Annotated in this window: 53 protein-coding genes, 2 tRNA genes, 1 pseudogene and 1 riboswitch (1 of these 57 cut by a window edge); of the genes and pseudogenes, 30 read left to right on the top strand and 26 right to left on the bottom strand. The window is 64.5% G+C overall.

Annotated elements, in window-relative coordinates; translation table 11 throughout:
- From K289_RS0124790 to K289_RS0124775, 4 genes are all read right to left on the bottom strand, one after another.
- Positions 1-1,225, bottom strand: partial view of an ammonium transporter gene (locus K289_RS0124790; RefSeq protein WP_027554021.1) — the 5' portion only. 224 nt of this gene lie to the left of the window's left edge; only the first 1,225 of its 1,449 coding nucleotides appear in the window; the start codon lies at positions 1,223-1,225; the stop codon falls past the left edge of the window.
- Positions 1,226-1,262: 37 nt separating this feature from the next.
- Positions 1,263-1,601, bottom strand: coding sequence for a P-II family nitrogen regulator (locus K289_RS0124785; RefSeq protein WP_027535364.1), 339 nt, complete (start codon positions 1,599-1,601; stop codon positions 1,263-1,265).
- Between the two features lie 310 nt (positions 1,602-1,911).
- Entirely contained in the window at positions 1,912-3,219 is a 1,308-nt protein-coding gene (locus tag K289_RS0124780; RefSeq protein ID WP_027554020.1) for an ammonium transporter, read from the bottom strand.
- 74 nt (positions 3,220-3,293) lie between these two features.
- The gene (locus K289_RS0124775) at positions 3,294-3,632 is read right to left on the bottom strand and encodes a P-II family nitrogen regulator (RefSeq protein WP_027554019.1); all 339 of its coding nucleotides are present in this window, start codon (positions 3,630-3,632) and stop codon (positions 3,294-3,296) included.
- Between the two features lie 243 nt (positions 3,633-3,875).
- Between K289_RS0124775 and K289_RS0124770 the strand changes: the two genes are divergently transcribed.
- The gene (locus tag K289_RS0124770; protein WP_027554018.1) at positions 3,876-4,751 is read left to right on the top strand and encodes a DUF4339 domain-containing protein; all 876 of its coding nucleotides are present in this window, start codon (positions 3,876-3,878) and stop codon (positions 4,749-4,751) included.
- A 1-nt stretch (position 4,752) separates the two neighbouring features.
- On the opposite strand, the gene tesB is transcribed toward K289_RS0124770, so the two are convergent.
- Positions 4,753-5,613, bottom strand: a complete 861-nt coding sequence (tesB, locus tag K289_RS0124765; protein ID WP_027554017.1) for an acyl-CoA thioesterase II — start codon at positions 5,611-5,613, stop codon at positions 4,753-4,755.
- 234 nt (positions 5,614-5,847) lie between these two features.
- Here tesB and K289_RS0124760 point away from each other — a divergent pair, with 234 nt between their 5' ends.
- Positions 5,848-7,068, top strand: coding sequence for a ubiquinone biosynthesis hydroxylase (locus K289_RS0124760; RefSeq protein ID WP_027554016.1), 1,221 nt, complete (start codon positions 5,848-5,850; stop codon positions 7,066-7,068).
- Between the two features lie 62 nt (positions 7,069-7,130).
- Here the strand turns inward: K289_RS0124760 and K289_RS0124755 are convergent, their stop codons facing one another.
- Positions 7,131-7,328: a Trm112 family protein gene (locus K289_RS0124755; RefSeq protein ID WP_027554015.1), complete on the bottom strand. Its 198-nt coding sequence runs from the start codon at positions 7,326-7,328 to the stop codon at positions 7,131-7,133.
- Between the two features lie 81 nt (positions 7,329-7,409).
- Complete coding sequence (locus K289_RS0124750) at positions 7,410-7,943, bottom strand: TetR/AcrR family transcriptional regulator (RefSeq protein ID WP_027554014.1); 534 nt, start codon at positions 7,941-7,943, stop codon at positions 7,410-7,412.
- A 107-nt stretch (positions 7,944-8,050) separates the two neighbouring features.
- Here K289_RS0124750 and K289_RS0124745 point away from each other — a divergent pair, with 107 nt between their 5' ends.
- From K289_RS0124745 to K289_RS44970, 8 genes are all read left to right on the top strand, one after another.
- On the top strand, positions 8,051-8,401 hold the full coding sequence (locus K289_RS0124745) for a hypothetical protein (RefSeq protein WP_027554013.1): 351 nt from the start codon (positions 8,051-8,053) through the stop codon (positions 8,399-8,401).
- 142 nt (positions 8,402-8,543) lie between these two features.
- Positions 8,544-9,356, top strand: a complete 813-nt coding sequence (locus tag K289_RS0124740) for an SDR family oxidoreductase (RefSeq protein ID WP_027554012.1) — start codon at positions 8,544-8,546, stop codon at positions 9,354-9,356.
- 203 nt (positions 9,357-9,559) lie between these two features.
- A complete protein-coding gene (locus K289_RS0124735; RefSeq protein WP_027554011.1) occupies positions 9,560-9,838 on the top strand; it encodes a PepSY domain-containing protein in 279 nt (92 codons plus the stop codon).
- Positions 9,839-9,858: 20 nt separating this feature from the next.
- A complete protein-coding gene (locus K289_RS0124730) occupies positions 9,859-10,452 on the top strand; it encodes a cytochrome b/b6 domain-containing protein (protein ID WP_027554010.1) in 594 nt (197 codons plus the stop codon).
- A gap of 328 nt (positions 10,453-10,780) precedes the next feature.
- The gene (locus tag K289_RS0124725) at positions 10,781-12,334 is read left to right on the top strand and encodes a hypothetical protein (RefSeq protein ID WP_027554009.1); all 1,554 of its coding nucleotides are present in this window, start codon (positions 10,781-10,783) and stop codon (positions 12,332-12,334) included.
- Positions 12,335-12,398: 64 nt separating this feature from the next.
- A complete protein-coding gene (locus K289_RS0124720) occupies positions 12,399-12,869 on the top strand; it encodes an FMN-binding protein (protein ID WP_051310756.1) in 471 nt (156 codons plus the stop codon).
- Positions 12,850-13,761, top strand: a complete 912-nt coding sequence (locus tag K289_RS0124715; RefSeq protein WP_027554007.1) for an FAD:protein FMN transferase — start codon at positions 12,850-12,852, stop codon at positions 13,759-13,761. The genes K289_RS0124720 and K289_RS0124715 overlap by 20 nt, the downstream gene beginning before the upstream one ends.
- Positions 13,751-14,170 carry a hypothetical protein gene (locus tag K289_RS44970; RefSeq protein WP_051310755.1) on the top strand — a complete coding sequence of 140 codons (420 nt, stop codon included), beginning with the start codon at positions 13,751-13,753 and terminating at the stop codon, positions 14,168-14,170. The genes K289_RS0124715 and K289_RS44970 overlap by 11 nt, the downstream gene beginning before the upstream one ends.
- 12 nt (positions 14,171-14,182) lie before the next feature.
- On the opposite strand, the gene K289_RS0124705 is transcribed toward K289_RS44970, so the two are convergent.
- Positions 14,183-14,860: an LON peptidase substrate-binding domain-containing protein gene (locus tag K289_RS0124705; RefSeq protein ID WP_027554006.1), complete on the bottom strand. Its 678-nt coding sequence runs from the start codon at positions 14,858-14,860 to the stop codon at positions 14,183-14,185.
- 115 nt (positions 14,861-14,975) lie between these two features.
- The gene (gene trxA / locus K289_RS0124700) at positions 14,976-15,899 is read right to left on the bottom strand and encodes a thioredoxin (protein WP_027554005.1); all 924 of its coding nucleotides are present in this window, start codon (positions 15,897-15,899) and stop codon (positions 14,976-14,978) included.
- 275 nt (positions 15,900-16,174) lie between these two features.
- Between trxA and K289_RS0124695 the strand changes: the two genes are divergently transcribed.
- The 4 genes from K289_RS0124695 to K289_RS0124680 all read left to right on the top strand — a co-directional run bounded on the left by K289_RS0124695 (position 16,175) and on the right by K289_RS0124680 (position 19,573).
- Positions 16,175-16,249 (top strand) — tRNA-Gly (locus K289_RS0124695).
- A 76-nt stretch (positions 16,250-16,325) separates the two neighbouring features.
- Entirely contained in the window at positions 16,326-17,312 is a 987-nt protein-coding gene (locus tag K289_RS0124690; protein ID WP_027554004.1) for an NAD(P)-dependent oxidoreductase, read from the top strand.
- Positions 17,313-17,581: 269 nt separating this feature from the next.
- Positions 17,582-18,853 carry a sorbosone dehydrogenase family protein gene (locus K289_RS0124685; RefSeq protein WP_027554003.1) on the top strand — a complete coding sequence of 424 codons (1,272 nt, stop codon included), beginning with the start codon at positions 17,582-17,584 and terminating at the stop codon, positions 18,851-18,853.
- Between the two features lie 129 nt (positions 18,854-18,982).
- Entirely contained in the window at positions 18,983-19,573 is a 591-nt protein-coding gene (locus tag K289_RS0124680; RefSeq protein ID WP_027554002.1) for a c-type cytochrome, read from the top strand.
- A 193-nt stretch (positions 19,574-19,766) separates the two neighbouring features.
- Here K289_RS0124680 and panE read toward each other — a convergent pair whose 3' ends face one another.
- From panE to K289_RS0124660, 4 genes are all read right to left on the bottom strand, one after another.
- The gene (gene panE, locus K289_RS0124675) at positions 19,767-20,690 is read right to left on the bottom strand and encodes a 2-dehydropantoate 2-reductase (protein WP_027554001.1); all 924 of its coding nucleotides are present in this window, start codon (positions 20,688-20,690) and stop codon (positions 19,767-19,769) included.
- Between the two features lie 113 nt (positions 20,691-20,803).
- Positions 20,804-21,412 carry a 2-hydroxychromene-2-carboxylate isomerase gene (locus tag K289_RS0124670; RefSeq protein WP_027554000.1) on the bottom strand — a complete coding sequence of 203 codons (609 nt, stop codon included), beginning with the start codon at positions 21,410-21,412 and terminating at the stop codon, positions 20,804-20,806.
- A gap of 100 nt (positions 21,413-21,512) precedes the next feature.
- The gene (locus tag K289_RS0124665) at positions 21,513-22,811 is read right to left on the bottom strand and encodes an MATE family efflux transporter (protein WP_051310761.1); all 1,299 of its coding nucleotides are present in this window, start codon (positions 22,809-22,811) and stop codon (positions 21,513-21,515) included.
- 144 nt (positions 22,812-22,955) lie between these two features.
- The gene (locus K289_RS0124660; RefSeq protein ID WP_027553998.1) at positions 22,956-23,555 is read right to left on the bottom strand and encodes a DUF2239 family protein; all 600 of its coding nucleotides are present in this window, start codon (positions 23,553-23,555) and stop codon (positions 22,956-22,958) included.
- 149 nt (positions 23,556-23,704) lie between these two features.
- Here K289_RS0124660 and K289_RS0124655 point away from each other — a divergent pair, with 149 nt between their 5' ends.
- The gene (locus K289_RS0124655; RefSeq protein WP_027553997.1) at positions 23,705-24,370 is read left to right on the top strand and encodes a glutathione S-transferase family protein; all 666 of its coding nucleotides are present in this window, start codon (positions 23,705-23,707) and stop codon (positions 24,368-24,370) included.
- 6 nt (positions 24,371-24,376) lie between these two features.
- Here the strand turns inward: K289_RS0124655 and K289_RS0124650 are convergent, their stop codons facing one another.
- Together K289_RS0124650 and ggt are read right to left on the bottom strand one after the other, a co-directional pair.
- The gene (locus K289_RS0124650; protein ID WP_027553996.1) at positions 24,377-25,672 is read right to left on the bottom strand and encodes an MFS transporter; all 1,296 of its coding nucleotides are present in this window, start codon (positions 25,670-25,672) and stop codon (positions 24,377-24,379) included.
- Positions 25,673-25,805: 133 nt separating this feature from the next.
- Positions 25,806-27,554, bottom strand: coding sequence for a gamma-glutamyltransferase (gene ggt / locus K289_RS0124645; RefSeq protein WP_027553995.1), 1,749 nt, complete (start codon positions 27,552-27,554; stop codon positions 25,806-25,808).
- 102 nt (positions 27,555-27,656) lie between these two features.
- On the opposite strand from ggt, the gene K289_RS0124640 reads away from it, so the two are divergent.
- On the top strand, positions 27,657-29,042 hold the full coding sequence (locus K289_RS0124640; protein ID WP_027553994.1) for an MFS transporter: 1,386 nt from the start codon (positions 27,657-27,659) through the stop codon (positions 29,040-29,042).
- A gap of 60 nt (positions 29,043-29,102) precedes the next feature.
- On the opposite strand, the gene purH is transcribed toward K289_RS0124640, so the two are convergent.
- The 3 genes from purH to K289_RS0124625 all read right to left on the bottom strand — a co-directional run bounded on the left by purH (position 29,103) and on the right by K289_RS0124625 (position 34,091).
- Complete coding sequence (gene purH, locus K289_RS0124635; protein ID WP_035685627.1) at positions 29,103-30,701, bottom strand: bifunctional phosphoribosylaminoimidazolecarboxamide formyltransferase/IMP cyclohydrolase; 1,599 nt, start codon at positions 30,699-30,701, stop codon at positions 29,103-29,105.
- Between the two features lie 25 nt (positions 30,702-30,726).
- A riboswitch (ZMP/ZTP riboswitch) is annotated at positions 30,727-30,808 on the bottom strand.
- Positions 30,809-30,867: 59 nt separating this feature from the next.
- Positions 30,868-32,586 carry a heparinase II/III family protein gene (locus tag K289_RS0124630; protein WP_027553992.1) on the bottom strand — a complete coding sequence of 573 codons (1,719 nt, stop codon included), beginning with the start codon at positions 32,584-32,586 and terminating at the stop codon, positions 30,868-30,870.
- Between the two features lie 158 nt (positions 32,587-32,744).
- The gene (locus K289_RS0124625) at positions 32,745-34,091 is read right to left on the bottom strand and encodes an RsmB/NOP family class I SAM-dependent RNA methyltransferase (protein WP_027553991.1); all 1,347 of its coding nucleotides are present in this window, start codon (positions 34,089-34,091) and stop codon (positions 32,745-32,747) included.
- 188 nt (positions 34,092-34,279) lie between these two features.
- On the opposite strand from K289_RS0124625, the gene K289_RS0124620 reads away from it, so the two are divergent.
- Both K289_RS0124620 and K289_RS0124615 read left to right on the top strand, forming a co-directional pair.
- The gene (locus tag K289_RS0124620; RefSeq protein ID WP_027553990.1) at positions 34,280-34,489 is read left to right on the top strand and encodes a DUF1674 domain-containing protein; all 210 of its coding nucleotides are present in this window, start codon (positions 34,280-34,282) and stop codon (positions 34,487-34,489) included.
- 58 nt (positions 34,490-34,547) lie between these two features.
- A complete protein-coding gene (locus K289_RS0124615; RefSeq protein ID WP_027553989.1) occupies positions 34,548-35,138 on the top strand; it encodes a thermonuclease family protein in 591 nt (196 codons plus the stop codon).
- Between the two features lie 49 nt (positions 35,139-35,187).
- On the opposite strand, the gene K289_RS0124610 is transcribed toward K289_RS0124615, so the two are convergent.
- Positions 35,188-35,703 (bottom strand): L,D-transpeptidase, encoded by a 516-nt coding sequence (locus tag K289_RS0124610; RefSeq protein ID WP_027553988.1) that lies wholly within the window; start codon positions 35,701-35,703, stop codon positions 35,188-35,190.
- 297 nt (positions 35,704-36,000) lie between these two features.
- Complete coding sequence (acs, locus tag K289_RS0124605) at positions 36,001-37,947, bottom strand: acetate--CoA ligase (protein ID WP_027553987.1); 1,947 nt, start codon at positions 37,945-37,947, stop codon at positions 36,001-36,003.
- Between the two features lie 403 nt (positions 37,948-38,350).
- Between acs and K289_RS0124600 the strand changes: the two genes are divergently transcribed.
- A complete protein-coding gene (locus tag K289_RS0124600; protein WP_027553986.1) occupies positions 38,351-39,520 on the top strand; it encodes a DNA topoisomerase IB in 1,170 nt (389 codons plus the stop codon).
- Between the two features lie 112 nt (positions 39,521-39,632).
- Here K289_RS0124600 and K289_RS0124595 read toward each other — a convergent pair whose 3' ends face one another.
- The gene (locus K289_RS0124595; RefSeq protein ID WP_027553985.1) at positions 39,633-40,088 is read right to left on the bottom strand and encodes an SRPBCC domain-containing protein; all 456 of its coding nucleotides are present in this window, start codon (positions 40,086-40,088) and stop codon (positions 39,633-39,635) included.
- 101 nt (positions 40,089-40,189) lie between these two features.
- On the opposite strand from K289_RS0124595, the gene K289_RS0124590 reads away from it, so the two are divergent.
- From K289_RS0124590 to K289_RS44965, 4 genes are all read left to right on the top strand, one after another.
- Positions 40,190-41,272 carry an adenylate/guanylate cyclase domain-containing protein gene (locus tag K289_RS0124590; RefSeq protein WP_027553984.1) on the top strand — a complete coding sequence of 361 codons (1,083 nt, stop codon included), beginning with the start codon at positions 40,190-40,192 and terminating at the stop codon, positions 41,270-41,272.
- Positions 41,273-41,391: 119 nt separating this feature from the next.
- Positions 41,392-41,967 carry a dihydrofolate reductase family protein gene (locus tag K289_RS0124585; protein ID WP_027553983.1) on the top strand — a complete coding sequence of 192 codons (576 nt, stop codon included), beginning with the start codon at positions 41,392-41,394 and terminating at the stop codon, positions 41,965-41,967.
- 11 nt (positions 41,968-41,978) lie between these two features.
- Positions 41,979-42,725, top strand: coding sequence for an SDR family oxidoreductase (locus tag K289_RS0124580; RefSeq protein ID WP_027553982.1), 747 nt, complete (start codon positions 41,979-41,981; stop codon positions 42,723-42,725).
- 41 nt (positions 42,726-42,766) lie between these two features.
- Complete coding sequence (locus tag K289_RS44965; protein WP_245283987.1) at positions 42,767-43,813, top strand: sigma-70 family RNA polymerase sigma factor; 1,047 nt, start codon at positions 42,767-42,769, stop codon at positions 43,811-43,813.
- Between the two features lie 33 nt (positions 43,814-43,846).
- Here the strand turns inward: K289_RS44965 and K289_RS0124570 are convergent, their stop codons facing one another.
- From K289_RS0124570 to tsaD, 3 genes are all read right to left on the bottom strand, one after another.
- Entirely contained in the window at positions 43,847-44,260 is a 414-nt protein-coding gene (locus K289_RS0124570; RefSeq protein ID WP_027553981.1) for an EVE domain-containing protein, read from the bottom strand.
- A gap of 2 nt (positions 44,261-44,262) precedes the next feature.
- Complete coding sequence (locus tag K289_RS0124565) at positions 44,263-45,243, bottom strand: NAD(P)H-dependent glycerol-3-phosphate dehydrogenase (protein ID WP_027553980.1); 981 nt, start codon at positions 45,241-45,243, stop codon at positions 44,263-44,265.
- A gap of 215 nt (positions 45,244-45,458) precedes the next feature.
- Positions 45,459-46,532 carry a tRNA (adenosine(37)-N6)-threonylcarbamoyltransferase complex transferase subunit TsaD gene (gene tsaD, locus K289_RS0124560; RefSeq protein ID WP_027553979.1) on the bottom strand — a complete coding sequence of 358 codons (1,074 nt, stop codon included), beginning with the start codon at positions 46,530-46,532 and terminating at the stop codon, positions 45,459-45,461.
- 147 nt (positions 46,533-46,679) lie between these two features.
- Between tsaD and K289_RS0124555 the strand changes: the two genes are divergently transcribed.
- The 7 genes from K289_RS0124555 (at position 46,680) to K289_RS44955 (ending at position 55,338) form a co-directional block, all read left to right on the top strand.
- Entirely contained in the window at positions 46,680-47,426 is a 747-nt protein-coding gene (locus tag K289_RS0124555; RefSeq protein WP_027553978.1) for a uroporphyrinogen-III synthase, read from the top strand.
- A 61-nt stretch (positions 47,427-47,487) separates the two neighbouring features.
- Entirely contained in the window at positions 47,488-48,729 is a 1,242-nt protein-coding gene (locus K289_RS0124550) for a COG4223 family protein (protein ID WP_027553977.1), read from the top strand.
- Between the two features lie 36 nt (positions 48,730-48,765).
- Positions 48,766-50,508, top strand: a complete 1,743-nt coding sequence (locus tag K289_RS0124545; protein ID WP_027553976.1) for a heme biosynthesis HemY N-terminal domain-containing protein — start codon at positions 48,766-48,768, stop codon at positions 50,506-50,508.
- Between the two features lie 99 nt (positions 50,509-50,607).
- Positions 50,608-50,683, top strand: a tRNA-Thr gene (locus tag K289_RS0124540).
- Positions 50,673-51,515: a site-specific integrase gene (locus tag K289_RS48265; RefSeq protein WP_063614170.1), complete on the top strand. Its 843-nt coding sequence runs from the start codon at positions 50,673-50,675 to the stop codon at positions 51,513-51,515. The genes K289_RS0124540 and K289_RS48265 overlap by 11 nt, the downstream gene beginning before the upstream one ends.
- A 355-nt stretch (positions 51,516-51,870) precedes the next feature.
- Positions 51,871-53,544 carry an arylsulfatase gene (locus K289_RS0124530; protein ID WP_051310754.1) on the top strand — a complete coding sequence of 558 codons (1,674 nt, stop codon included), beginning with the start codon at positions 51,871-51,873 and terminating at the stop codon, positions 53,542-53,544.
- Between the two features lie 351 nt (positions 53,545-53,895).
- Positions 53,896-55,338 carry an arylsulfatase gene (locus tag K289_RS44955; protein ID WP_035685623.1) on the top strand — a complete coding sequence of 481 codons (1,443 nt, stop codon included), beginning with the start codon at positions 53,896-53,898 and terminating at the stop codon, positions 55,336-55,338.
- Positions 55,339-55,466: 128 nt separating this feature from the next.
- On the opposite strand, the gene K289_RS0124520 is transcribed toward K289_RS44955, so the two are convergent.
- On the bottom strand, positions 55,467-55,853 hold the full coding sequence (locus K289_RS0124520; protein ID WP_027553974.1) for a hypothetical protein: 387 nt from the start codon (positions 55,851-55,853) through the stop codon (positions 55,467-55,469).
- 65 nt (positions 55,854-55,918) lie between these two features.
- A pseudogene (locus tag K289_RS44950) lies at positions 55,919-56,221 on the bottom strand (IS5/IS1182 family transposase); the annotation flags it as partial.

Genomic DNA, 56,221 nt, shown 5'->3' with positions numbered 1-56,221 from the left:
TGCCTGCGCCACCCAGGGCCGGGTTGACCAGGATGCCGGTGCCGAGGGCGCCGACGATGCCGCCGACGCAGTGCACGCCGAACACGTCGAGGGAGTCATCGTAGCCGAGCGCGTTCTTCACGACGGTACAGAAGAACAGGCAGACCACGCCGACCACGAGGCCGAGGACGATCGCACCCATCACGCCGGAGTAGCCGGCCGCCGGGGTGACCGCCACGAGGCCCGCGACAGCGCCGGAAATGACGCCGAGCACCGACGGGTGACCCTTCACGATCCACTCCGCGAACATCCACGACAGCGCGGCGGCCGCGGTGGCGACGAAGGAGTTGGTCATGGCAAGGGCAGCGCCGCCATTGGCTTCGAGGTTGGAGCCGGCGTTGAAGCCGAACCAGCCGACCCAGAGCAGCGAGGCGCCGATCATCGACATGGTCAGCGAGTGCGGAGCCATCAGCTCCTTGCCGTAGCCGATGCGCTTGCCGATCAGGAGCGCGCCGACGAGGCCGGCGATACCGGCGTTGATGTGAACGACGGTGCCGCCCGCGAAGTCGATCGCGCCCTTCTTGAAGATCCAGCCGGCGTCGGCGTTGATCTCGTCGAGCTTGGCCTGCGCCGCGGTCTTCGCAGCCGCATCACCCGCCGCAGCGAGTGCCTTGGCCGCATCCTGGATCATGTCCGGGCCGGGCCAGTACCAGACCATGTGCGCGATCGGGAAGTAGATCAGCGTGACCCAGAGCGGGATGAACAGGGCGATCGCCGAGAACTTCATGCGCTCGGCGAAGGCGCCGACGATGAGGGCGGGCGTGATCGCCGCAAAGGTCATCTGGAAGCACATATAGATGAGCTCCGAGATGTTGGCGTCGACGCTGAAGGTCGCGGCCTTCGAGTCGGTCGTGACGCCCATCATGAAGGCCTTGGTGAAGCCGCCGATGAAGTCGGAACCGCCGGTGAAGGCGAGGCTGTAGCCGTACACGGCCCAGATCACGGTGACGACGCAGACGGTGTAGAACACCTGCATCAGGACCGAGAGCATGTTCTTGGAGCGGACGAGGCCGCCATAGAACAGCGCGAGGCCCGGGATCGTCATCAACAGCACGAGCACTGTCGATGTCAGCATCCAGGCGTTGTCTCCCTTGTTGACCGTTGGCTCGGCGTAGGCCGCGGTCGCAGCGAACATGCCGACTGCGAGAGCCGCCAATCCCGCGCCATAGGGACGCTTAAACGTCATTTCATTTACTCCTGATTGGATAAGGTTGAGCGCGAAATCAAAGGGCCGCGGCGTCGGCCTCGCCGGTGCGGATGCGAACCGCATGGTCGAGGTTGATGACGAAGATCTTGCCGTCGCCGATCTGTCCGGTTTTCGCAGCGGACGTGATGGCGTCGATGGTCTTGTCGACCTGCTCGGAGGCGACAGCGACTTCGATCTTGATCTTGGGCAGGAAGCTCACGGCGTATTCGGCGCCGCGATAGATTTCCGTGTGGCCTTTCTGACGGCCGTATCCCTTGACTTCCGTCACCGTAAGACCGTGAACGCCGATGGCGGTCAGGGCGTCACGGACTTCTTCCAGCTTGAATGGCTTGATAATCGCCATAACAATTTTCATGGGTCCTATCCCCGCTTGGGCCCGGTCCGGACGTGGCCGGGCGTTTCTCGACTGGTTCGCCACGAGGGAGAAGTTTCACTACGCGGGCACAGCCGGGACCCGTAGAATCAAATGCCGTGCCAGATCGTCCGCCTTGCCTAACGGACTATGAAAGCGGGGGTTTTCGCGCTCGACGGGTGGTGCGGTGCGGTGCGCTATTACGTCGCGCTCAAAACGTAGTCAGGCCTGCTCAAAGTGCAGGCATGACAGGCTGCCGACACAATGTTGCTCACGCGCCGGGCAGCCTTCCGGTACTTTGGTGGGGGTAGGCTTACTGCAGGGCCTCGCCGTGCTGCGAAATATCGAGCCCTTCCAGCTCGTGCTCGCGAGATACGCGCAAGGGCACGAACAGGGCGACCAGCTTGAGCAGGACGAAACTCACGCCCGCCGACCACGCAAAGGTAACGGCGACGCCGTAGAGCTGGATCAGCAGCTGCTGGGGATGGCCCTCGAGCAGGCCGGCCGTGCCGCCGATGGCGCTGGTCGCGAACACACCGGCCAGCAGGGTACCGGTCAGCCCGCCGATGCCGTGGACGCCGAACACGTCCAGCGAGTCGTCGTACTTGAAGCGGTGCTTCAGCCAGGTGCAGGCCCAGTAGCAGACCGCCCCGGCGATCACGCCGATGACGATGCCGTGCCACGGCGCGACGAAACCCGAGGCCGGCGTGATGGTGCCGAGGCCTGCCACCGCGCCGGAGATCATGCCGAGCACCGAGGGTTTGCGCCGCGTCGACCATTCGATCGCGCCCCAGGTTAGCGCGCCGGAGCAGGCCGCGAGATGCGTCGCGATGATCGCCATCACGGCACGCGCATTGGCCGCGCCCGCCGAGCCGCCGTTGAAGCCGAACCAGCCAACCCAGAGCAGGCCCGTGCCCATGACGGCGAGCGAGAGATCGAACGGTGAGAGGTTGTCGATGCCGTAGCCATGACGGCGTCCCATCACCTTCGCCGCCACGAGACCGCCGGTGCCGGCCGACAGATGCACCACGAGGCCACCGGCGAAATCCAGCACGCCCATGCTGGCGAGGAAGCCGCCGCCCCACACCCAATGCGCCAGCGGAATGTAGACGAAGATGAACCAGGCGATGGAGAACAATAGATAGGCGGAGAAACGCATGCGGTCGGCGACCGAGCCCGCCACCAGCGCCACCGTGATGATGGCGAAGGTCATCTGGTAGAGCATGAACAGCGCTTCCGGAATCGTCTTGGCGGCGGGGTTCACGCTGTCCATCGTCATGCCGGCGAGAAACCAGCGGTCGAGCGTGCCGAGCCACGGACCGTCGCCGACGAAGCAGAGCGAGTAACCGAACGCGACCCAGAGAATAGAGATCAGCGTCACCGCGGCGAGACTCTGCGCCATGGTTGCGAGCACGTTCTTCTTGCGCACCATGCCGGAATAGAACAGCGCCAGCCCCGGGATCGTCATCATCAGCACCAGGGCGGTGGCGACGATCATCCAGGCGGTGTCGGCGGTGTTGATCTCGGAGCTGGCGGCATGCGCGGGCGTTGCCGGCGAAACTGTCAACACAAGTCCAATCGGCGCAGCAAATGTCGCTGCGCGGCGCAAGAATCCCGCCATGTCGTTTCCCCCAGCATAGAAGTCGCGTCGCACCCTGTGGCGTCGTCGCCCGGTGCGATCGAAGAAGACGATTGTTAGAGCGCGTCGCTGTCGGTTTCGCCGGTGCGGATGCGCAGCGCGTGGTCGATCGGCGTGACGAAGATCTTGCCGTCGCCGATCTGGCCGGTGCGCGCCGTCGCGGTGATCACGCTGACGGCCTTGTCGGCGATGTCGGACGGGACCGCGATCTCGATCCGCAGCTTCGGCAGGAAGTTCACGACATATTCGGCGCCGCGATAGATCTCGGTGTGCCCCTTCTGGCGGCCATAGCCCTTCACTTCGGTCACGGTCATGCCGTGGACGCCGATCGCCGTCAGCGCCTGGCGGACCTCATCGAGCTTGAAGGGTTTGATGATCGCGACGACGAGTTTCATGGTCAGGCCTATTCCCCGGGCTACGCCGCGCCGCATGTCCCCGGCGCTGCGTCAATCTGGCATCTTTCCGGGCAAATGGCACAAAAAAGTTGCAGATTGAAGGGGAAAAACGCGGGTGGTCTCCGGCCGTCGCCTCTGTACAGGGCGGCCGTTCATCCCTCACAATGCATTTTTGGCATGGATGCGGTGAACCTGCGCGTGCCGAACGGTACATAAGTATTTTGGGACTTGAGGGGGCGCTTCATGGCGAGTTGGTTCTACGCATCCGAGGGCAAGCAGCAGGGGCCCTATCCCGAAGCGCAATTCCGCGATCTCGTAAGCCAGGGTGTCGTCCGCCCGGACACGCTGGTGTGGACCGAGGGCATGGCCGGCTGGCAGAAGGCCGCCGAAATTCCCGGACTGATCGGGGGCGCCGGTGCGCCGCCGATGATCCCGACCGCCGGCGGCCCGCCGATGCGCGCCGGAACTGACCAACCGCTCACGGCCGATTTCAGTGTTTTCGGTCTGCTCGGTCGCACCATCGTGTTCATCATCGGCATGCTGCTGGTGATCCCCGCACCCTGGGTCGCCGTCTGGTTCTACAAATGGATCACGTCGCACATCCACGTGCCGGGTCGCCCGAATTTCGGCTTTGCCGGCCAGCCGATGGACATCTGGTACGTGTTCATGGCTAACGGGCTCCTGACTTATGCCAGCCTCACCGGCATTTCGTTCGCGCCGCTCGTTGCGACGATCATCAACGCCTTCCTCGCCTGGATGATCATCCGATGGATTGCGGCCAATCTCACCTCGAATGGCGAGCGGCTGCCGATCTCGTTTCAGGGCAGTGCGGTCGGCTATGTCGGCTGGTACCTGCTGCTGTTCATTTCCACCATCACCATCATCGGCTGGGCGTGGGTGATGGCGTTCTGGATGCGCTGGATCTGCCGCAACATCGAAGGCACGCGGCGCGAGGTTGTGTTCAACGGCAGCGGTTGGGAGATCCTGTGGCGAACGTTCGTGTTCTCCTTGGCCTCGAGCTTCATCATCCCGATTCCGTGGATGCTGCGCTGGTACGGCCGCTGGTACGTGTCGCAATTCGCGCTCGCCGATCGCGGCGCGGTGAATCACGGTTTCTGAATTACTTCCGCTCGCGCACGGAGCCTTCCTGCGCGACGGACGCCACCAGCGTGCCGTCGGGCTTGAAGATCAGGCCGCGGGTCAATCCGCGGCCGTCCTGGGCGCTCGGCGAATCCTGCGAATAGAGCAGCCATTCGTCGGCGTGGAAGGGGCGGTGAAACCACATCGCGTGATCGAGGCTCGCCGGCATCATGCGCTTGTCGAACAGCGTGCGGCCGTAACGCGCCATGACCGCATCCAGCAGTGAGAAGTCGGACGCATAGGCCAGCGCGCACATGTGCAGCGCCGGATCGTCGGGCAGTTTGGCCGCTGTCTTGATCCAGACATTGATGCGGCCGTCCTCGATCTTCTGGCCGAAATAGCGGCCGATCTCGACCGGGCGCAGCTCGATCGGACGATCGGATTCGTAGTAGCGGCGGATGAATTCCGGCATCTCGCGGAACATCGGCTGCTTGGCCACCTCCTCCGCCGTGAGCTTCTCCGGCGGCGGCACGTCGGGCATCTTGTCCTGGTGATCGAAGACGCCCTCCTCCTCGGCATGGAACGAAACCATGATCGAGAAGATCGCGTTGCCGTGCTGGATCGCGGTGACGCGGCGGGTCGAATAGCTCCTGCCGTCGCGCAGGCGCTCGACCTGGTAGATGATCGGAATCTGCGGATCGCCCGGCAGGATGAAATAGCAATGCAGCGAGTGCGGCAGCCGGCCTTCGACGGTGCGGCAGGCCGCAACCATCGCCTGCCCGATCACCTGCCCGCCGAACACCCGCTGCCAGCTCGTCTTCGGGCTGTTGCCGCGGAACAGATTCACCTCGAGCTGCTCGAGGTCGAGGATCGAAATGAGGTCGATCAGGCCTTTGGACATGCGGTGCTTTCTTGCTTGCCGTGTTTCCGGGTGCGCGTCAGCGCGAACCCGGAAAACCGGAAGTTATTGCGCGAGATTCCGGGTGATACCCGGGCCGCGCTTCGCGCGGTTCCATCGTATCGCCCCGGAATGACACACTGGGCCGTTCCGCCCCTGTTTCACCGCACTGTTTCGCCCACCTCAAGTCTGCTAGCAAGGCCCAGAAAAGCCGAAGCGTTGGCCGGGAATTTGGGTATGTCGGTACAGGGTAGCATTGTCATTGGTGGCGGCGCGTTTGCGGGCCTGGCGCTGGCGCTGGCGCTGCGCCAGGGGCTCGGGCCCGACGTGCCCGTCATCGTCGCCGATCCCGCGCTCAGCACACGGCCGAGCCGCGACCCGCGCGCCACCGCGATCGTGGCCGCCTGTCGCCGGCTGTTCGAGGTGATCGGCGCCTGGGACGACGTCAAGGGCGAGGCGCAGCCGATCCTCGACATGGTCGTCACGGATTCGCAGCTCGAGGACGCCACCCGTCCGGTGTTTTTGAACTTTGCCGGCGATGTTGCGCCGGGCGAGCCGTTCGCGCATATGATCGAGAACCGCCGCCTGATCGATGCGCTGGTGGCGCGCGCGACAGCCGAGGGCGTCGATCTCCGCGCCACTGCGGTGACGTCCTACGACTCGCGCGCGGATGGCATCGACGTGACGCTCGGCGATGGCAGCGTCATTGCGGCGAGCCTGCTGATCGCCGCCGATGGTGCGAGGTCGAGGCTGCGCGAGCGCGCCGGCATCCCCACCCATGGCTGGGAGTATGATCAATCCGGCATCGTCGTCACGGTCGGCCATGAGCGCGATCACGAGGGACGCGCCGAAGAGCACTTTCTGCCCGCAGGCCCGTTCGCGATCCTGCCGCTCACCGGCAGGCGCTCCTCGCTGGTGTGGACCGAGCGCCGCACTGAGGCTGCGCGCATCGTTGGCCTGAGCGAGGAGGATTTCCATGGCGAGCTCGAGCAGCGTTTCGGCCTGCATCTCGGTGAGGTGAAGGCGCTCGACAAGCCGCGCGCGTTCCCGCTGTCCTATTTCGTGGCGCGTTCCTTCATTGCCGAGCGCATGGCGCTGGTCGGCGATTCCGCCCATGTCATCCACCCCATCGCCGGCCAGGGCCTCAACATGGGGCTGAAGGATGTCGCGGCGCTGGCCGAGGTGGTGGTCGACGCCGCGCGGCTCGGCATGGACATTGGCCAGGCCGATGTGCTCGAACGCTACCAGCGCTGGCGCCGCTTCGACACCATGGCGATGGGCGTTGCGACCAACTCGCTGAACTTCCTGTTCTCCAACAAGTCGACGCTGCTGCGCGCCGTGCGCGATATCGGCCTCGGTATCGTCGACCGCGCCCCGCCGCTGAAGAATATGTTCATCCGCCAGGCCGCCGGCCTCACCGGCGAAGTGCCGCGGTTGCTGAAGGGCGAGGCGTTGTGAGGAGGCGGATTGTGAGTGGGGAATAGCGAGTAGGCCTATTCGCCACTCACCGTTCGCCATCCTCAATCGATCTTGCGCGCCTCTTCCGGCAGCATGATCGGGATGCCGTCGCGGATCGGATAGGCGAGTTTTGCGCTGCGCGAGATCAGCTCCTGCCGGGCAGCGTCGAATTCGAGCGGGCCCTTGGTCAATGGGCAGACCAGGATTTCCAGCAGCTTGGGATCGACGCTGTTTTCGGGGCGTTCGGTGGGCGCGTTCATCATGGTCTCCGGCGGTCGGCTGCCTGTAGCACAGAAGCGACAGCTGCCCAACGTCCATGTAACGGAATTGCTACGCGCGGATCACGAGGCAGAGACCATCCGCAGGAGCTCGCCGAGCTGGATCTTCAGCCGTGCCGCCGGCATCGTCGTGCCCGACAGGGCGAAACCGAGGAACGTCCAGTACAGGATCTGCGCGCGGGCCTCTGCCATCGCCGGGGCAAGCCCCCGCTTCGCCAGCAGCGCCTCGATATAGTCGAGCCTGCGGCGGTCGATGGCGCGGACCGCTGCTTGCGCCGCCGGATCGAACGCCGCCCAGTTGCGCACGGCCCGCTCGAGATCGAGCCGCGCGCCAAACGACCTGCGCAGCAAGGATTTCAGCGGCTCATCACTGTCCGCCTCGACGTCGGCGATGATCTGCTCGGCCGCGATTTCGCGCCAGCGCTTCAGCACGGCCGCATGGAACGCGCTGAGATCGGCAAAATGCCAGTAGAAGCTGCCGCGCGAAACGCCCATGGCTTTGGCCAGCGGATCGGCCTTGAGCGCGGTGAAGCCGCTTTTGCCGAGCGCCTTGAGGCCTTGTTTGATCCAGTCGTCGGCGGAGAGCTGTTCGGTCATGTCTGGTTCCACTACCTGACCATACAGTAGTGTATTGACAGGCGCCGCGCCAGCGCCTATCTCACCATACAGTACTGTATGGAAAACCATCGAATGGAGGCTTATCGATGCGCGATCTGTTGCTCCAATGTTCCGGCGCCGCCGCGATCGTGATCGCGCTGATCCATGGTCTGCTCGGCGAAACAAAAGTGTTCACCCGCGCCAGCATCGAACCGCCACGTCTGCGCACCCTCATTCGCCTGGTCTGGCAGGCCGGCACGGTGGCGTGGATCGGCGGCGGCGTGCTGCTTTTCGCCGTCCCTTGGATGGAGTCGAATCTCGCGCGTCATTGGATCATCGTGACGCTCGCGATTGTGTTCGGCTTTGCGGCACTAGCCAACGCCTGGGCGCACCGTGGACGCCATTTCGGCTGGATCGGGATGAGCGCCGTCGTCGCGATGGCGCTTGCCGGCTACTGACCGTCCCTCGAACAAGGCGCCATGCCTTCAAATGCCATGCCTCCAAATGGAGCCGCGCTATGGACGCCGCAATGGAGCCGCGCATGAGCACGACTGACGGACCACGGGCGAGCCGGTGCCCAGGGCTGACGGATGTTGAAGCATGGCATTGACGCTAGTCACCGGCGGCACGGGCCATTTGGGTCAGGATATCGTCGGTCGCCTCGTCCGAGACGGGCACCGCGTTCGGGTTTTTGCGAGATCGCCGGGCACGCGATCGGATATCGAATGGGTCATCGGCGATCTTGCCACGGGCGCGGGACTGCGCGAGGCGCTGCGTGACGTTGACACCGTCATCAATGCGGCGACCTTCTCGCCCATCGCGCGGCGTGGCGGCATTCGTCCCGTGGACTTCTTCCGGTCTCCCTCTGCCGTGGATGTCGAGGGAACGGAGCGCTTGCTGTCGCTCTGTCAGGAGACGTCGGTGCGACACGTCCTGCACGTCTCGATCGTCGGCCTTGAAGGGGCCACGTTGCCTTACGCCCGGGTCAAGCTCGCCGGCGAACGGCTGATCCGCGCCTCCGCGACCCCGTGGTCTGTCGTTCGCGCGATGCCGTTCTACTATCTGCTTGACGCCATGCTCTCTGGCCTCGCCTGGCTTCCGGTATGGCCGGTGCCGACAACGTTGTTCAATCCCGTCGACACGTCGGATGTCGCCGATCAGGTCGTGGCATATGCGTTCGACGGTGGACGCGGCGAACGCGCGGAGATCGGCGGTCCCCAGGATCTCAGCCTTGTTGTGCTTGCCAGCCAATACCGGGATGCCCGCGGACTCAGCCGCAAGATCCTGCCGCTGGCCCTTTCGGAGGCGAGGGCACAGGGTATGGGCTTCGTCGTCAGCGGTGGCGTGCGCGGACGGCTCTCCTGGGCGGATTGGCTGCAGCGTCGGTATCAGGGCATGCGAGGTTCAGGTTAGGAGCTGATCTCAACTCATGAGGCGTAAGGCCGCAGCGAGGTATCAAATACACGTTGCATGCGGGCGGCACGGAGCTTTTGGCCGACGTTAGAATATATCTAAAGCATTTCAGGCCCGAACCGAGTTGACTCCGCGATCTCCTTTGCTTCCTTCGATCGCGCTTCGCGCTAGGCGTTGCGCACACGAAACAGGAGGAGATTTTCGTGAGGGTCATTCGCGTTGTTGCCATTGCACTGTCGATCGGGATGAGCATGGGGTCGGCGGCCATGGCCGACGGCTTCAAGAATTGCACCAAGCTCGACAAAGCGTCGTGGAAGCCGGCAAGTGACGCCGAAGCCAAGGCCAAGGCGGCCGGCTATGAGGTGCGGCGCTCCAAGATCGAGGGTTCGTGCTATGAGGTCTATGGCGTGAAGGAAGGCAAGCTCTATGAGCTGTTCTACAGCCCCGAGGATCTCAGCCTGAAGCACACGATCGCAAAGTGACGGTCTAAGGTGATCCTGGCTTGAAGGAAGAAGCGGTGCCAGATGCGCGCGGGGTGGCCGGACGGCCCCCCGCGGACCGAACCGCTCCGCGGATGGTCGAGGTCTGGGACCTCCCGCTGCGGCTCTGGCACTGGCTTCTCGCCGGCTTCGTCCTGGTCGCGTGGTTCACGCCCACCGTCCATGACACCCTTCACCGCTTCGCTGGCTACAGCGTGATCGGGCTGTTGGCCTTCCGCCTGATTTGGGGCGTCTATGGCAGCCGCTATGCGCGCTTTCGCATGGTCGGGGTCAGGCTTCGCGCCGCACCGCGCTATCTCCTGAATCTGCGCCGCGGCATGACCGGCCGCTATATCGGGCTCAATCCCGCCGGCACCTTGATGCTGGTGGCGTTGCTGCTGACGCTCGCCGTCTCCGCGATCTCAGGTGCGATGGCGGTGACGGTCACCTTCTTCGGCATCTGGTGGGTCGAGGACACCCACACTTATTCCTCGGACGCCGTAATCGTCCTCGTCGTGCTGCACGTCGCGGGCGTGGTGCTGATGGCGATTCTCCAGCGCGAAAACCTCGTGCGCGCGATGATCACGGGACGCAAGCGCATCCGCAGTCATTCCTGAGCAGGGACGGGTTTAGTTCAATTCGCAATGCGCGAGTGCGTCTCCTGGTCCCACTCGTCTGTTTCTGTAGGGATTCCCGTCATATCAACTGCTCACGCTGCAGCAGGATACGAGTTCTTTTGATTTATTCTAATTCTAATCTGGAGTGATTCTAGTCACGGCCATCCGTCTTCTGCTTCCCAAAAACGCTCCTGCCTGTTTTTCCTGCGACCGGATGTCGCAATTCTTGGGGGCACGCATGGCACCGCACGTTTCCACTGACCCGCTTGCATTTCGATTCGAACCCCGTCGATGCCCCAGCCGATCAGCTCTGCTGGCGGCGACAGCGATGTCGATCCTGAGTTCTGGCGGAGCTTTTGCAGCGGATGGTGATGCGAACGCAGTGTTGCTCAAGAAGCTGGAAAAGATGGAGCAACGCATCCAGCAGCTCGAAACCGAACTGAAGCAGAAGCAGGATCGCCCGACGGCCGACGCAGACGCAAAGCGGGCGGCCAAAACGACATCGCTGACGAGCGCCAATGCAGCCGCGCCATCCGCAGGGGCAAAGGACGCACCAGCCAAGTCCGAGGATCAAAAGCCCGAAGCTCAATCGTCCGAGAAATCGACCAAGTCGAAGTCGAAAGACTTCATCGCCTTGCCGCCGCTGCCGTCAGCGTCGGACAAACCGATCCTCGGGCTTGCGGATTCTCCGGTCTCCGGCCTCAGCATCGGGGCTTATGGCGAGATGAACTTCGGCACCATCCAGAATCCTGCTGCCGGTGGCCAGTGGCAGAAGGGTTTTGACGCGGCCAGGTTCGTTCTCCTACCCACCTATGCGATCACCCCGAACATCATCTTCAATGCGGAAATCGAGTTTGAGCACGCGGGCTCCGGATTTGACAACGACGACAAGCTGCACGGCACCGCCGAGATCGAGCAGCTCTGGGTCGATTTCAAGATCATCGACCAATTCAACTGGCGTTCGCCGGGCATCGATCTGGTGCCGATCGGGTACATCAATCAGCATCACGAACCCACGCAATTTTACAGCGTACTCCGGCCCGCACTCTACAACGGCCTCATTCCGTCGACCTGGAAGGTCCCATCCACCAGCGTCTATGGGACGATCACCGAGGACCTCAAATATCAGGTCATGCTCAGCACCAGCAACGAGGATTTCGGCGACTCCTTCGACAATCGCACTGAGGCAAAGACTGTCCCGCTTCCCGGGACGGCGTACGTCGCCGGCATTGACGGCGTAACCGCGCTCGCATTCTCGAGGCCCCCGCTCGGCGACTTCCAGCAACTCAACAACGCCATGGCCGTGTCCGGCCGGCTCGACTTTACGCCGACATTCTGGCCAGGCTTCGCCGGAAGCGTCAGCGCCTATTTCTCGCCGAACACGACGCCGCGCGGGGCGCATGACGATCTCGGTAACTTCCTCGGCAGGTCCAGTCTCACAATGTTTGATGCCGAATTCCGCTACAGGGTGCCCGACACAGGTCTTGAGTTTCGCGGCGAATATGTCCTCGCCGGGTTCGGACACCCGGAAAACCTGCGCGCCAACAACGACTCGGATCCGACCAACAATGTCGGCAAGTCGATGTACGGCTATTCCGGCGAGATTGCCTACCATGTCCCGCTCGGCACGATTCTCAACAGCGAGTGGGAGGCTGTGCCGTTCTATCGCTACACGTATCAGAATCTGCAAACGAGCGGCTTCGCCGGCACCGATGCCAATCTGCCGACTGGTCAGGGTCAGCGACAGTACCACACGGCCGGCTTTGCGGTGTTTCCGTCCCCGAAGATTGTGCTGAAGGCGACCTATCAGCATGTGATCGACAAGAGCGCCACCGGCGCGCTTTCGGATTCGTTCCTTGGCGGCGTTGGATTCTTCTTTTGACGCCGGCGGGGTGGCTTAGGGTAACGTCGCGGAACATGATGACAGGACCAGGAGCGAGGTGACTATGACGTGGGTGCGATACACTCTACCGGCTGTAGCCATCGTGTCTGCCGCCTCTCCTGCCTATGCCGTTCGGTACCTGTCGATCGAGGAAGCCCAGAAAGAGGCATTTCCGTCCGCGACACATTTTTCCGAGGTCCAGGCGGGCCGGGTCTGGAAGGCCGAGGCCGGCGGCAAGGCTGTCGGCTTCTTCGTGTTCGACCGGGTCGTCGGTAAGCACCTCTTCATCGACTACGCGGTGGCACTGACCCCGGCGGGCGCCGTCCATAAGGTTGAGATTCTGGAATATCGGGAATCCTATGGCGGTGAAATCAGGAGCCCGAGCTGGCTGGCGCAATTCGTCGGCAAGACCGGCGGCAGCGCGTTGAAGATCAACGGCGATATCAGGAACATCGCCGGCGCGACGCTGTCATCGACCCATGTCACCGAAGGCGTGACAAGAATACTGGCGGCTTATGGCAATCGCCTCCGATAGCATCCGTCGCGCGAGGCCGCTGCTCGGCACCTTCGTGGAGATCGAGGTCTCGGGCGCCCGCAGACCCGACATGGACGGCGCCATCGACGCCGCATTCGATGCCGTTGCGCAGGTGCATCGGCTGATGAGCTTTCATGAGCCGGATAGCGACGTCAGCCGGCTCAACCGCGAAGCCGGCATTGCCCCCTTGAGCGTTCATGCGTGGACGTTCGAGGTGCTCGAGACCGCGGTTGAGTTGCATCGCCGCTCCGGCGGGCTTTTCGATATCACGATCGCACCGGCGTTGCAGACGATGGGATTGTTGCCGCTCCTGAAGGACAAGCCGGCGTCGGCGCCGATTGCACGCTCTGCCGACGCGATTGAGCTGCTTCCGGACCAGAAGGTCCACTTTCGATCGACCGATGTCACGATTGACCTTGGTGGTATAGCGAAGGGCTTCGCCGTCGACCGCGCGGTGGCCGCGCTGCGCGATTTTGGCATTCCGGGCGGCATGGTGAACGCCGGTGGCGACCTTCGGGCCTTTGGCGCGGAGCCGCGTGCGGTTCACGTCCGCGATCCCCGCGACCCCGGCCGATCGATCTGCCACATCGACGTGGCAGACGAAGCGCTGGCTTCAACGGCGCGCCGCGTCGAGCTGTTCGACAGCAGTGAGCCGGGCTGTTCGGCAGTGATTGATCCAGCGACTCACAGGCCCGCAGACCTGATCGACGGCGTCACGGTTCGCGCCCCCACTTGCATGGTTGCCGACGCCTTGACCAAGATCGTCATGATCTCAGGGACCGATGCCGGTCAACTGCTCGAGCGTTACCAGGCCGGCGCCCTCTTGATCTCGGCCGACGGCGACGTTCAGATCACCTCCGATTGGCATCACGCGGTGCACCTTGCGGCTTAGTACATCGTTTCGCTATTCGCTCTATGCGGCGTTCGCGGCGCTGGTGCTGACCGGCGCCGGCTGGCTTGTGGCGGACTGGAGGAAGGACATTGCCGGCGATGAAGTCTGGCAACAGGTCGCCGCCAACATGCTGATGGTCCATGGCGGCATCGCGATGCTGGCGCTGTTGCTGGTGGGCGCCCTCGTTCCCGTGCACCTGCGGCGATCGTGGCGAAGCGGCAAGAATCTCGTTTCCGGATCGGTCATGGCGACGTTCAATGCCGTGCTGATCGTGACCGCGTTCGGGCTCTATTATTTGGGATCCGAAGCGGTGCGGCCATGGATGAGTTGGATCCACCTTGGCGTCGGATTTTCCCTGGCCCTGATGTTTCCGCTTCACATCTGGCTGGGTCGACGGGAGCCGCGGTAGCGCCGCCTGCCGTCACTGCAGCGGCGGATCGCCGCTGGTGCGCTTCTTGGCGAGATCCATCTCGGTCACCGCGATCAGGATCTCGGCACGGGTCTTGAGGTCCGGCGCCTCCAGCATGGCCTGCTTCTCGGCCGGGCCGTAAGGGGACATCATTGCCAGCGCGTTGACGAGAGCCTCATTGGGCGCGCTCTCGACGCCTTCCCAGTCGACCTTGAGGTTGTTGGCCTTCAGAAAGTCAGCCAGCGCCGCGAGCAGCGCCTCGCGGTTGACGTCATCCTCGCCCTTGCGAGCGGTGAAATCGTCGGCGAAGGAGAAGAAATCCACCTTGCACTGCCGGTAGGCCGTGAGAACCTCGAGCTCCTCGACGATCTTGAAGCGCGCGACGCCGGTGAGCTCGAGGATGTAGCGGCCGTCGCCGGATTCGGCGAGCTGGGTGATGCGGCCGACGCAGCCGATTCGGAACAGCGCCGGCTTGTCGGCGTTCTTGGGCGAATGCGCCACGTCCGGCTGGATCATGCCGATCAGGCGGTGGCCGTCGCGCAAGGCGTCGTCGACCATGGCGAGGTAGCGCGGCTCGAAGATGTTGAGCGGCATCTGGCCGCGCGGCAACAGCAGCGCGCCCGGCAGCGGAAACACCGGAATGATCTCCGGAAGGTCGGCGGGCCCGCGATATTCGATATTGATCGGCATCTGTGCCCGGTCCCCACTGACGTCGCTAGAGCATGGTCCGGATGCGGAGGACCCCGTCAGTGCAAAGTGTGCAGCGGTTTTCCGACAAGATCATGCTCAAACAATAGCCTCGCGCCTATGAAAACAGGATCGTCGACAAGCGCTTCCGCCCGTCGATGGTGGCATCGTCGGTGCCGCCCCAGGCCTCGAAGAACTGCACGAGCTGCTTGCGGGCGCCGTCGTCGTTCCATTTGCGGTCGCGCTTGATGATCTCGAGGAGCTGATCGGTGGCGGCCGCGCGATTTCCTTGCGCGTTGAGGGCGGTCGCAAGATCGAATCGCGCCTGATGATCGAGCGGGTCTGCGGCGACTTTCTGTTCCAGCTCGCCGACCGGTCCGAGCGACTCGGCCTGCTCGGCGAGATCGATCGCGGTCTGCACCGCCTTCACCGCGGGGTCGTTGCGCTTGGATTCCGGGACCATGGCCAGGGTCTGCTTGGCCTGCTCCATGGCGCCGGAGACGGCGTAGCATTTCGCGAGGCCCGCAAGGGCCGCGATGTTCGTCGCATCGTGGTGCAGCGCCTCGGCATAGATCTGCGCTGCCGCAGCCGCGTCGCCTTCGGCGAGCACGGCCTCGGCTTCTTGCACGATCTCGGCGACATTGACCTCGCCCGGGGCGGTGACGCCCTTGGTCAGCCGTTCGATGAAGGCGTTGACCTGGCTCTCCGGCACCGCGCCCATGAAACCGTCGGCGGGCTGGCCGTTGACGAAGGCGATCACGGCCGGGATCGACTGGATGCCCATCTGGCCCGGGATCGCCGGATGCTGGTCGATGTTCATCTTGACCAGCTTGATCTTGCCCTTGGCGGCCTTGACCGCCTTTTCCAGCACGGGGGTGAGCTGCTTGCAGGGGCCGCACCACTCCGCCCAGAAGTCGATCAGCACCGGCTGGCGCTTCGATTCCTCGATGACGTCCTTCACGAAGGTCTGGGTGGTCGTGTCCTTGATCAGGTCGGCCGCAGCCGGGCCCGCCGCTCCGTTACCCTGGTCGATGATCGTCACGGGATCCCCTCGTCTGATGTCTGGAATGGCGGCTCTTTAGCACGTCGCCAATGCATATGCTTCGCTGTCGGCTCCTAAAATTGGGCCGGGACGGCCGAATTTCAATCCGGGGGTGCCGATTCGGCAGTTCCGAGCCGTTTTCGGTCGATTCGACCGGGATTGGGGTCCATATGGGGGCCCAAATACGAATCTATGCCGCCGGTAGCTGTTGCATTCGCCGCCCGCTTTTGGCATACGACAGCCGTTGCCGGCGCGTCATGCGACCGACACAGGATGCGGGTGTAGCTCAGTGGTAGAGCACGACCTTGCCAAGGTCGGGGTCGAGGGTTCGAGCCCCTTCGCCCGCTCCAATTTTTCCCAGAGCATCCAGCCAAACCGGAACGGATCGTGGTTCGCCACGCCGCTGGCGGCTGGTCGGGATCTGCAATGACAATACTGGTTACGGGCAGCGCGGGTCACCTCGGGGAGGCCATCGTCAGGACATTGCGGCGGCGCGGTTCTACTGTGCATGGGGTTGATTTGAAGAAATCAGCCTTCACCGATGCGGCCGGTTCCATTGTCGATCCCGGCTTCGTGCGGGAGCAGATGGACGGAGTCACCGCCGTCATCCACACCGCGACGCTGCACAAGCCGCATGTGGCGACCCACGCCAAGCAGGATTTTGTCGACACCAACGTCACCGGCACGCTCAATCTGCTCGAGGCGGCCGTGGCCGGCGGCGTGCGCAGCTTCGTCTTCACCAGCACCACCAGCGCATTCGGCTCGCAGCTCCGGCCCGAGGCGGGACAGGCCGCGGTGTGGGTCACCGAGGATCTGCCGTCGGTGCCGAAGAACATCTACGGCGCGACCAAGCTGATGGCGGAGAATCTGTGCGAGCTGTTCTCTCGCGAGCACCGTCTGCCGATCGTCATCTTGAGGACATCCCGCTTCTTCCCGGAAGACGATGACGATCCGGCGATGCGTTCGGCTTACGCGCTAGCGAACGCGCAGGCCAATGAACTGCTCTATCGCCGGCTGGACATAGCGGACGCCGTGAGCGCCCATCTGCTCGCGAGAGAGAAGGCTGAACGAATCGGCTTCGCGCGCTACATCGTCTCAGCCACGAGCCCGTTCGAGCCGCACCATGTCGCGGCACTCGCCCGCGACGCGGCCGGCGTGGTGCGCGCGCTCTATCCCGAATGCGAGCAGCTCTTTACTGCGCGGGGCTGGCGTCTGTTTCCGGCGATCGACCGCGTCTATGTCAATGATCGCGCGCGTCGCGAATTGGGGTGGCGGCCCGAATTCGACTTCGCCCATGTCCTGAACTGCCTTCGCAATGCCAGAGACTTTCGCAGCGCGCTGGCGTGTGAGGTCGGATCGAAGGGCTATCATGACACGGTGTTCGCGGACGGGCCTTATCCGGTCTTGTCGTAGATCGCCTCGGTCGCTGCCCGCAGATTAGTCGCGCGTGTCTTTTGATTCCGCGTTGCAGCGAGAATGTTGTCGTTGCCAGTCGTGCGTTCGCGAAAATTCCGTCTCAATTTTTATTGAGCCAACTGCCGCGCGTGTGCCGCGCTTCTCACCGCTCGCAGATGTGCTAACCTTTTTCGGTCTGATCTCTCGACAGACTCCGAACTTCGCCTACTCGACTAGCAAAACAAAATAATGTGCAGCCCGGATGGCTGCCTTAGGGGAGTGACGCGATGAAATTCCATCGATCTGTATTTGCGTTTGCAGCGGTTGCCCTTCTCGCGGGGACGAGCGTTGTCAATGCGCAGCAACAGCAGGACAAGAGCCGGGTCCTGAAGAAATACGAGTCCGGCACCAAGGAGTTCTGGACCCATCCACCGGACGACTGGTTCTTAGGGGACGAGACCGAGGCGCAGAAGGGTCTGGCGCCGCCCTCGGGTCCGCCGACGGGCGCGTCGGAAGCCGAGCTCGCGGCGATGATGAAGAAGATCAAGCTGCCGCCGGGTTTCAAGATCGAAGTCTGGGCGCCGGGCGTTCTCGCGGCGCGACAGATGGCCTGGGGTGACAAGGGCACGCTGTTCGTCGGCTCGTTCGGCCTCGGCAACGTCTATGCGATCAAGGACAACAACGGCAAGCGCGAGGTCAAGACCATCCTGAAGGGGCTGAACATGCCCACCGGCCTCGCCTTCAAGGATGGCGCGCTCTACGTCATCGCCGTCGACAAGCTGATCCGCTATGACGACGCTGAAGCCAAGCTCGACAATCTCGGCGAGGGCAAGGTCGTGTATGACGATATGCCGTCCTATGCCGCGCATGGCTGGAAGTACATCGCGGTCGACAAGGACGGCTGGTTCTACATTCCGTTCGGACCGCCCTTCAACGTCGGCATTCCCCCGACCAGCGTCTCGCAGATCCGGCGCGTCGATCCCAAGACCGGCAACGCCGAAACTTGGGCGCTCGGCGTCCGCAACTCGGTCGGCGGCGATGTCGATCCGCGCACCGGCAAGTACTGGTTCACCGAGAACGCCCGCGACTGGATCAGCGATGATCTGCCCTCAGACAAGCTGAATGTGATCAACAAGATCGGCGAGCACTTCGGCTATCCCTACTGCCATCAAGGCGACCTGCCCGATCCGAAGTTCGCGATGGGCCACAAATGCTCCGAGTTCACGCCGCCCGCGCTGAATCTCGGCGCGCACGTCGCCCCGCTCGGCATGAAGTTCTATACCGGCGACCAATTCCCCGCCGAGTACAAGAACAACATCCTGATCGCCGAGCACGGCTCCTGGAACCGTCACAAGTACCAGGGCGGCCGCATTGTGCGCGTGATCGTCGGGCCCGACGGCAAGAACGCCAAGCAGGAGGTGTTCGCCTCCGGCTGGATCGAGGGTGACCAGGGCTATCTCGGCCGTCCCGACGACATCATCCTCGCCAAGGACGGCTCGATCCTCGTCGCCGACGACTGGGCCGGCGCGATCTATCGCATCAGCTACAGCAAGAAGTAGCGCGACAGGAAAAAGAGGCTGCGGCCAGGAGACGGCCGCAGCCTCTCTTTTTGAGACTTGACGCCGTCATTCCGGGTTCGCCCTTCGGGCGCCCCGGAGTGATGATCCCGATAAATTGGAATTCCCATCATGCGTCGGCAATTCGCTTCGCTCGCCATCACTGTCCTCGCCACTGTGCTGGCGGTGCCGTTTGCCCGCGCCGCGGACCCCGCCGCCATCAAGGAGAAAGCGGCGGTCTGCGCCGGCTGTCATGGCGAGAACGGCATCTCGCAGACCGAGAACATCCCCTCGATCGCCGGCCAGCCCGATCAATTCCTGCAATGGCAGCTCGTGTTCTTCCGCGCCGGCTCGCGCAAGAACGATCAGATGCAGCCGATCGCCGAGGAGATCACCAACGAGGACATCCGCAATCTCGGCGCCTACTATTCCGCGCTGACGCCGCCGAAGGGACCGGAGGACAAGGACCCCGATCTCTCGAAGAAGGGCGCACAGGCGGCCGTCGGCCGGCGCTGCGCCTCATGCCACACCGACACATACGCCGGCACCAAGGCGGTGGCGCGTCTCGCCGGCCAGCGTGAGGAATATCTCGTGAAAGCGTTGCATGACTACAAGGCCGGCCAGCGCGTAGGTGGCGGCGTCGCCGCGATGGCCGATATCGCCTATTCGCTGAGCGAGGAGGAAATCACCGCGCTCGCGCATTACCTGGCGCATTTGCAGTAGCGGGGAATGCGTAGCAGCAAACTCCACCGTCGTCCCGGACAAGCGAGCCCTAGCGAGCGCAGATCCGGGACCCATAACCACAGGGAGTAGTTTGGCGAAGACTCGTTGTTACCAGCTCGCGCCGCAACCACTTCCTGGAGCCATGGGTCCCGGGCTCGCTTCGCGCCCCGGGACGACAGTGGAGTGTGAGGCCCTATCCCGCCCGCGTCTTCTCATACGCCTTCAGATGCGTATAGGCGACGCGCAGCTTCGGCACCGGCACCTTGGCGGCATCGCCGCGCGCGATGAGGTCGCCGATGACGTGATCGGCCTCGACCGGCAGGCCCGCCTTGATGTCGCGGAACATGGACGCCGTCATCGGCGAGCCCTCGGTGGTCAGGTTGCCCTTGACGCGCGCGAAGAACGGCCCGCCCGGAGGGTAGCCTGAGGCGGCAGCGATCTCGCTGGTCTCATCGAGCATGCCGAGCAGAAAATCCTTGCCGCCGGGAGCAGCGAGGATGTTGCCCACGGAGGTCCGCATCAAGCTGGTGGACGCCGCAAGCGTCGAGAGGAACACCCACTTCTCCCACATGTCCTGCATGATGTTCTGGCTGGCGGTGGCACCATTGATGCCGCTCTTGAAGGCCTCGTCGATCGCCTTGACGCGATCCGACAGCTTGCCGTCGCGCTCGCCGTAATTGATCGACTGCATCGGCTGGAGCTGCACCACCTCGCGTTTCTCGTTCAGCGTGGCGGCGATGGCGCAGAGCCCGCCGAGCACGCGTTCGGCGCCGAATTTCTGGTCGAGGATGTCGAGATGCTTCATGCCATTGAGCATCGGGATGATCGCCGTGTTCGGGCCGACCGCCGCCGCAAAGGACTTGATGGCGTCGTCGAGATCGAACGCCTTGCAGCTCAAGAGCACGACGTCGAACTTGTCCTTGAGCTTGTCCGCCTCGACCCGCGGCGGATCCTTCAGCGTCACGTCGCCGTTCGGGCTCTTGATGACGAGGCCGGCGCTCGCAAGCTCGCTGGCGCGGCGCGGCCGGACCAGGAAAGTCACGTCGCGGCCGGCCTGCAACAGCCTGCCACCAAAATAGCCGCCGATGGCGCCGGCGCCGACCACGAGGATACGCATGGGATGCTCCATTATTGCTATTGGCGGCTATTTATAGTCGTCATTGCGAGCGAAGCGAAGCAATCCAGAATATTGCCGCAATCACATTCTGGTTCGCAGATAGCTTTGCCGGCTTACTTTCCGAGCACCATCTCCTCGACCTCGCGCAGTTGCTCCTTGCCGAAGAACATCTCGTTGCCGACGAAGAAGGTCGGCGAGCCGAACGCGCCGCGGGCCACGGCCTCCTCGGTGTTCTTGATCAGCCTTGCCTTCACCTCTCCCTCCTGGGAGCGGGCGAGCAGCTTCTGCGCATCGAGCCCGGATGATGCGAGCGCCTTCATCGCGACCTCGGCATCGTCCATCTTCTTCGGCTCGCGCCACATGTGATGGAAGGCGGCCTCGACATATTTTTCGAACACGCCCTCGAGCTGCGCTGCGATCGCCGCGCGCATCAGGTTCAGCGTGTTGACCGGGAAATGCGGATTCCAGACATAGGGCTGGACATGAAAGCGCTTGATGAAGCGCTCGGTCTCGACCACCTGGAATTCGCGCTTGTTCTTGATGCCGGCGAGCGTCTCGGCCGGCGACTTGTTGTTGGTCGCCTTGAAGATGCCGCCGAGCAGGATCGGCACATACTCGAACTTGACGCCGATCCGCTTTTCGATCGCCGGGATCGCCTCATGGCTGAGATAGGCGTTGGGGCTGCCGAAATCGAACAGGAATTGCGGGGCTGTGCGGGTCAAACTCGTCCTCCCTGACGGCTATTTTTCGCATTGTGGCGCAGGGCGCGCCACAGGTCCACCGTTTAATGATGGTCATAATATTGTAGCGATGCACTCCAGATCAGATCAGGCGCTCGATCCTGCGCTTTCGCCACACCAGCATGTAGTAGCTCATCTGCAATATCAGCATGGCGCCGAAGGTGATCGGATAGGCGATCCAGATGCCGTCGAGGCCAACGTGCCGGCTCAGGATGAACGCGCTGGGGATTTCGATCGCGGCGATCGCAAAGCTCGAGAGCAGGAGCGGCAGCCAGACCGTGCCGCTGGCGCGCATGGCGCCGGAAAACACGGTCGACATGCCGAACAGGATCGAGCTCCAGAGAACGATGTGCAGCAGGCGCTGCGAGAGCTCGAGGACGGCGGCGTCAGTGATGAAGAAGCCCATCAGCGCGCCCGAGAACAAATAGCCGAGCGCGACCAGCCCACCCGTCAGCAGCAAATTCATCTCCAGTCCGGTCCGAACGATGCGCCCGATCTGAACCGTCTGGCCGCGACCAATCGCCTGCGCGCTCAGGATCGAGACCGAGATCGCGATCGAGAGCGCCGGAAACTGCGTGTAGCTGAAGACCTGGTTGACAGCGCCATAAGCCGCCGTGGCATCCGCGCCATAACCATTGACCAGGCCGAGCAGCACGAGTTCGGCAATCGACATCACGACCATGCCGAGCGCGGCCGGGATGCCCAGCCGGAGGATCGTCCCGAGCAGCGCGGCATCCGGGCGCATCGCGCGCAGGGCCGCGGCATCAATGGCGAGCGGATGCCCGCGGCGGGCAAGTCGGATGTGCAGCCACATCAGCGTCAGCGCGCTCGAAACCACCGAAGCCCAGGCAGCGCTGGCGACCCCGAGTTGCGGCAGCCCGAACCAGCCGCGGATCAGGGTCGGCGTGACCACGAGCCCGATCGCGGTCGAGATTGCCAGCGCAATCAGTGGCGTCACCGTATCGCCGACGCCGCGCAACATCGAGGTGACGACAACGAAGGCGAAAGTCAGAGGCATCGCCATCATCATGACCCCTGCATAGGATGCGGCCTCGTCCACGATGCCGGCGGGTGTCGCGAGCATGATCACGAGCGGACGGCTGAACAGTGCGCCGGCGATCGCGATCAGGAACGCGAGAAGCATCGCGACCGTGAAGGTGGTCCCCGCCACGGCGCGCACCCTGTCCGGCTTGCCGCCGCCCCAGGCCTGCCCGATCAGCACGGTTGCGCCGGAGCTCAGGCCCATCACGAAGGCGATGAAGAAGAACATGACCGGAAAGAACACGGACGCCGCGGCGAGCGCGTCGACCCCGATCATCTGGCCGAGATAGGCGCTGTTGATGGTGCCGAACATCGATTGCAGGATGTTGCTCAGCATCATCGGTGCGAGGAAGGCGACGAAATTGTTGCGCAAGCCAGAATCTTTGCGCGAGTCAGCAGCAGGCGACACGGATTACCTCTTATGCATGAGTGATCGAACGCCGCCACGGTCCGTGGCGGCGTTGGAAGATGGTTGGTCGATCGATTAAGCGCGGTCGCCGTAGGCGAGCTTGACGACGTGGTCGCGGATGTCGGCGGGCCAGTCGGCGATCAGCCCGGTGAAGCGTCGCCGGTCATCCGCAAATAGCGCCCGCGAGGCTTCCTCGAAACGCGCAAAATTACCCGCCATCGTCGACATGAAGTGGTAGGCCGCATCGCGCGCCTGCCGCTCGCGATCCTTGTCGCCACTCGCCCGCCGCGTCTCGTCGACGAGTTTTCGCAGCGCGACCGAGGCGCCGCCGGGCTGGGCGTTGAGCCATTCCCAGTGCCGCGGCAGCAGCGTCACCTCGCGCGCGACCACGCCGAGCTTCGGCCGGCCGCGGCCGCGCGGCTCGCTCGGCGGCGTAGCCTCCTCGGCTGACGGCGGCGGAGCAAGCTTCGCCAGCCGCGCCAGCACCTCGTCGTCCCCGCCGCGCAGGTCGAAATCGATCGTCCGCCCGGTCCCGTCGTCGAAGATGATGATCGGCTCGTCCGGCCGCGGCGCCGCGTGCTTGACGGCAAGCGCGACATCGCCCGCCGGGCCCGAGGCCAGCCGGCGCTGGCCGATGAAGGCTGTGAAAGTCCCTAGCATTGGAATCATTGCCATATTCGTCGCAGTCGGAATTTAATACCCAGGTAAATTGGCAGCGTCAATATACCCGGGTGAAAATATTCTTCCGGATAGCTCGACATTGTGTTCCCGGGCTGGCACGAACGCGCGGCCAAGTGACCAAGCCGAGCCCCGGGGACCATGCGATGCTGACCGTTCATCACCTCAACAATTCACGATCGCAGCGCGTGCTGTGGCTGCTCGAAGAGTTGGGCGTGCCGTATGAGCTCGTGCGCTATCAGCGCCAGCCCGACATGCGCGCGCCGAAGGAGCTGCGCGCCATACATCCGCTCGGCAAGTCGCCTGTCATCACCGACAACGGCAACACCATCGCCGAGTCCGGCGCGATTATCGAATATCTCATCGGCACCTACGGCAACGGCCGGCTGATCCCGCCGCCGAACACGCCGGAGCGGCTGCGCTACACCTATTGGCTGCACTATGCGGAAGGCTCCGCGATGCAGCCGCTGCTCCTGAAGCTGCTGTTCACCCTGATGCCCAAGCGCGCGCCCGCGCTGCTGCGCCCGCTGGTGCGCAAGGTCTCGAACCAGGCACTCACCGCCCTGGTCAATCCGCAGCTCAAGCAGCACATGGACTACTGGGAAGGCGAACTCGGAAAGAGCGAGTGGTTCGCCGGCAGCGAGTTCACCGCGGCCGACATCCAGATGAGCTTCCCGCTCGAAGCTGCGCAAGCGCGCGGGGGATTGGAGCAGGGCCATCCCAAGGCGATGGCGTTCCTCGACCGCATCCACGCGCGTCCGGCCTACGCCCGCGCTTTGGAAAAGGGCGGGCCGTATCAGGTGGGACGGTAAGCCTCGCTAGTCCGCGTGCAGCACGCGGCCCTTCGTCTCCGGCAGCGCGAATGCGGCGATGAAGAACACCGCATAGGCCACCACCGCGAAGATCGCGATTGCGGTGGCGAGCGACGTTGATGCCGACAGCGCGCCGACCAGAAATGGAAACAGCGCGCCGATCCCGCGGCCGAAATTGTAGCAAAAACCCTGGCCGGAGCCGCGCAGCCGCGTCGGATAGAGCTCGGTCAGGAACGCGCCGACGCCGGAAAAATAGCCCGAGGCGAAGAAGCCGAGCGGGAAACCGAGCACCCAGAGGATCTCGTTGGTGAGCGGCAGCTGGGTGTAGAGCAGCACCACCGCGATGGCGCCGAGCGAGAAGGTCAGGAACAGGTTGCGCCGTCCGATCCGGTCGGCGAGCCAGGCGCCGACGAGATAGCCGATGAAGGAGCCGATGATCAGCGCCGAGAGGTAGCCGGTCGAGCCGACGATCGACAGATGCCGCTCCTTGGTCAGGAACTGCGGCACCCAGAAGGTGATGGCGTAGTAACCGCCCTGGCAGCCCGTCACCATCAGCGAGGCCAGGATCGTGGTCTTGAGGATCGGGCCGGAGAAGATCTCCCATAGTGCGGGACGATCGCCGCTGGCGGCCTGCTTGGCGCGCGCCGCGGCCGCGATCTCCGGCTCTGTGACGGAGCGGCGGATGTAGAACACCAGGAGTGCCGGCAGCGCGCCGATCACGAACATCCAGCGCCACGCGGTCTCCGCCGGCATCACGGAGAACAGGATCGCCTGCGACAGCACCGCAAGTCCCCAGCCGACCGCCCAGCCCGATTGCACCGAGCCGACCGCGCGTCCGCGATATTGCGGCCGGATCGCCTCGCCCATCAGCACCGCGCCTGCCGCCCATTCGCCGCCGAACCCGAGGCCCAGCACCGCGCGCGCAATCAGGAGCTGGTCGAAATTCTGCACGACGGCGCAGATCAGCGAGAAGAACGAGAACCAGATGATGGTGATCTGAAGCGTCCTGACCCGGCCGATATGGTCGGAGAGATAGCCGCCGAGCCAGCCGCCGATGGCGGATGCCAGCAGCGTCACGGTGCCGGCAAAGCCGGCTGCGCCGGGATCGACCTTCCACAGCGCGATGATGGTGCCGATCACCAGCGGATAGATCATGAAGTCCATGCCGTCGAGCGCCCAGCCCGCAGCGCAAGCCCAGAACGTCCGGCGTTCCGACGGATTCATGTCGCGATAGAAGGCGAGAAGGCTGGTGTCCTCGATCTCGGCGCGTTCGATACGCTCGGTCGGATCGGCTGTGGTCATGTGCGTTTCCTAAAGGCCGGTTCGTTGGCTGGGTGCGTGCCTGCCACGTGCTCCAGCGCCGACAAACTGCCGCGCCTCGACGCCGATGTCATCCGGCAAATACGTCTAGTCTGCGCTGCACAAAGCGTCGGGATTACTGTCCCGCCGCCTCCGCACCGCGGGTGCGCGGGTCGGGCGCGCCGAACGGACCGTTCGGCGTCACAGCGATCGAGTTGGCCGATGTTTGTCCCATCGGCTCGACGACGAGGTGGCCCATGGCCTTGAGCTTGAACAAGACGTCATCGGGAAAGCCGCGCTCGACGCGTACCTCGTCCGGCAACCATTGATGATGCAGTCTCGGCGCTGCAACGGCGGCAGCCACATCCATCTTGTAGTCGAGGACGTTGACGACGACCTGGAGCACCGTCGAGATGATACGGCCGCCGCCGGGCGAACCCGTGACCAGCACCGGTCTGCCGTCCTTGAGCACGATGGTCGGCGACATCGACGACAGCGGCCGTTTGCCGGGTCCCGGCAGGTTGGGCTCGAAGCCGACGAGGCCATAGGCGTTGGAGGCGCCGACCGCGGCGGTGAAATCGTCCAGCTCGTTGTTGAGGAGAACCCCGGTGCCGTCGGCGACGAGGCCGACGCCGTAGCTGAAGTTCAGCGTGTAGGTGTTGCTGACGGCATTGCCGTAGGCGTCGACGACGGAGAAATGCGTGGTGTTGCTGCCTTCGTGCGGCGAGGTGGCAGCCGAAGCGAGTTTGCTCGACGGCGTGGCCTCGTCGCTCGAGATGCCGGCGCGCAGCTTGGCGGCGTAGTCCTTTGCAATGAGGGTCTCGATCGGCGCGTTGACGAAGGCGGGATCGCCGAGATAGCGCGCGCGGTCGGCATAGGCACGCTTCATGGCTTCGATCAAGAGATGCAGCGATTGCGGCGAACCCTGTTTCAGATCCGCAAGCTGAAAGCCTTCGAGCATGTTGAGCGCTTCGATCAGCACGACGCCGCCGGATGACGGCAGCGGCATCGAGACGATGTCGTAGCCGCGATAAGTGCCGCGCAACGGCTGGCGGACGATCGCCTGATAAGACCTGAGATCCGCTGACGTCATGATGCCACCGGCGTCGGACACGGCTTTGGCGAGCTTCTCCGCGACCGTGCCTTCATAGAAGCCGCGCGGGCCTTGCGCAGCGACGAGCTTCAGCGTCTCACCAAGATCGCTCTGCACCAGACGGTCGCCTTCGCGCAGCGGCGTGCCGTCGGGCCGCGAAAATATCCTTGCCGAGGACGGCCAGCGCGTGAGCCGCCGGTGCCAGCTTGGCAGCGTGTCAGCAATGTCATTGTCGACGACAAATCCATCGCGCGCGAGCGAAATGGCGGGTTCGACCAGCTGCGAGAGCGTGAACTTACCCGAGCCGTATTTCTCCAGCGCCAGCGAGAGGCCTGCGACGGTGCCGGGGACGCCAATGCCGAGTGCCGAATCGCGCGACTTCGCGGCGTCAGGCTTGCCGTCGGTTCCGAGAAAGATTTGCGGCGTGGTCGCCGCCGGCGCGGCCTCGCGATAATCGATCGCGATGTCCTCGTTGCGCTCGGCCGAATGGATGAGCATGAAGCCGCCACCGCCGATGTTGCCGGCGCGCGGATAGGTCACGGCCATGGCAAAGCCGGTGGCGACCGCGGCATCGACCGCATTGCCGCCGCGACGCAGGATCTCGGCGCCGACTTGCGCGGACAATTTCTCCTGCGCCACCACCATGCCATGCTCGGCGGCGACGGAATGAACCGTGTCGAGGGGAGGCGGCGTGTAGGCGCGCCGCGCGTCCTGCGCTATGACAGGCGCGAGACCAACTGCGAAAGCGGCAATGGATGCGAGGAATGCCCGCCGCGTCGAAAATAACGACATGATCACAGTTCCGCCGGCCTTCGGGCTAATTCACACGCGTCACTGCAATGCTATACGGTTTGCGCTAAGACAGGCAAAACTGTTCGTGATGGGGACTGGACGATGACGACGATCGCCACGGATGCGCGCATGGCCGGCGCGACGCGGACCTATCCGCCGCGTGCCGCCGTCGTCAGCTGGATCTTCTTCGATTGGGCCGCGCAGCCTTATTTCACGCTGATCACGACCTTCGTGTTCGCGCCCTATTTCGCCACCAGCGTCGCGCCAGATCCTGCCACCGGGCAATCGCTGTGGGGCTTTGCGATGGCAGCAGCTGGCATGGCGATCGCGCTGCTGTCGCCGGTGCTCGGCGCCGTTGCGGATGCTGCGGGCCGCAGAAAGCCGTGGATCGCCGCGTTCGGCACGCTCCTGGTGCTAGCCTCCTCGGCGCTGTGGATCGGCAAGCCCGGCGATCATGCCATCATTCCGCCGCTGCTCACGGCGGTTGCCCTCGCCAGCGTCGGCGCGGAATTCGCCACCGTCTTCAACAATGCGATGATGCCGACCCTGGTGCCGCCGGAGCGGATCGGCCGCCTCTCCGGCACCGGCTGGGCCACGGGCTATGTCGGCGGCATCGTCAGCCTGATCATCGTGCTCGGCTTCCTCGCAGCCAATCCCGAGACCGGGCGCACGCTGCTCGGGTTCACGCCGCTGTTCGGGCTCGATCCCGCCATGCACGAGGGAGACCGCATCACCGGACCCTTGACCGGGCTGTGGTTCATCATCTTCGTGACCCCGATGTTCCTGTTCACGCCGGATTATCCGGCGAAGCGCCCGGTGCGCGCGGCGCTGCGCGAGGGCCTGTTGGAGCTGAAGCAATCGCTCGGTTCTCTGCCGAAGCAGAAGTCGCTCGCGGCGTTTCTCCTCGCCAACATGATCTATACCGACGGGCTGGTGTCGCTGTTCGCCTTCGGCGGCATCTATGCGGCCGGCACCTTCGGCTGGCACACGATCCAGATCGGCACCTTCGGCATCATCCTGGCGATTGCCGGCACCTTTGGCGCATGGCTCGGCGGCAAGCTCGACGATTTGCTGGGACCCAAGCGCGTGATTGCCTGCAGCCTGCTGATCCTCCTGCTCGCGGTGGCGGCGATCCTTCTGGTCGACAAGGACAGCGTCCTGTTCGTCAAGGTCGCACCGCCCGAGCCGGGCGGTGCCTTGTTCGCGAGCGCCGCCGAGCGTGCCTATCTCGTACTGGGCTGTCTCATCGGCGCCGCCGGCGGACCCTTGCAGGCGGCCTCGCGCACGCTGCTCATCCACCTCGCGCCGAAGGACCGCATCGCGCAGTATTTCGGACTGTTCGCGTTGACGGGAAAGGTGACGTCCTTCATCGGCCCGCTGCTGATCGGCGTGCTCACCGCCTCGACCGCGAGCCAGAAGGCCGGCATGGCCGTGCTCGTGGTGTTCTTCACCGCGGGATTGGGGCTGTTGATGCGGGTGCGGGATTAGCCGCTGCTCGTAGCCCGGATTTCGCTGCGCTCCATCCGGGCTACGCTTGCTCGTTGAGAGTTAGTGCCTGAAGTGCCGCGTCCCCGTGAACACCATCGCAATGCCGTGCTCGTCGGCAGCCTTGATCACCTCGTCGTCGCGCATGGAGCCGCCGGGCTGCACCACCGCAGTGGCGCCGGCCTCGATGCAGGCGAGCATGCCGTCGGCGAAGGGGAAGAACGCATCCGAGGCCACGACCGAGCCCTTGGTGAGCGGCTCGGCGAGCTTCAGCTCGTTCGCGGCATCCTGCGCCTTGCGTGCCGCGATCCGCGCTGAATCCACCCGGCTCATCTGGCCCGCACCGATGCCGACGGTGGCGAGATCCTTGGCGTAGATGATGGTGTTGGACTTGACGTGCTTTGCCACCCGGAACGCGAATCTGAGATCGCGCATCTCGGCATCCGTGGGCGCACGCTTGGTGACGACCTTGAAGATCATGTCGTCGACCACCGCATTGTCGCGGCTCTGCACGAGAAGGCCGCCGGCGACCGTCTTGGCGGTGAGGCCCGGCGCGCGCGGATCGGGCAGGCTGCCAGCGAGCAGCAGGCGCAGGTTCTTGCGCGCGCCGATGATGGCGATCGCCTCTTCGCTGGCATCGGGCGCGATGATCACCTCGGTGAAGATCTTCGTGATCTCGCGTGCGGTGTCGGCATCGAGCGCGCGGTTCATCGCGATGATGCCGCCGAAGGCTGAGGTGGAATCGCAGGCGAGCGCCTTGCGATAGGCGCTGACGAGGTCAGAACCTTCCGCAACGCCGCAGGGGTTGGCGTGCTTGACGATGACGCAGGCCGCGGTGCGCTTGGCATCAAACTCGCCGATGCATTCATAGGCCGCATCGGTATCGTTGATGTTGTTGTACGAGAGCTCCTTGCCCTGCAACTGCCGTGCGGTCGACACGCCCGGCCGCTTGTCCGGCGTTGCATAGAACGCCGCGGTCTGGTGCGGATTCTCGCCATAGCGTAGCGACTGGATCAGCTTGCCGCCGAAGGCACGGAAGTCGGGCGCGTCGATTTCGAGCTGCCGGTTGAACCAGTTAGAAATTGCGGCGTCGTAGGCGCCGGTCCGCGCATAAGCCTTTGCGGCCAGACGCCGGCGCAAGGCAAGCGTGGTTGCGCCGTTGTTGGCGGCGAGCTCGTCGAGCACAGCTTTATAATCCTGCGCCTCGACCACGACGGCGACATCGTCATGATTCTTCGCGGCGGCGCGGATCATCGCGGGGCCGCCGATGTCGATGTTCTCGATGCACTCCTCGAAGCCGGCGCCTTTGTCGACAGTTGCCTCGAACGGATAGAGATTGACGACGAGCAGATCGATCGGCGCGATGCCGTGCGTTTTCATCGCCTCGGCATGCTCCTTGTTGTCGCGGATCGCGAGCAGGCCGCCATGCACCTTCGGATGCAGCGTCTTGACGCGGCCATCCATCATCTCGGGAAAGCCGGTCAGCTCGGAGACGTCTTTCACCTTGAGGCCGGCCGCGGCGATCGCCTTGGCGGTACCGCCGGTCGAAACCAGCTCGACGCCATGGGCGGCGAGCGCCTGGGCGAACTCGATCAGGCCGGTCTTGTCGGAAACGGAAAGCAGGGCGCGGGTGACACGGCGGGGACGGTCAGTCTCAGTCATGAGCAAGATCCTCTGTCTAAGGGAGTACCTATGCCCAGGCGCGCGGCAGCTTGGTCCCGCGCTTCCCGATGGTGCTCCATCCAAGGTCGCCAGTCGCGCGAGCGCGTGCTCGTTAGCAGCTTTCGGCGTTCTTCACAACGACCAGATAGGGCTGCGGGACGTGCGTCTACAGCGGAAGTTCCGGCTCCCGCCGCGCGTTGCGGCGGGCATTGGTGACAGCCGGCGAAGCGGTGGAGCGGACGAAGCTCCAGCGGATCGAGGGCGCCTGCCGGGCATCCTGCCGGATCACGATCTGCGCGGTGCGGCGCGGGCCGTCATTGCCTGCCAGGAACACGCTGTCCTCGAGCTCGACCTTGTCGTCGAGCGCCTCGAAGGTCCAGACGTCGCGGTTCGGCAGCACCAGCATGACGCCGCGGGCATCCGACAGCCGGCTCGCCTTCACAGCCGGATGCAGATGGAAGCGCAGAGCGAAGTCGGCATCGCCGCCCTTGAGGCGTCCGCCCTGCGGCGGCGACAGCGTGTCCTCGCCGTCGATCCGCGCGCCGTCATTGGCGACCATCAGCACGCGGCGGTGGATCGCGCCGAACTTGCCGAGATAGCCGTCATGCGAGGTCGTGAGCAGTGTGCCGTTCTGCACGATCTCGCGGTAGCTCTCGACCTCGACGGGGCCGCTGACGACCGGCGAACCGTGCAGCAGCCGCTTCATCGCCGACATTTCGACGAACTGGCACGACGAGGTGTCGTGATAGGTCAGCGTCGAATGCGCGGCGGTGCCGCGGGCAAACGGCCGCCAGTTGTCACGGCCGGTGGTTGGCATGCCGCAATTGGTGACGATGCGGCTGATGCCCGAGGACAATTCGAACGACAGGCAGCCGGCATGGGCGTCGTGGCTGACATTGGCCGGCGGCGGCGGGCCGGTGTCGATGATCAGCGTGGTCTGGCCGGCGTCGAGGCGCTGGAAGCCGGTATGCGGCATGTTCGCCATCGGCGCGCCGTGGGTGTCGTCATAGGCGAGCAGCGTGGCGAGCAGGTCCGAAGGCGTCGCGCTCATGCCGTTGAACAGCGCGAAATTGCCGTCGCCGTGCCGGAAGAAGCGCAGCATCGGCATCATCCGGTCGATCGCGTTGAGCAGGGCCGGCGGCGGCGCGATGTTGCGCGCGGCAAAGGTCTGCCGCAGCGGCAACAGGTCGATCAGCAGCTCGATCAAGGCACCTGGATTGCGGGAGATGTGTCCGCCGTCGGGCAGGATCTGCCGCTGCAATTCATCGGAGAGTTTTTTCGAGGCGCTGCGGATGTGGCGCGCCTGGTTGGCAAGGCAGAGCGTGGTATAGCACAGCGCGATCAGCACCTGGAGCTTCGGCACCCCGTCCGGAACGTCGACCATGGTGAAGCGGAGAAAACGGATTTCGCGCGCCAGCGCCCGCAAATAGCGGCGGTAGAATTTGTTGTCGGTGTCGTTGAGCACCAGCGGCGCCTGCGACAGCAGCGAGATCACGCGCCGCGCCAGCACCTCGGCGCGGCGGGCGACCGGACGGCGCTTGTTGGCGGGGTTGGAGATCCAGTCCTCGACCAGCGCGCGCGCATTCGCTCGCGTCAGCGCGGTGTCGGCGGCGCGCAGGTGGCGCAACCAGCCGAAGCCGAGCAGGGCAACCTCCCAGTCTTCCGACGGTGGCTCGAGATCGAAGATCGAGCGGCCATGGCAGTTGACGATCTTGCCGGCAAAGACGAAGCGCCCGGCATAGATCTCGGCGGCGCGCGTGGCGTCCGCCGTGCGCAGATCGTGGGGCGCGATAATCAGCCGGTCGCTCCGGCCCGGCCAGACCCGCGACAAGGCGACGGAGCCGCCGCTCGCGCGCGCAAGCATGTTCCGCGCGAAGCGGTTCATGACCAGCGTCGAGATACGTCTGCGTTGAGCGACCGACACGCCTTGCCTTGAAGGGGGAGAGGGATTCCGACGAATCCTTATTAATCCCAAAATCGGACGGCCGACACCACCTTGAAAGGGTGCGAATCAGCGTTGGGGAAATGAAATCCGGTGCAAAATCAGGATTTAACGAGTCGGGCGGCGAAAAATCCGTCCAGCCCGCCGAGCCTCGGGTCGGTGTGCGGCAGGTGACTGGGCAGGGTGCGCAGGTCGCCCTCGGGCGTGATGATCTCGCTGAGGCCGGCGACCTCGGACGCGGCGATCGGCACGCGCCGAAGCGCGGGCTCGGAGCCAAGGAGCGCGGCGATGGCCTGCTCGCCCTCTTCCGGTTCCAGCGAACAGGTGCAGTAGACCAGCATTCCGCCCGGCTTCAACAGCGAGACGGATTTGCGCAGCAGCCGCTGCTGGAGCGCGGTCAGTGCCGCGATGTCCGTCTCCTGCCGGAGCCACGCCACATCCGGGTGACGGCGAATCGTGCCGGTCGAGGTGCAGGGCGCGTCGATCAGGATGCCGTCGAAGCCATCCGCAGGGCCGGCCCATTCGACGGCGTCAGCGACGACAGTCTCGGCCTGGAGCGACAGTCGCCCCAGGTTTTCGCGCAGGCGCGCCACGCGGGCGGGCGAGCGGTCGATCGCCGTGACTTGTGCGCCGGCCTGCGCCAATTGCGCGGTCTTGCCGCCGGGAGCGGCGCAGAGATCGGCGATGGACTTGCCGGCGATGTCGCCGAACAGGCGGGCCGGCAGCGCGGCGGCAGCGTCCTGCACCCACCATTGGCCCTCGGCGAAGCCGGGCAGCATCGTCACCGAACCATGCAGCAGCGTGCGCACCGTTCCGGTCGGCAGCACCTCGCCATGCAGGCGGCTCGCCCATTGCGCAGCTTCCGCTTTCACGGTCAGGTCGAGCGAGGGCTCGTGGCCGAGCGCGAGCGCCATGTCGCGCGCGGTGGCCTCGCCATAATGCGCAGTCCAGCGAGCCAGCAGCCATGGCGGCAAGTCGAGCGATTGCGTAGCGACTTCGTCCACCAGCGCCTTGCCCTCGCGTGCGCAGCGCCGCAGCACGGCGTTGACGAGGCCGGCATAGCGCGCCGCGCGCCGGTCGGACTGCACCAGCCGGACCGAGAGATCGACCGCGGCGTGATCAGGCACGTCCATCCAGAGGATCTGCGCTGCACCGATCAGGAGGGCACTCTGCGCGCGCGGTGCGTCGGATGGAATGCCCTTGTCGAGCAGGCGCGACAGCACATGGCCGAGCGTGCCGAGCCGGCGCAGGATCGTCGCGACCAGACGCCGCATGAGCGCGCGGTCGCGATCGGCGAGCGTCTTCAGCCCGGGATGGGCGCCGCCACCGTCGAGCTGGTCATCGAGCGTGCGGTGCTTGTGCAGCACGCCGTCGACGATGTCGGCGGCGATCCGCCGTGCCGCAAGACCAGGCACTTCGGGCGGAGGGGCGAAACGTTGAGATGGCATGCGGAGGTAAGGTTCTGAGCGAGCGGCAGTTCCGCCATAATGGGCGCATGCCTTAACAAGCTCATCTGTGGCATGCGAATATGCCAAATGTAAGAATCTTCCCTGGTGTTTTCAGCCCGTCACGACCATTTCAGCAATGCGTTATTGGGCGTCGCGCGCGCCACCGTCCTGCGCTAGGAAGCCAGACGATGACTGATCAGCCCTCCGTTTCCGACCGCAAGCCGCTGTCGCCGGCCGCCCAGCGCGCGCTGGCCGAAGCCGAAGCGCGCCGGCAGGCCGCCGCGGCTCATGCCAAGGCTGCTGCAAAGGCTGCGCCAAAGGAACTACGGGGTCCGAAAGGACCCGAGCCGACTCGCTACGGTGACTGGGAGCGCAAGGGCATCGCCTCGGACTTCTGAGGCTCTGGTTTTTCAGGTTCTCTTGCAGGCCTGGCCGACTCAGCCATAGCGTGCGTGGATGTCGCGCTTCGACCCAGGCAATTCATATCGACCGCAGTTCAGCGGTTCGCCATTCGGTCGTCGTTTCTCCGGACTGCTGCCGTGGATGTTCGTGGTCGTTGTCGTGACGGCGGTGGTGCTCACCTTTCGGCACGGGACGAACTGGCCGCTACCGCATGCGGCCGATGAGCGGGCGCAGGATGCAGAGATCATCCTGCAGAGCGGCAGTCCCGACGCGCGCCAGCCTGTCGATGTGATCCGCACCATCGACGGCGACACCTTTCTGGCGCGCGTGCATCAGCGCGACGGGCGCGGGCTCGTCGCGCGGGTTCGCCTGCGCGGCATCGATGCGCCCGAAATGAAAGCGTCCTGTCGGGAAGAGCTGGACAAGGCTGAAGCCGCCACTGACGCGCTGCGCAGCCTGCTCGGCCAGGGCGGCGTGACGATCTACAATCTCGGGCCCGAGAAATACGGACGCATTCTCGCCGACGTCGCGACCAGACACACTGCCAACGTCTCGGCCGCACTGCTCGCGGGCGGTTATGCGCGCAGCTACAATGGCGGCCATCGCGACGGCTGGTGCGCGCGAGGCTGGCGCTTCTGGCAATGAAAAGCCGCGTCGAAACGCGGCTCTCGCAATTCTGTTCTGAGCTAAGGCGTCAGCGTGTCACGACCACCGTCGTGCCGACGGAAACGCGGCCGTAGAGATCGGTGATGTCGTCGTTGAGCATGCGGATGCAGCCGTAGGAGACGAAGCCGCCGACCGAGCCCGGCACGTTGGTGCCGTGGATCGCATATTCGCCGCCGGCCAGCGTCATCGCCGCAACGCCCATCGGATTGCGCGGCGAGCCACCCGGGATCACGTCGGGAAGCTGCGGCTTGTCGCGCTTCACCTCGGCGGGCGGCGACCAGGCTGGATTGCGGTACTTGCCCTCGATGTGGGTGGTGCCGGCCCACTGCTTGCCGGATTTGCCGACGCCGACCGGGTAGCGCACGGCGTGGCCATCATCGAGAATGAGATAGAGCCTGCGTTCGTTAGTTCTGACCACGATTGTGCCCGGCGAATATTCGCCCGCATGCAGCCCAACTATTTCCGGCCGCGCCTCGGCCGCCGTCGACATCAAGACCCCTGCCCCGATGGTGGCAGCCAGCGCCACAGCAATCCTCATCGACATCAATGCTTCCCCCTGTACCGAACGGGTCATCCAAATCTACGCAAAACCGGCAATCGTCGCCTCACCCACATAAACTTAACCGCGCTTGTTAACCGGATGGTTTCCGTGCGCCGCCACAGCGGGCCAATCGGCAGGGGGAACAAAGGAAATGTTCGAAATAAAGTAAATGACTAGAAAACAACACTCGGCGGGAAAGGGACCGCCGCGCCCGGCGTGTGTCCTGACAAGTGCGTGAGGGTGTGTACCGCTGTCATTCCGGGTCGCGCGATGGCGCGCCCGGAACGACAGGGGATGGGCTTACGCCGACTTGCGGTTCTGCCGGTTCTTGACGAGGTCGTCGACGACGGCAGGATCGGCCAGCGTCGAGGTGTCACCCAGGCTGCCCGGCTCGTCCTCGGCGATCTTGCGCAGGATGCGGCGCATGATCTTGCCCGAACGGGTCTTCGGCAGGCTGGGGGCGAACTGGATCTGGTCGGGCGAGGCGATCGGGCCGATCTCCTTGCGCACCCAGGTCACGAGCTCCTTGCGTAGATCCTCGGTCGGCTCGACGCCAGCCATCAGCGTGACATAGGCGTAGATGCCCTGGCCCTTGATGTCGTGCGGGAAGCCGACGACCGCGGCCTCCGACACCTTCTCATGCGCCACCAGCGCGCTCTCGACCTCGGCGGTGCCCATGCGGTGGCCGGAGACGTTGATGACGTCGTCGACGCGGCCGGTGATCCAGTAATAGCCGTCGGCGTCGCGCCGGCAGCCGTCGCCGGTGAAATACTTGCCCTTGTAGGTCGAGAAATAGGTCTGCTCGAAGCGGGCGTGGTCGCCATAGACCGTGCGCATCATGCCCGGCCATGACCGGGTGAGGCAGAGGTTGCCGGTGGTCTCGCCGTCCAGCACCTTGCCGTCGGCATCGACGATCTCCGGCACCACGCCGAAGAACGGCAGCGTCGCCGAGCCCGGCTTCAGCTTGGTCGCGCCCGGCAGCGGCGTGATCAGGATGCCGCCGGTCTCGGTCTGCCACCAGGTGTCGACGATCGGGCAGCGATCGTCGCCGACGACGCGGTGATACCACTCCCACGCTTCCGGATTGATGGGCTCGCCGACCGAGCCGAGCAGGCGCAAGCTGGCGCGCGAGGTCTTCTTCACCGGCTCGTCGCCGCCCTGCATCAGGGCGCGGATCGCGGTCGGCGCGGTGTAGAACGTGTTGACCTTGTGCTTGTCGATGACATTCCAGAACCTGGAATTGTCGGGATAGTTCGGCACGCCTTCGAACATCAGCGTGGTCGCACCGTTCGCCAGCGGCCCATAGAGGATGTAGCTGTGGCCGGTGACCCAGCCGACGTCGGCGGTGCACCAGTAGACGTCGCCGTCGTGATAGTCGAAGACGTATTGATGCGTCATCGCGGCATAGACGAGATAGCCGGCAGACGTGTGCAGCACGCCCTTGGGCGTTCCGGTCGACCCTGACGTATAGAGGATGAACAGCGGATCCTCGGCATGCATGTGCTCGGCCGGGCACTCCGTCGTCACCATCTTGGCGGCGTCGTGGTACCAGAGGTCGCGCGACGGATTCATGTCGACCTTGCCGCCGGTGCGTTTGACGACAATGACCCAGTCGACGCCTTCGGCCTTGGTGAGCGCCGCGTCGACATTGGCCTTGAGCGGCACCTTCTTGCCGCCGCGCACGCCTTCGTCCGCGGTGATGATGACCTTGGACTTACAGTCGTTGATGCGCTGGGCGAGGCTGTCCGGCGAGAAGCCCGCGAACACGACGGAGTGGATGGCGCCGATCCGTGCGCAGGCCAGCATCGCATAGGCCGCTTCCGGAATCATCGGCAGGTAGATGGTGACGCGGTCACCCTTCTTGACGTTGCGGGTGCGCAGGATGTTGGCCATCCGGCAGACCTCGTCGTGCAGCTCCTTGTAGGTGATGTGCCGGGACTGCGAGGGTTCGTCGCCCTCCCAGATGATCGCGGTTTGATTTGCACGCTTGTGAAGATGCCGGTCGATGCAGTTCCAGGCGACGTTGAGGACGCCGTCCTCGAACCATTTGATCGAGACGTTGCCGGGGGCGAACGAGACGTTCTCGATCTTGGTCGGCGCCTTCATCCAGTCGATGCGCTTGGCCTGTTCCGCCCAGAAAGCGTTCGGGTCCGAGATCGAGCGGGTATACATCTCCTTGTACTTGGCCTGGTCGACCCAGGCGCGCTTCGCCCACTCCGCAGGAACGTCGTAGATCTTCTCGGACATGCTTCCCTCCACATGCGGCCAGCCGAACACGAGCGACGGACAAGCCGACCTGATCGTTGCGCTGATTATGCGTCGGGCTAGCGGTGCCCGACAAGGAGCACAAGCTGGACCTTCGGTGGGCGGACGGCCATGCGGCGGATCAAGACGGTCCGCCTGACTGTCGCAGGACCGAAACAGGTCGCCGGCAGCCCTTCGACCTCTTTACCCAAATCGACAGAACCGGCTCCCGCAGGGACCCTATGCGCGCTATGACGGTATTTAGCAACCGCTCCTCACTGATTCGGGACTCGCAATGCCGTTCGGAACACCCTAAATGGCCTCCCCGGGGTCAAGAGAAACCCTTCGGAACAAAAATCAGAGCAGCGGCATTGACCGACAACAGGCAGGGCTAAGGCATAAGACTATGACGGATCAGCAGAATTTCGGGACGATGCGGCCCGCTTCAGCCGATCCTGCAGCCGTTGCGCTGGCCAAGGCCCTCGGACAATGGCCAAAACCGCCCGTTCCCGGGCGTCTGAGCCCGAAAAAGACCTTCGATACGGCACGTGCGCCTTCGGTCGAGGCGCTCGCCAAGGACCTGGGCCTGCGGCTCGGCGACCAGAACGGGCTGACGATCCGGCGCATCAAGCGCGGCAAGGGCTACTCCTTCGTCCGCCCGAACGGCGCGCATATCCGCGACGCCCGCACCATTCGCCGGCTGCACGCCATGGCGGTGCCGCCGGCCTATCGCGAGGTGCGCTACTCGGCCGACCCGAGCTCGCATCTTCAGGCGGTGGGACGCGATGCCGCGGGCCGGCTGCAATATCGCTATCACGCCGACTGGGAAAAGGTCCGCGAGCACCGCAAGGCGCATCGCCTGGAAAAGCTCGTCGGCGCGTTGCCGAAAATCCGGCGCAAGGTCTCGATGTTCCTGTCGGGCGACGAGCCGACGCGCGAATTCGCGCTCTCGGCCGTGATCGAGCTGATCGCCCGCACCGCGATCCGTCCGGGCAATGAATCCTATGCGCGCCTCAATGGCACGCGCGGCGCCACCACGCTGCTCAAGTCCAACGTCACGCTGGAAGACGACAGTTTCGTCCTGACCTTCAAGGCGAAGGGCGGCAAGGCGGTGCGGAAGGAATGCGACGCGGCCAAGCTCGTGCGCGCCATCGGCATTCTGCGCGGCGTCCCGGGCAAGCGCATGTTCCAGTATCGCGATGCCTACGGCATCGTGCGCGCGGTCAATACCACGCAGGTGAACGCGTTCCTGCGCGAGATTGCCGGCATCAAGATCTCGCTGAAGGACTTTCGCACGCTGATGGCATCGGCGGTGGTTGTGGAATCGCTGTCGCGGATCACGCCGGCGACGAGCCAGCGTGGCCGCAAGAAGCAGGTGCTGGAAGCGATCCGTGCCGCGGCCGACAAGCTGTCCAACACGCCGGCGATCTGCCGGCGCAGCTACGTTCACGACACCATCGTCACCGCCTTCGAGGATGGCATCCTCGAGCGTTTCGCCGCGACCATGAAGGGCCAGCGCTCACAGGCCAGGCGCGAGCAGCTTCTGGCGCAGGTGGTGGCGACCGCAGCGGTGTAGCGTCGCGCTGCCGTCGGGTGGGCAAAGGCGCGAAGCGCTGTGCCCACCATCCCGCTCCGAATCGAGGCACGAATGGCGGGCACGCTACGCTTTGCCCACCCTACGCTTGCAACTACGACTTCGTTGACGCGCCCATGTCCGGACCAGGATCGCTGCCGGCAGCCGCGACCGTGAGCCGGCCCAGATAATGCGCCCAACCCTTGTTGTGGGCGGCCGCCTGTTCCGCGGACGGCAGGCCGCTATGGGTCATGCGCAAGAGCGTGCCGCCATCGCGCTCGATCAAATCGATTTCGACCAAACTCGAGCCGGGCGGCACTTCCTGGCCGCCCTCCCAGCCGAACGTGTAGGCCAGCCGATGCACCGGCACGACTTCGCGAAATGCCCCGCGGGCCACGCCGTCGCGCGGGCCGATGCCTTTGAGCAGGTAGACCCCGCCCGGATGCGGCTCCATCGTCGCGTCGGATCCCATCCAGCTCAGGATTTTGTCGGGGTCGGTCAGGTAGGCGAAAACGGTGGCACGCGGGGCCGCGATCTGGGTTTCGCGTCGCAGTATGAACGGCTCGGTCATCGGCGATCTTCCCTGGGCTGACACTGGCACATGGCGGCGGCAAAGCGGCCCGTCAAGGATTGCCCGTGACAAAGATGCTCTGCCTTCGCCATCATCGGCCCATGCAACTCGCCCCCACCCTCGCCTGGCTCGTTGACGCCGCCTCGGATAGCCTAGGTGCCGACCGCCTGCTTGCGGAACTCGGCGCGCATCTGGTCGCCGACGGCGTGCCGCTCACAGCCGGCGCCCTGACGCTGGAGGTGCCGCATCCCCTGATCGCGCGACGAACCTGGTTGTGGCGCGCGAAGGGTGGCGAGGTCATCGAGGCGCTCGGCTTCGCACCGACCGGACTTGCACCCGACCCGCCCGGCGATGCCGGTCGGCGCTGGCTTGCGGGACTGGCCTCCGGCGCGGTGCATGAGGATACGGTGGGCGAGGCCCAAAATGCGCCCCTGCTGGCGTGGGCCGGCGCGCGTCCGTTCGCGCCGCAGGAGGTCGATGCCCTGCGCCAGGCAGCGCGCTTTGCGGCGGCGCCGCTCGCAACGCTCGCCGCGCGCGCGACACTGACCGCGTCGCTGGAGGCCTATCTTGGCCGTCGCAGCGCGGCGCGGGTGCTGTCGGCGCCACTGCGTCGCGACGTCGGCGAGACCATTCAGGCGGCGCTGCTCTATGCGGATTTGCGCGATTTCACCGCGCTCTCGGAAACCTCTTCTCCTGGTGTCGTCATCGCGTCGCTCGACGCCTGGTTCGACCGCATCGCCGGCGCGGTTCACGCCTTCGGCGGCGAGGTGCTGAAATTCATCGGCGACGGCATGCTCGCGATCTTTCCGGTGACGGGCGCAGCGCGCCGCGGCGCATGCGATGCGGCACTGAAGGCGGCATCCGCCACACGGGCCGGGATGGCGCATCTGAACGAAGAGCGGCGCAGCCAGAACCTGCCGCCGCTGTCGTTCGGTCTGGCCTTGCATCTCGGCGAGATGCTGTGGGGCAACATCGGCGCCGCCAATCGTCTCGATTTCACCGCGATCGGGCCGGCGGTCAATCTGGTGAGCCGGCTCGAGGGATTGTGCAAGCCGCTTCGCGAGACCGTGCTGGTATCTGGCGCGCTCGCGGCGGAAACCGACCTCCCGCTGGTTCCGCTCGGCGAGCATCCGCTGCGCGGGATCGCATCGCCATGCAAGGTGTTCGCCCTGCCGGAGACGTGAGCGCGTCTTCCGCGCCAACCCGTCCGAAAAATTTCTTCCGGATACCGATGAATTCCCGCCCCGGCGCCGGTCTTACCCGATGAGACCGGCCATTGCGGCCGGCGCCAGGGAGAGTTGAGATGCGGAAGCTGATTACGGCCTTCAAGGTGTCCGTCGACGGCAAGGTGGAGGCAGCGCAGGACATGGCCGACTGGGCCGAGGCCTGGTCGGACGATTACGGCCTGACGGATGAGATCGACGCCTGCGTGCTCGGGGGCAAAATGTATCCCGGCTATGAGCGGTACTGGACGGGGATCCAGACCGAGCCGGACAAGCCGGCCTGGATCACCGGCACTGCTCCGACGCCGGGCGAGCTCGCATGGGCCCGCTTCGCCGCAAAAACCCCGCATTACGTTCTCTCCACCACGGTGACGTCCGTGGCTTGGCCGAACACGCGCATCCTGCGCAAGCGCGACGACATCGCTGCGCTCAAGCAACAGGCCGGCAAGGACATCTATCTGATGGGTGGCGCGCAGATTGCCGCAAGCTTCATCGATGCCGGCCTCGTCGATGAGATCAGGCTGATCGTCTATCCGCTGATCGCAGGTCCAGGCAAAGGACTGTTCGCGCTGACCGAGCAGCGGCGCGGGCTGGAGCTTCGCAAGGTCCAGCAGCTTCCGGGCGGCAAGCTCGGCCTCACCTATGGTCTCGCGTGATGGAGGGCGCCATGCATTCATTGGCAGGCAAGACGGTGACGGTGATCGGCGCCAGCCGCGGCGTCGGACGGACAATCGCGGAAGTCGCGCACGATCAGGGCGCCCAGGTGCTCGCGGTGGCGCGGCAGGAGCGCATACTCAGGCAGCTCGCCGAACAGGTCTCCGGCATCAGCATTCTTCCACTCGATGCAACGGACGAGGACGCACCGGCACGCGCGTTCGGCGTCCACAAGCCGGATGTCCTGGTTCTGTGCGCCGGAGCGCTTCCGCCGGCGGCGCCGTTCCACGAGCAGAACTGGCACGAGTTCGCGATCAACTGGGAGACCGATGTCAGAATCGCGTTTCACTTCTGCAAGGCGGCGCTGTGCTGGCCGCTCGCGCCTGGTGCGTCGGTGATCGTCATCTCCTCCGGCGCGGCGCTCGCGGGCTCGCCGAATTCAGGCGGCTATGCCGGCGCAAAGCGCACGCAGCTCTTTATCGCGAATTACGCGCAGAAGGAATCCGATCGCCTCGGCCTCGGGCTGCATTTCTCTGCGCTCGCGCCGCGCATGATGCCCGACACCGATCTCGGCAGGCATGCGGTTGCCGGCTATGCCCGCTATCTCGGCATCACCCCTGCGGACTTTATCGGTGGCATGGCCTCTGCGCCCGGACCGTCTCATGTCGCAAACGGCGTCATCGAGCTCGTGACCCAGCCGGACCGTGCCAAGGGCAACGCGTTCATCGTGACCGGCAAGGGTCTCGAAGCTACGTCCTGAAGCAGCGGGCCTTGAACAAAAGCGTTGGAGGTCTAATCTCAATGACCATGACCGCGGCTGAGACATCGCAGCAACTGCCGCTGCCGGAGCGCACGAGCGCGGCGTTCGAACGCCTCGCCGAGCCGTTCCGGCGCGAGCTCAGGCTGCACTGCTATCGCATGCTGGGCTCGCTGCACGAGGCCGAGGATCTCGTGCAGGAAACCTACCTTCGTGCCTGGCGCAGTTTCGACAGCTTTGAAGGCAGTGGAACGTTTCGATCCTGGCTCTACCGGATCGCGACCAATGCCTGCCTCAACGCGCTCGAAAGCCGCAAGATCGCGCAACGCGTGTTGCCGGATCGGCAAGGTCCGGCCGCCTCAGGGATGCCGGAGAGCGGTCCTGCGACTGAAATCGCGTGGCTCGAGCCCTATCCGGACTCGCAGCTCGACGGTATCGCCGACGATCGGCCAAATCCGGAAGCGCGCTATGTGTCGCGTGAGGCTGTCCAGCTCGCTTTCGTCGCGACCATCCAGCAATTGCCGCCGCGCCAGCGTGCGGTGCTTCTGCTCTGCGACGTGCTCGGCTGGGCCGCGACCGAAGCGGCCACCTTGCTCGGCGGCTCCACGGCTTCGATCAACAGCGCGTTGCAACGCGCGCGCGAGACGCTGGCGAAGCGGTATCCCGACGGCCGGCCGCAAGTCGCGGCGAGGCCGGATACCGCCCAGCAAGAACTTCTCAGCCGCTATCTCAGCGCCTGGGAAGGTCACGATCTCGATGGCTTCGTTGCGCTCTTGAAGGAGGATGCGACCTTCACCATGCCGCCGTGGCTGCAATGGTATGCGGGACGCGAGGAGATCCGTTCCTTCTTCGCGATTGCGTGGCAGAGCTGTCGCGGCATGCGTCTCGTTCCGACCGCTGCGAACGGCCAGCCGGCCTTCGCCGTCTATGCTCGCACCGAGGCCGACCCGCGCCTCGCCGCCAACGCGATCCACGTGCTCACGCTGGTGGGCGAGCGGATTTCGACGGTGACGATGTTCTTGGAGCCGCGGATGTTCGCCGAGTTCGGGCTGCCGCTGGTGTTGGAAGAGGATGGGACGCCGACGCCGTAGGGTGGGTTAGCCCACCCTACCACTCGAGGCTGCTTATACCCCGCCCATCTTGCAGACGAGCTTCCACTCCTCGGAAGTCACCGGCTGTACCGACAGGCGCGAATATTTCACCAGCGCCATGTCGGCGAGCTTCTTCTCGGCCTTGACCGCGACCATCGTCACCGGCGTCTGCAAGGGCTTGTCGGCCTTGATGTCGACGCAGACGAACTTGCCGGTCTTGTCGGTCGGATCGGGATAGGCCTCCTTGATGATCTCGGCGATGCCAACGATCTCCTTGCCCTCGTTGGAATGATAGAAGAATGCCTTGTCGCCTTTCTTCATGTTCACGAGATTCTGGCGCGCGGTGAAGTTGCGCACGCCGGTCCAGGCTTCGCCCTTGGCGCCCTTGGCCACCTGCTGGTCCCAGGACCACACCGACGGTTCGGATTTCACCAACCAGTACGCCATGTTCATTCCTCTGCCTTGAAGGGGCGCGTCAAAAGTCCCGATATCGCGGCGTCGATCGTGCTCCTGCCGCTCAGGATCGCCGCGACGGCTTCCGATACCGGCATCTCGATGTTTTGCGAAGATGCGAGTTCGATCAGGACCGGTGCGGTGAACTCGCCCTCGGCGAGCTTGCCGGCGGGCGGCTGCTCGCCGCGACCGAGCGCGAGGCCGAGCGCGAAATTGCGCGACTGCGGGCTCGAACAGGTCAGGATCAGATCGCCGAGGCCGGAAAGGCCAACGAGCGTTTCGCTGCGCGCGCCAAGCGCGCGGCCGAAGCGGGCGAGCTCGGCGAAGCCGCGGGTCGTCAGCGCAGCCTGGGCGGAGGCGCCGAGCTTGCGCCCGACCGCGATGCCAACCGCGATCGCCAAGACGTTCTTGGCTGCGCCGCCGATCTCGACGCCGCGAACATCGGTCGAATGATAGGGCCGGAACGTCGGCGAGCCCAGCGCCTGAACCAGCGCACTCGCCAAGGCCTCATCCTTCGCCGCCAGCGTCACCGCCGTCGGCAGGCCGCGCGCGACATCATCGGCGAAGCTCGGGCCCGACAGGATCGCCGGCTGCGCGTGCGGCGCCGCCTCCGCGATCACGTCGGTCATGAATTTGTGTGTGCCATGCTCGATGCCCTTGGCGCAGGCGACGATGGGCGTCGGTTTCGTCAGATGTGCGGCCAGCATGTTGACCGCGCCGCGCAAGTGCTGCGCCGGGGTTGCAATCAGCAACATGTCGGCGCGCGCCGCCAGGGCCAGCTCGCTCGTGACGACGATCTCAGCAGCGACCTGCACGCCGGGCAGCCGCGGATTTTCGCGGGTCGACGCGATCCGTGCCGTGTGCTCGGCGTTGCGCGCGCACAGCGTCACGGCGCGCCCGGCGCGTGCCGCTACTGTCGCAAGCGCCGTGCCCCAGGCGCCCGCGCCGATCACCGCAACGGATTGGAATACGGTCATTGCGCGCTCTCTCCACTCCCTCTCCCCGCTTGCGGGGAGAGGGTTGGGGTGAGGGGGAGTCTCCGCAGAGGCGGTGACAGTTGGACTCGTGGAAGCTCCCCCTCACCCGGACTGCACTGGACGATGCTTCGCATCGCCAGGTGCAATCCGACCTCTCCCCGCAGGCGGGGAGAGGTGAAGTTGAGATTGTCGCGGCGCGTCTTCATGCGAACCTGCTAAAATCCCGCGCGGGTGTTGGAATAGCCGGCCGGTGCCGTGGCGTTGGCGTCGAGCAGCCAGCGCGCGCGCGGTTCGGCTTCCATCGTATCGGTCAAGCCGAGCGCGAGGCGTTCGGCGCCGGCCCACGCGATCATCGCGCCGTTGTCGGTGCAGAGCGAAGGCGGCGGCATGATCAGCTGCGTCTTCGCGTCTCTCGCTACGTCATGCAAGGCACCGCGGATCGCCTGATTGGCGGCGACGCCGCCGGCGGCGACCAGCGCACGCGGCGTGCCGAACTGCTCGCGGAACAGTTTGAGGCCGACGCTCAACCGGTCGGCCGTCGATTCCAGCACGGCGGCCTGGAAGCTCGCGCAGAGATCGCTGATGTCCTGCGGCGTGAGCTGTGCGATCCGGCTCGCCTCGTTGCGCACTGCGGTCTTCAATCCCGACAGCGAAAAATTCGCATCGGGGCGTCCCTGCATCGGCCGCGGCAAGGCAAAGCGCGACGCATCGCCGTTTGTCGCCGCGCGCTCGACCTGCGGTCCGCCCGGATAGGGCAGGCCCAGCATCTTCGCGACCTTGTCGAAGGCCTCGCCGATCGCGTCGTCGACGGTGGTGCCGAGCCGCACATACTGCCCGACGCCGGTGACCGCGACGATCTGGGTGTGGCCGCCGGAGGCGAGGAACAGGCAGTAGGGAAATTCGATGCCGTCGGTCAGACGCGGCGTCAGCGCGTGCGCTTCGAGATGGTTCACCGCGACCAGCGGCGTGTCGTGCACCATCGCGATCGCTTTCGCGGTGGTGAGCCCGACGATGACGCCGCCGATCAGCCCCGGGCCCGCGGCTGCCGCGACACCATTGAGCTGGGCGTAGTCGATGCCGGCCTCGTGCATGGCGCGGTCGATGATCCCGTCGAGCAGATCGACATGGGCGCGCGCGGCGATCTCCGGCACGACGCCGCCGAAACGGGCATGCTCCTCGATCTGCGACCGCACGATGTTGGACAGGATCTTGCCGCTCCCGTCAGGCGCGCGCTCGATCACCGCCGCGGCGGTCTCGTCGCAGGTGGTTTCGATGCCCAATACCAGCATTGGCGAATTGTTATCCAATTTGCGCCCTTGCACTCATCCATAAAGCAGAGTTCTGGTACGTCCGGTAGCATTCCGGGGTCGCCCAGCGCAATTGCCGTGCGCAGCCGTCCTCTTGAAAGCTTAAGGCGCCCCGGGGGAACACACGCCATGTCCATTCTTGTCACGCGGCCGCATCCTGACAACGAGGCGACGGCGGATAGTCTGCGCGCGCGGGGTCATGTGGTGCTGCTTGCCCCGATGCTCAAGTTCGAGCCGGTCCCCTTCCACGACGAAAGCGAGGCCGATTACAACGCCATCATCGTCACGTCCGCCAATGCGATCCGTGCCGTCGCACCGCTGTTGAAGGATCTCGATCTCTTGAGGTTGCCATTGTTTGCGGTCGGCGAGCACACGGCGGCCGCCGCGCGCGCCGCCGGCTTTGCTACGGTCATTGTCGCCGGCGGCGATGCCGCGGCCTTGCGTGACAGAGTGATGCAGGGCGCGCGCGACAAGGTGTTGAAGAAGAACAGCACCCTGCTCTATTTGGCCGGCGCGGACCTGTCGCGCGATCTCGGCGGCGAGCTTGGCGCGGAAGGGTTCAACGTAGTCACGCAGACCACCTACCGCATGGCGCCGGTCAAGCATCTGCCGCGAGAGGTCTGCGATGGCTTTGCCGCCCACGGCATCCGGGCGGTGCTGCACTACTCCCGTCGCAGCGCCCGCGCCTTCCTGGAGGCGGCGCGCGATGAAGGTGTCGAAATTTCGGCGCTGTCCATTCCGCAATGCTGCCTGTCCGAGACGGTCGCTTCCGTGCTGCGCGAGGCCGGCGCGTCGCAGGTCCTGATCGCCGCCAAGCCGGACGAAAATGCCTTATTTGAAACGTTGGAGCGTGCTTTGCGGACCCGTTTGGCGTAAGAGGACGGGCCGAATCCGACGAAATCGGTCCCAAGGCACGCAAGTTTGAGGAACCGTCACGATGGCCGACGACAAGGCTGAAGACGCAGGATTGGCCCCCGAATCCGGCCGAGCCAAGCGCACCCCGCCCACCATCGACCTCGAGGCGACCGAAGTCTCCACCCAGCCGCAGGAGACGGCAGCCGAGCCGGAGGCGCAGCCGTCGCCTGAGCAGGCGCAGGCGGAAGAAGCCAAACCCGAGGAGATCAAGTCCGAGGAGACGAAGTCGGAGCCCGAGCCCGAGCCCGAGCATGCCGAGACGCAAGCCGCCGCGGCGCCGCCGGCTTCGCCGCCGATTTCACCCTGGGTGATCGCGCTGCTCTCCGGCGCGGTCGCGGCGGCGATGGTGATCGCGGTCGGCTGGATGCTGGGCTGGCCCGCCGTGCAGGCGCCGCCAGCCGCTCCCCAAGTCACCAATGCGACGGTCGATGCCCTGAGCGGGCGCGTCGCCGCCGTCGAAACCAAGGTGGCCAAGCCGGCCGCCGATCCGGCGATGGCGGCGCGGATCGATGCGCTGGAAAAATCCGCAGGCGTCTTGCGCAGCGATATCGCCAATCTGCGCACGCAGTCCGACAAGACCGCGAGCGCGCTGAACGATGTGAAATCCGCGCCGCGCGATGCGGCCGCATCTCCCGATCTTGCTGCCATCAACGAGCGCATCACCCAGCTCGAGCGCGGCGTCAGGAGCGAGCGCGCCGAGCTTGCGCAGCAGGGCGAGAAGATCGCGGATGCCAAGCCGGCCGAAGACAAGCCGTTGCGCCATGTCGTGGCAGCCGCGCTGCTCGATGTCGCCGTTCGCCACGGCGATCCCTATGAGGCCCAGCTCGCCGCGGCGCGATCGCTCGCGGGCAATCCCGACGTGCTGAAGCCGCTCGACACGTTCGCAGCGTCGGGCATTCCGACGCCGGTCGCGCTGAGCCGCGAGCTCACGAACATCGTGCCAAAGCTGTCGCCGCCGGCGGAGGCGCAGACCAGCGGCACCGGCATCGTCGAGCGGCTGCAGGCGGGTGCGTCGAAACTCGTCCGCATCGAGCGCACCGACGGGGTCGGCAACGACCGCGGCGCGATCGTCGCGCGGGTGACGGCCGCGGCCTTGCGCAATGATTTCGCGGAAGCGCGGCGCGAGCTGAAGACGCTGCCCGAGGCCGATCGCGTCCCGGCGCAAGCCTGGCTCGCCAAGGCCGATGCCCGCGATGCCGCGCTCGCCGCGTCCCGCAAATTCGCCGACGATGCCATGGCGGATCTCGCCAAGCCTGCTCAATAAGGTTCGCGCAATAACTGGCGCGTAATAGGGATCGCCATGCTTCGCATCGTCCTTTTCCTGATTCTGATTGCGCTGGCGGCGGCCGGCGCGGCCTGGGTTGCCGACCAGCCCGGTGATCTCGTCCTGACCGCGGGCGGTTTCCGCGTCTCAACGACGCTTCCCAGGTTCGTGTTTTTGCTTGGCATCTTTGCCGCGGCAGTCGTGCTCGTCTGGAGCATCCTGACGACGATCTGGCGCACGCCGGGGCGTATGCGTCGCCGCCGTCACGAAAAGCGCAATGCGCGTGGCCGTCATGCCATCACCCACGGCCTGCTCGCGATCGGCCATGGCGACACGGCGCTCGCCCGCCGGCACGCCGAAGCGGCGCGGCGGCATGCGCCGGACGATCCGCTTGCACTCCTGCTGCACGCGCAATCGGCGCAGCTCGAAGGCAGGCGCGATGAAGCGCAGCGCGTCTTCCGCGCCATGGCCGAGCGCGAGGACACGCGGCTGCTCGGCTTGCGCGGTCTCTTCATCGAGGCGCAGCGCGCCGACGATGCGGTCGGCGCCGTGATGATCGCGGAGGAAGCGATCAAGCTGTCGCCGTCCTCGACCTGGGCCTCGCATGCGGTGCTCGGCTTCCGCTGCGCGCGCGGCGACTGGAGCGGCGCGCTCGCGATTCTCGATTCGAATTTGTCCGCCGGCCTGATCGACAAGGCCGCCTATCGCCGGCAGCGCGGCGTGCTGCTCACCGCGCGTGCACTGGAGCTCGAGACGATGGACCGCGACGTCGCGCGCGAGAGCGTGATGGAGGCGGTCAAGCTCGCGCCGACGCTGGTCCCGGCTGCTGTGCTCGCCGCAAAATTCGAGAGCGAGGCGCATCAGGTGCGCCGTGCCATGAAACTGGTGGAGGCGGCATGGCTTGCCAACCCGCATCCCGATCTCGCCGACGCCTATGCACATGTGAAGCTCGGCGATTCGGCGCGGCAGCGCTTGCAGCGGGTCGAGACGCTCGCGGCAAAGATACCGCCCGACAAGCCTGGCCATATCGAGGGCCGGCTCGCGGTCGCGCGCGCCGCGATCGATGCCTCCGAATTCCTCCGCGCGCGCGACGCGCTGGCGCCTTATGTCAGTGATCCGACCCAGCGTGTTGCGCTGCTGATGGCCGAGATCGAGCGGTCCGAGCATGGCGACAGCGGCCGTGCCCGCGCCTGGACCTTGCGCGCGGTGCGCGCCCGCCACGATCCGGCCTGGACCGCGGACGGTTATGTCAGCGATCGCTGGCGCCCGGTCTCCCCGGTCACCGGCCGGCTCGACGCGTTCCAGTGGCAGACGCCGGTTGCGAGTCTGCCCTCCGACAAGGGGACGACGATCGAATCCTCCGCCTTCGAGGAAGCCATGCTGGCCGCCCCGCCGCCCAAGCGGGTGACGGCTGCCGGCCAAAGCCCGGTGGAACCGGCTCCGTCCGCGCTCGCCCCGGCTCCGGCCGCGCAGGACAATGCGCCGCCCGAGGCCAAAACGCCTGAGATGACGTCCGAGGTGGCGTCCGCCGAGCCCGTCAAACCGGCGCCTGAGCCCGCCGAATCATCGCCGCCGGCGGCAACGCCGGTGTTCCGGACCCGTGCCGATCTCGGCAAGCCCGCGCCGGCCCCAATTCCGGCCGTCATCCCGATCGTCCGCGCGCCGGATGATCCCGGGATCGACGACGAGGGTCCCAGCGATGAATTTACGGAACAAATCGGCACGCCAAAGGCCCAGGCCGGCGGCTGGCGCGGATTCTGGTCCCGCTGGGGCGCGTGAGCCGCATTTCGCACGCCGCTTGTCCTTGCCAATTCGGGCCATGCCCGATATCAGGAGCCCGCGTATCGGGACCGGCTTCGCCCGGCCCCGGCAGGGTCCGCCGCAATAGCTCAGTTGGTAGAGCACGTCATTCGTAATGACGGGGTCGGGGGTTCGAGTCCCTCTTGCGGCACCACCTACCCATCCGGACAAGTCCGGTTTTCTCCGAAATACGCGACGCGCGCGATGACGCCAGGCGCCTGCTCAGTTCGGGACAAGACCCCTCGCTGGTTCGAAAACTGGACAAGGCCGCGAAAGCGAAGGCGTCGGCCAACACCTTCAACGCGCTGGCCGACGAACTTCTCGAAAAGAAGCGCGCGGAAGGAAAGGCTGAGCGCACCTTCGACAAGGTCGAATGGCTCCTGAACCTTGCCCGCCTCGATCTTGGGGAGCGTCCTGTTGCGGAGATCGCCGCCCAGGAGGTGCTACGGGTCCTGAAAACCGTTGAGGCTCGGGGTCGGCTCGAAACCGCCAAACGGCTTCGGGCAACCATCGGGCAGGTCTTTCGCTTTGCCGTTGCGACCGGACGGGCAGATGCGGACCCGACGGCCGCCCTCCGCGGCACTATCGCCTCGCCAGTGGTTCAGCATCGGGCGGCGATCGTTGAACCCAAAGCCTTCGGTGGCTTGCTCAGGGCCATGGCTAGCTATGAAGGGGCTCCTGAAACGAAGGCTGCTCTGGAGCTGCTGGCGCTGACCTTCGCGCGCCCCGGTGAGGTTCGCGCGGCGGAATGGAGCGAGTTCGATCTCGATCGTGCAATTTGGTCCATCCCGGCCGCGAAGATGAAGATGCGGCGTCCGCATCGCATACCGCTGGCGCCTCGCGCCGTTACGTTGTTGCGTGAGCTTCACGGCATCACCGGGAATGGACGCTTCGTTTTTCCGTCCAATCGATCGCGCGAGCGGTGCATGAGCGAAAACACCATCAATGCCGCCCTGCGCAGACTCGGTTTACAAAGGACGAAATGACCGCGCACGGTTTTCGTTCGGCCGCCTCATCGATGCTGAATGAATGCGGTAAGTGGAATGCTGACGCGATCGAGCGTCAGCTGGCTCCCAACGGAACTGCGCGCCATCGCTCAGTCTGGCATTGGTCCTTCGCGACATATTGCGCCGTCGCGCGAGCTTGGTCGCCTTCAGGTCAAAGCGGACATCCAATGGCAAGCGAGGCTGGCTGACTCGGTCGAGAATGACCCGCAGCAGACCTTCCCCGCTATCGGAAGGTCCACAAACACACATCGCTTGCCGGAACCGCATAGCGCGAGAAGCTCCGCTGGACTGGAATGCAGACCATCCAGCAAGCCCAAAAGAAGGAGCGGATCGCATGAAAATCGGACACACGTTATGGCACAGCCTGTTGGCCGGCGTTGCTGTTGCGGCGCTGACAAATATGCCGGCATCCGCGCAACAGCAGAAGCGACCCAATGTCGTCATGCTCATGACGGATGACACTGGATGGAACGACTTCGGCGCCTATAGCGGGGGTGGCGCCGCGCTCGGCCATCCAACACCAAACATCGACCGGATCGCCAAGGAAGGTGCGACGTTCACGAGCTGGTACGGTCAAGCAAGCTGCACGGCAGGCCGGTCTTCGTTCCAGACAGGGCGCATTCCGATCCGTTCAGCGCTCTCCATCGTGGTGGCTCCGGGCGACGAGAATGCGCTGAAAAAGGAAACGCCGACCATCGCCGAGTTTTTCCGGAAGAACGGCTACTCGACGTACTTTTCCGGCAAGTGGCATCTCGGCGACAAGCCCGAGTCCTATCCGATCGAGCACGGCTACGACGAGATGAAGGCGTTCGCGGCGTACTATCCGGGCGTCTACACCTATGCCGACACATCCAAGTGGTTCCATCCGTGGTTTCCCTCATACAACCCAGAGATTGCAAAAGCCTATTTTGAAGCCGTTAACATGTACGAATGGGAGGGAGTTGCGGGGCAACCGGCGAAGCGAGGCGAGTACATTACTTACGACTACTTGGCGAACTTCGACGTCCGGCAAGCGGACTACGCAATCGAATACATCAAGAAGCACGCCAAGGACTCCAAGCCGTTCTTCATGGACGTCAATTTCATGAAGATGCACAACCCGACCAATGCCGCAGCGAAGTTCGCTGGGAAGTCCCGGCTGGGCGATTACTCGGATTCGTTGATCGAGCTCGATGACGATATCGGCCGGATCATGGACACCATCCGCGCGGAAGCGCCGAACACGATCGTGATCGTGACGGCGGATAACGGCGCGTGGCAGGATGCCTATCCTGATGCGGGCACTACGCCTTTCCGTGGCGAAAAGGGTACTGCATTTGAAGCTGGTTGGCGCGTACCCGGATTGATGTGGTGGCCCGCGAACATCCCTGCGGGTGCGCAGTATCATGAAATGATGTCGCACATCGATTGCTGGGCGACGCTTGCCAAGATGGTCGGTCTGACCCCACCGCCACAGGGCGCATGGACAGACAACAATGGCAAGCCAATCTACTTTGATAGCATCGACAACAGCGAGTACATTCTCGGTCGCGCGAAACACTCGGCACGAAGGTCGTGGATCTACATCGACGGCGAAAACTTTATGGGAGCGCGCGCGGATGTCGGCGGTGATCCAACCAACCCCGATCTCAGCATCGCGTGGAAGTACCTATGGACGGCCAAGGACACCTGGCTTGGTCCAGAGCAGAACCTCGGCTCGATCGGGGCGGTTTACAATCTGACAATGGACCCGTTCGAGAAATACGACATGGTGTTCAACGGCGCGATGTCGGCACGTATGCCGACACAGTCGCCGGGCAAGTACACCGGACAGGACAACGGCTGGGTCTTGGCGCTAATCTTCCCAGTCGTGATGGAGTTCAACAAGTCGATCGTCGACTATCCAAGCATCAAGCGTGTGCCGGGCGGAGCCTCGAACGATTGGAGACCGGATCTGCAGCGCCCAGAAAACCCGGTGCCGATGCTCGATATGAAACACCTGCCGAATATCAAGGGTAGCGGAGGGTAATATCGCTGCCTGCCGCTAGGTCAAAGGCAGGCGAAGCGCTGGTGGGCGGCGGGTCGGCTTCAACGAGTGGCTCGCCGCCACGACGCAACTTGCTGCAGCGCATGAGTCTGGACTTGGCCCTTCGCGTCATTTCGTTGCCACGCACTAAGCAGGTCGCTTTCGGGGCAAAGCGGACATCACCTGCCAGGCAGGGCCGGCCGGACCCGTCGCGTTTGACCCGGAACGGACCTCAGCGCCCACTTTTGTATAATCAGCTCTCCAGCTGGAGTTCCACCGCTATACATTTCAGGCAAATCCATTCTCACCGGGAATCTCCGGCGCTGAACCGCAGATGCTTTCGGGGATGACAGTATGAAGAGAACACTGTTGGCGGTGGCTTCCGTGCTCGTTGGTCTAGCGACTTGCTTCGGCGCCGCTGCGCCAACTGCTGCGCAGCAGAGAGCTCCGCAGCCCAATATCATCTATATCCTAGCCGACGATCTGGGTTGGGCTGATGTCGGATTTCATGGCTCCGACATCCTGACACCAAATATCGATGAGCTCGCGAAGACCGGGGCACGGCTCGAACAATTTTACGTACAGCCCATGTGTACGCCTACGCGAGCGGCATTGATGACTGGTCGCTATCCCTTACGCTACGGACTGCAAACCTTAGTCATTCCCGCATCTTTGTCCTATGGCCTCCCGAACGATGAATGGCTCCTCCCTCAAGCGCTGAAGGAGGCCGGTTACACAACTGCGATTGTGGGTAAATGGCATCTCGGCCATGCCAAACGCGAGTTTTGGCCAAAGCAACGCGGTTTCGACTATCAGTATGGCGCGCAACTTGGCGAGATCGACTACTTCACACACTCCGTCCACGGCAAGCTTGATTGGTATCGGGACAACAAGCCAGTCAACGAGAAGGGCTATGTGACGAGCCTATTGGGCGATGACGCGGTTCGCTTCATCGATGCACAGAACGCCACGAAGCCTTTTTTTATGTATCTCGCCTTCACCGCACCCCATACGCCTTATCAGGCGCCGCAGGAATATATCGAGAAGTACAGGCAAATCAGTGATCCCAACCGCCGCATTTATGCTGCGATGATCACGGCCATGGATGACCAGATTGGCCGGGTCGTGAAGGCGCTTGAAAAGAAGGGATTGCTGCAAAATACGATCATCATTTTCCACAGCGACAATGGCGGCAATCAATCGGCCCATCTGGCAGGCGAGACCGAGGTGAAGGGACCGCTGCCTGCGAGCAACGGACCCTATCGTGGCGGAAAGGGAGACTTGTACGAGGGAGGCACACGGGTGGCGTCTCTCGTCAACTGGCCGGACAGGATCAAGCCGGGGACCATCGTCGACCAGATGATGCACGTGGTGGATTACTATCCCACGCTGGCCAAACTTGCTGGCGCGAGCCTCGGCAAGAGCAAGCCGCTTGATGGATACGACATGTGGCCGACCATCAGCGACGGCAAAACATCGCCGCGCGACGAGGTGGTGTACAACGTTGAAATGTTTCGCGGTGCAGTTCGCAAGGGGGATTGGAAACTGGTCTGGCGAACGACATTACCATCGAAAGTTGAGCTTTTTAACTTAGCGCAAGACCCCTACGAAAAGACCAATCTTGCAGCTGAAAATCCTGAAAAGGTAGCCGAATTACAGAAGCGAATTGATGGCTTGGCAGCAGAGATGTCGAAATCGCAACTGCTCAGCGAAGTCTTTAAGGGAGTTACCAAGGAACTGACCGGTAGGCCCCCGGCATTGCCCGACGAGGATGCGTTCTACGAGCAGGTGGATTGATCTCCAACCGTATTCTCGGCATCGCTCGTCCCTTCATGAGGTGATCAAGCAATGTCGCCTTTTTGGCCCTTCGGCGCTGCCGCGCGAGTCGGGTCGCTAACAGGGCAAAGCGGACAGAGCCTTCGTCGTTAGGTCGCTGATCCTCCGGGATCGTCGGCCGCGCAGGTTGCACTTGCCTGGGAGTTCGCCCTTGCGCTCTTCAAGAAGGCTTCCAATGCCCCGATATCGAGCCCCTCGATCTTCGCTTGAGCTGGGTTGGCCAGGGCGCGAATGATTTCGGCCTGGCGATGCCCTGGGACCTCGCCATATCCCACAAAGGTCGTCATTTCACTCTCGTGTCCGAGATCTTGGCTCCACGCCTTCCATTCCTCGGGAGACCGGCAAAGGGCTTCACCGAGCCGGGCCAGGGTTTTCCGGAAAGCATGGGGGTTCACGTAAGGCAGCCCGGCGGCAGCAAAGGCTTCCCGGAAAACCTGGCGGATCGGTCCGGTGGTGCGCCAATTGGTCCGCGCCAAACCGACAGCGGCAAAGTTTCGGTCTTCTATCTGGTCCCCCGTGAAGAACGCGGGCGAGTAGTGATTTAAGCGATCTTTTGAGCCGGGACAGTTTCGGCGAGCTGTCGGATAAGGGCGCGCAAGAGTCCTGCGAGCCATCGCAGGAGCAGGCCAAAGTTGTAGCCGGCAGCTGCAAGGACGGCGTTGATGCGGTCGCCGAGGCGTCCCTTGAGATAGTTGCGGTCCATGCGGTGCTCGGCCTTGACGTGACCGATGACAGGCTCGACAGCCGCGCGACGCTTCATCTCACGCCGGATGGAAGCCGTGACACGGCGGACCTGACCCGAGATCCAGACCCTGAACCGATGCGGGTAGTTGTGGCCGCGATA

The sequence above is a fragment of the Bradyrhizobium sp. Cp5.3 genome, from assembly GCF_000426265.1.
Classification (GTDB): domain Bacteria; phylum Pseudomonadota; class Alphaproteobacteria; order Rhizobiales; family Xanthobacteraceae; genus Bradyrhizobium; species Bradyrhizobium neotropicale.
Note: the sequence above shows the minus strand (reverse complement) of the source record. Positions and strands in the feature narration are given on the sequence as shown.

Excerpts from the sequence above, each read along its gene's own strand:
- K289_RS0124785 (WP_027535364.1), bottom strand. The coding sequence starts at position 1,601 with ATGAAAATTGTTATGGCGATTATCAAGCCATTCAAGCTGGAAGAAGTC.
- K289_RS0124780 (WP_027554020.1), bottom strand. The coding sequence starts at position 3,219 with ATGGCGGGATTCTTGCGCCGCGCAGCGACATTTGCTGCGCCGATTGGA.
- K289_RS0124775 (WP_027554019.1), bottom strand. The coding sequence starts at position 3,632 with ATGAAACTCGTCGTCGCGATCATCAAACCCTTCAAGCTCGATGAGGTC.
- K289_RS0124770 (WP_027554018.1), top strand. The coding sequence starts at position 3,876 with ATGGCGAGTTGGTTCTACGCATCCGAGGGCAAGCAGCAGGGGCCCTAT.
- tesB (WP_027554017.1), bottom strand. The coding sequence starts at position 5,613 with ATGTCCAAAGGCCTGATCGACCTCATTTCGATCCTCGACCTCGAGCAG.
- K289_RS0124760 (WP_027554016.1), top strand. The coding sequence starts at position 5,848 with ATGTCGGTACAGGGTAGCATTGTCATTGGTGGCGGCGCGTTTGCGGGC.
- K289_RS0124755 (WP_027554015.1), bottom strand. The coding sequence starts at position 7,328 with ATGAACGCGCCCACCGAACGCCCCGAAAACAGCGTCGATCCCAAGCTG.
- K289_RS0124750 (WP_027554014.1), bottom strand. The coding sequence starts at position 7,943 with ATGACCGAACAGCTCTCCGCCGACGACTGGATCAAACAAGGCCTCAAG.
- K289_RS0124745 (WP_027554013.1), top strand. The coding sequence starts at position 8,051 with ATGCGCGATCTGTTGCTCCAATGTTCCGGCGCCGCCGCGATCGTGATC.
- K289_RS0124740 (WP_027554012.1), top strand. The coding sequence starts at position 8,544 with ATGGCATTGACGCTAGTCACCGGCGGCACGGGCCATTTGGGTCAGGAT.
- K289_RS0124725 (WP_027554009.1), top strand. The coding sequence starts at position 10,781 with ATGTCGATCCTGAGTTCTGGCGGAGCTTTTGCAGCGGATGGTGATGCG.
- K289_RS0124720 (WP_051310756.1), top strand. The coding sequence starts at position 12,399 with ATGACGTGGGTGCGATACACTCTACCGGCTGTAGCCATCGTGTCTGCC.
- K289_RS0124715 (WP_027554007.1), top strand. The coding sequence starts at position 12,850 with ATGGCAATCGCCTCCGATAGCATCCGTCGCGCGAGGCCGCTGCTCGGC.
- K289_RS0124705 (WP_027554006.1), bottom strand. The coding sequence starts at position 14,860 with ATGCCGATCAATATCGAATATCGCGGGCCCGCCGACCTTCCGGAGATC.
- K289_RS0124690 (WP_027554004.1), top strand. The coding sequence starts at position 16,326 with ATGACAATACTGGTTACGGGCAGCGCGGGTCACCTCGGGGAGGCCATC.
- K289_RS0124685 (WP_027554003.1), top strand. The coding sequence starts at position 17,582 with ATGAAATTCCATCGATCTGTATTTGCGTTTGCAGCGGTTGCCCTTCTC.
- K289_RS0124680 (WP_027554002.1), top strand. The coding sequence starts at position 18,983 with ATGCGTCGGCAATTCGCTTCGCTCGCCATCACTGTCCTCGCCACTGTG.
- panE (WP_027554001.1), bottom strand. The coding sequence starts at position 20,690 with ATGCGTATCCTCGTGGTCGGCGCCGGCGCCATCGGCGGCTATTTTGGT.
- K289_RS0124665 (WP_051310761.1), bottom strand. The coding sequence starts at position 22,811 with ATGATGCTGAGCAACATCCTGCAATCGATGTTCGGCACCATCAACAGC.
- K289_RS0124660 (WP_027553998.1), bottom strand. The coding sequence starts at position 23,555 with ATGGCAATGATTCCAATGCTAGGGACTTTCACAGCCTTCATCGGCCAG.
- K289_RS0124655 (WP_027553997.1), top strand. The coding sequence starts at position 23,705 with ATGCTGACCGTTCATCACCTCAACAATTCACGATCGCAGCGCGTGCTG.
- K289_RS0124650 (WP_027553996.1), bottom strand. The coding sequence starts at position 25,672 with ATGACCACAGCCGATCCGACCGAGCGTATCGAACGCGCCGAGATCGAG.
- ggt (WP_027553995.1), bottom strand. The coding sequence starts at position 27,554 with ATGTCGTTATTTTCGACGCGGCGGGCATTCCTCGCATCCATTGCCGCT.
- K289_RS0124640 (WP_027553994.1), top strand. The coding sequence starts at position 27,657 with ATGACGACGATCGCCACGGATGCGCGCATGGCCGGCGCGACGCGGACC.
- purH (WP_035685627.1), bottom strand. The coding sequence starts at position 30,701 with ATGACTGAGACTGACCGTCCCCGCCGTGTCACCCGCGCCCTGCTTTCC.
- K289_RS0124630 (WP_027553992.1), bottom strand. The coding sequence starts at position 32,586 with ATGAACCGCTTCGCGCGGAACATGCTTGCGCGCGCGAGCGGCGGCTCC.
- K289_RS0124625 (WP_027553991.1), bottom strand. The coding sequence starts at position 34,091 with ATGCCATCTCAACGTTTCGCCCCTCCGCCCGAAGTGCCTGGTCTTGCG.
- K289_RS0124620 (WP_027553990.1), top strand. The coding sequence starts at position 34,280 with ATGACTGATCAGCCCTCCGTTTCCGACCGCAAGCCGCTGTCGCCGGCC.
- K289_RS0124615 (WP_027553989.1), top strand. The coding sequence starts at position 34,548 with ATGTCGCGCTTCGACCCAGGCAATTCATATCGACCGCAGTTCAGCGGT.
- K289_RS0124610 (WP_027553988.1), bottom strand. The coding sequence starts at position 35,703 with ATGTCGATGAGGATTGCTGTGGCGCTGGCTGCCACCATCGGGGCAGGG.
- acs (WP_027553987.1), bottom strand. The coding sequence starts at position 37,947 with ATGTCCGAGAAGATCTACGACGTTCCTGCGGAGTGGGCGAAGCGCGCC.
- K289_RS0124600 (WP_027553986.1), top strand. The coding sequence starts at position 38,351 with ATGACGGATCAGCAGAATTTCGGGACGATGCGGCCCGCTTCAGCCGAT.
- K289_RS0124595 (WP_027553985.1), bottom strand. The coding sequence starts at position 40,088 with ATGACCGAGCCGTTCATACTGCGACGCGAAACCCAGATCGCGGCCCCG.
- K289_RS0124590 (WP_027553984.1), top strand. The coding sequence starts at position 40,190 with ATGCAACTCGCCCCCACCCTCGCCTGGCTCGTTGACGCCGCCTCGGAT.
- K289_RS0124585 (WP_027553983.1), top strand. The coding sequence starts at position 41,392 with ATGCGGAAGCTGATTACGGCCTTCAAGGTGTCCGTCGACGGCAAGGTG.
- K289_RS0124580 (WP_027553982.1), top strand. The coding sequence starts at position 41,979 with ATGCATTCATTGGCAGGCAAGACGGTGACGGTGATCGGCGCCAGCCGC.
- K289_RS44965 (WP_245283987.1), top strand. The coding sequence starts at position 42,767 with ATGACCATGACCGCGGCTGAGACATCGCAGCAACTGCCGCTGCCGGAG.
- K289_RS0124570 (WP_027553981.1), bottom strand. The coding sequence starts at position 44,260 with ATGGCGTACTGGTTGGTGAAATCCGAACCGTCGGTGTGGTCCTGGGAC.
- K289_RS0124565 (WP_027553980.1), bottom strand. The coding sequence starts at position 45,243 with ATGACCGTATTCCAATCCGTTGCGGTGATCGGCGCGGGCGCCTGGGGC.
- tsaD (WP_027553979.1), bottom strand. The coding sequence starts at position 46,532 with ATGCTGGTATTGGGCATCGAAACCACCTGCGACGAGACCGCCGCGGCG.
- K289_RS0124555 (WP_027553978.1), top strand. The coding sequence starts at position 46,680 with ATGTCCATTCTTGTCACGCGGCCGCATCCTGACAACGAGGCGACGGCG.
- K289_RS0124550 (WP_027553977.1), top strand. The coding sequence starts at position 47,488 with ATGGCCGACGACAAGGCTGAAGACGCAGGATTGGCCCCCGAATCCGGC.
- K289_RS0124545 (WP_027553976.1), top strand. The coding sequence starts at position 48,766 with ATGCTTCGCATCGTCCTTTTCCTGATTCTGATTGCGCTGGCGGCGGCC.
- K289_RS0124530 (WP_051310754.1), top strand. The coding sequence starts at position 51,871 with ATGAAAATCGGACACACGTTATGGCACAGCCTGTTGGCCGGCGTTGCT.
- K289_RS44955 (WP_035685623.1), top strand. The coding sequence starts at position 53,896 with ATGAAGAGAACACTGTTGGCGGTGGCTTCCGTGCTCGTTGGTCTAGCG.